Source organism: Seongchinamella sediminis (assembly GCF_003457605.1).
Taxonomy (GTDB): domain Bacteria; phylum Pseudomonadota; class Gammaproteobacteria; order Pseudomonadales; family Halieaceae; genus Halioglobus; species Halioglobus sediminis.
Genome location: NZ_QRAN01000014.1, coordinates 54277 through 111947, shown reverse-complemented (window position 1 = coordinate 111947; position 57671 = coordinate 54277). Strand labels below are relative to the sequence as shown.

The 57671-nt window shown below is 61.3% G+C and carries 49 protein-coding genes (2 of these 49 only partly in view); 23 read left to right on the top strand and 26 right to left on the bottom strand.

Annotated elements, in window-relative coordinates; translation table 11 throughout:
• From DWB85_RS13580 to nagB, 5 genes are all read left to right on the top strand, one after another.
• Positions 1 to 394 carry the end of an MFS transporter gene (locus tag DWB85_RS13580; RefSeq protein WP_117955631.1) on the top strand. 857 nt of this gene lie to the left of the window's left edge, so only the last 394 of its 1251 coding nucleotides appear in the window; the start codon falls outside the window, past its left edge; it ends in the stop codon at positions 392 to 394.
• 134 nt (positions 395 to 528) lie between these two features.
• A complete protein-coding gene (locus tag DWB85_RS13575) occupies positions 529 to 1563 on the top strand; it encodes a LacI family DNA-binding transcriptional regulator (RefSeq protein ID WP_117955592.1) in 1035 nt (344 codons plus the stop codon).
• Positions 1545 to 2705, top strand: coding sequence for an N-acetylglucosamine-6-phosphate deacetylase (gene nagA, locus DWB85_RS13570; protein WP_117955590.1), 1161 nt, complete (start codon positions 1545 to 1547; stop codon positions 2703 to 2705). The genes DWB85_RS13575 and nagA overlap by 19 nt, the downstream gene beginning before the upstream one ends.
• A 132-nt stretch (positions 2706 to 2837) precedes the next feature.
• Complete coding sequence (locus DWB85_RS13565; RefSeq protein ID WP_117955588.1) at positions 2838 to 4184, top strand: ISNCY family transposase; 1347 nt, start codon at positions 2838 to 2840, stop codon at positions 4182 to 4184.
• 222 nt (positions 4185 to 4406) lie between these two features.
• Positions 4407 to 5204: a glucosamine-6-phosphate deaminase gene (gene nagB, locus DWB85_RS13560; protein WP_117955587.1), complete on the top strand. Its 798-nt coding sequence runs from the start codon at positions 4407 to 4409 to the stop codon at positions 5202 to 5204.
• On the opposite strand, the gene DWB85_RS13555 is transcribed toward nagB, so the two are convergent.
• A complete protein-coding gene (locus DWB85_RS13555) occupies positions 5195 to 6133 on the bottom strand; it encodes a glucosamine kinase nucleotide-binding domain-containing protein (protein ID WP_117955585.1) in 939 nt (312 codons plus the stop codon). The two genes, nagB and DWB85_RS13555, sit on opposite strands and share 10 nt — an antisense overlap.
• Positions 6134 to 6184: 51 nt before the next feature.
• Between DWB85_RS13555 and DWB85_RS13550 the strand changes: the two genes are divergently transcribed.
• The 4 genes from DWB85_RS13550 (at position 6185) to DWB85_RS19975 (ending at position 9053) form a co-directional block, all read left to right on the top strand.
• Positions 6185 to 8110 (top strand): beta-N-acetylhexosaminidase, encoded by a 1926-nt coding sequence (locus DWB85_RS13550; protein WP_162846125.1) that lies wholly within the window; start codon positions 6185 to 6187, stop codon positions 8108 to 8110.
• A gap of 133 nt (positions 8111 to 8243) precedes the next feature.
• Entirely contained in the window at positions 8244 to 8423 is a 180-nt protein-coding gene (locus tag DWB85_RS13545) for a hypothetical protein (RefSeq protein WP_117955581.1), read from the top strand.
• On the top strand, positions 8417 to 8629 hold the full coding sequence (locus tag DWB85_RS13540; RefSeq protein ID WP_117955579.1) for a type II toxin-antitoxin system RelE/ParE family toxin: 213 nt from the start codon (positions 8417 to 8419) through the stop codon (positions 8627 to 8629). The genes DWB85_RS13545 and DWB85_RS13540 overlap by 7 nt, the downstream gene beginning before the upstream one ends.
• 181 nt (positions 8630 to 8810) lie before the next feature.
• Complete coding sequence (locus DWB85_RS19975) at positions 8811 to 9053, top strand: RHS repeat-associated core domain-containing protein (protein WP_420820274.1); 243 nt, start codon at positions 8811 to 8813, stop codon at positions 9051 to 9053.
• A 432-nt stretch (positions 9054 to 9485) separates the two neighbouring features.
• Here DWB85_RS19975 and DWB85_RS13530 read toward each other — a convergent pair whose 3' ends face one another.
• From DWB85_RS13530 to DWB85_RS13495, 8 genes are all read right to left on the bottom strand, one after another.
• Positions 9486 to 15401 carry an RHS repeat-associated core domain-containing protein gene (locus DWB85_RS13530; RefSeq protein WP_275400500.1) on the bottom strand — a complete coding sequence of 1972 codons (5916 nt, stop codon included), beginning with the start codon at positions 15399 to 15401 and terminating at the stop codon, positions 9486 to 9488.
• Positions 15402 to 15414: 13 nt separating this feature from the next.
• Positions 15415 to 15729 (bottom strand): hypothetical protein, encoded by a 315-nt coding sequence (locus tag DWB85_RS13525; protein ID WP_117955575.1) that lies wholly within the window; start codon positions 15727 to 15729, stop codon positions 15415 to 15417.
• Positions 15719 to 17326 carry an IS66 family transposase gene (tnpC, locus tag DWB85_RS13520; RefSeq protein ID WP_476707472.1) on the bottom strand — a complete coding sequence of 536 codons (1608 nt, stop codon included), beginning with the start codon at positions 17324 to 17326 and terminating at the stop codon, positions 15719 to 15721. Before tnpC ends, DWB85_RS13525 begins: the two co-directional genes overlap by 11 nt.
• Positions 17310 to 17657, bottom strand: a complete 348-nt coding sequence (gene tnpB, locus DWB85_RS13515; protein WP_117955568.1) for an IS66 family insertion sequence element accessory protein TnpB — start codon at positions 17655 to 17657, stop codon at positions 17310 to 17312. Before tnpB ends, tnpC begins: the two co-directional genes overlap by 17 nt.
• Positions 17657 to 17998, bottom strand: a complete 342-nt coding sequence (gene tnpA / locus DWB85_RS13510; protein WP_117955566.1) for an IS66 family insertion sequence element accessory protein TnpA — start codon at positions 17996 to 17998, stop codon at positions 17657 to 17659. Before tnpA ends, tnpB begins: the two co-directional genes overlap by 1 nt.
• Before the next feature lie 366 nt (positions 17999 to 18364).
• A complete protein-coding gene (locus DWB85_RS13505) occupies positions 18365 to 18895 on the bottom strand; it encodes a hypothetical protein (protein WP_117955564.1) in 531 nt (176 codons plus the stop codon).
• Positions 18896 to 19207: 312 nt separating this feature from the next.
• A complete protein-coding gene (locus DWB85_RS13500) occupies positions 19208 to 21322 on the bottom strand; it encodes a sodium:solute symporter family protein (RefSeq protein WP_162846123.1) in 2115 nt (704 codons plus the stop codon).
• Positions 21323 to 21465: 143 nt separating this feature from the next.
• The gene (locus DWB85_RS13495; protein WP_133300622.1) at positions 21466 to 24186 is read right to left on the bottom strand and encodes a TonB-dependent receptor; all 2721 of its coding nucleotides are present in this window, start codon (positions 24184 to 24186) and stop codon (positions 21466 to 21468) included.
• 301 nt (positions 24187 to 24487) lie between these two features.
• Between DWB85_RS13495 and DWB85_RS13490 the strand changes: the two genes are divergently transcribed.
• Positions 24488 to 25906 carry a WS/DGAT/MGAT family O-acyltransferase gene (locus tag DWB85_RS13490; protein WP_117955557.1) on the top strand — a complete coding sequence of 473 codons (1419 nt, stop codon included), beginning with the start codon at positions 24488 to 24490 and terminating at the stop codon, positions 25904 to 25906.
• 3 nt (positions 25907 to 25909) lie between these two features.
• Here DWB85_RS13490 and DWB85_RS13485 read toward each other — a convergent pair whose 3' ends face one another.
• From DWB85_RS13485 to DWB85_RS13470, 4 genes are all read right to left on the bottom strand, one after another.
• Positions 25910 to 27235 (bottom strand): ABC1 kinase family protein, encoded by a 1326-nt coding sequence (locus tag DWB85_RS13485; protein ID WP_239017330.1) that lies wholly within the window; start codon positions 27233 to 27235, stop codon positions 25910 to 25912.
• On the bottom strand, positions 27219 to 28634 hold the full coding sequence (locus DWB85_RS13480; protein ID WP_205422738.1) for an ABC1 kinase family protein: 1416 nt from the start codon (positions 28632 to 28634) through the stop codon (positions 27219 to 27221). Before DWB85_RS13480 ends, DWB85_RS13485 begins: the two co-directional genes overlap by 17 nt.
• A 39-nt stretch (positions 28635 to 28673) precedes the next feature.
• On the bottom strand, positions 28674 to 29306 hold the full coding sequence (locus DWB85_RS13475; RefSeq protein WP_117955555.1) for a glutathione S-transferase family protein: 633 nt from the start codon (positions 29304 to 29306) through the stop codon (positions 28674 to 28676).
• Positions 29307 to 29477: 171 nt separating this feature from the next.
• Positions 29478 to 30029, bottom strand: a complete 552-nt coding sequence (locus DWB85_RS13470; RefSeq protein WP_162846122.1) for a cytochrome c3 family protein — start codon at positions 30027 to 30029, stop codon at positions 29478 to 29480.
• 205 nt (positions 30030 to 30234) lie between these two features.
• Between DWB85_RS13470 and DWB85_RS13465 the strand changes: the two genes are divergently transcribed.
• The 7 genes from DWB85_RS13465 to hemH all read left to right on the top strand — a co-directional run bounded on the left by DWB85_RS13465 (position 30235) and on the right by hemH (position 40041).
• Positions 30235 to 31227 carry a prenyltransferase gene (locus DWB85_RS13465; RefSeq protein WP_162846121.1) on the top strand — a complete coding sequence of 331 codons (993 nt, stop codon included), beginning with the start codon at positions 30235 to 30237 and terminating at the stop codon, positions 31225 to 31227.
• A 66-nt stretch (positions 31228 to 31293) separates the two neighbouring features.
• Positions 31294 to 31812, top strand: a complete 519-nt coding sequence (locus tag DWB85_RS13460; RefSeq protein ID WP_162846120.1) for a NapC/NirT family cytochrome c — start codon at positions 31294 to 31296, stop codon at positions 31810 to 31812.
• Positions 31813 to 31853: 41 nt separating this feature from the next.
• Entirely contained in the window at positions 31854 to 33389 is a 1536-nt protein-coding gene (locus tag DWB85_RS13455; protein WP_117955548.1) for a cytochrome c3 family protein, read from the top strand.
• 65 nt (positions 33390 to 33454) lie between these two features.
• Positions 33455 to 34279: a DmsE family decaheme c-type cytochrome gene (locus tag DWB85_RS13450; protein ID WP_162846119.1), complete on the top strand. Its 825-nt coding sequence runs from the start codon at positions 33455 to 33457 to the stop codon at positions 34277 to 34279.
• Positions 34276 to 36540: an MtrB/PioB family decaheme-associated outer membrane protein gene (locus DWB85_RS13445; protein ID WP_117955544.1), complete on the top strand. Its 2265-nt coding sequence runs from the start codon at positions 34276 to 34278 to the stop codon at positions 36538 to 36540. Before DWB85_RS13450 ends, DWB85_RS13445 begins: the two co-directional genes overlap by 4 nt.
• Before the next feature lie 34 nt (positions 36541 to 36574).
• Positions 36575 to 38866, top strand: a complete 2292-nt coding sequence (locus tag DWB85_RS13440; protein WP_133300621.1) for an OmcA/MtrC family decaheme c-type cytochrome — start codon at positions 36575 to 36577, stop codon at positions 38864 to 38866.
• A gap of 104 nt (positions 38867 to 38970) precedes the next feature.
• Positions 38971 to 40041, top strand: a complete 1071-nt coding sequence (gene hemH / locus DWB85_RS13435) for a ferrochelatase (RefSeq protein ID WP_117955540.1) — start codon at positions 38971 to 38973, stop codon at positions 40039 to 40041.
• On the opposite strand, the gene DWB85_RS13430 is transcribed toward hemH, so the two are convergent.
• Complete coding sequence (locus DWB85_RS13430; protein WP_117955538.1) at positions 40006 to 40239, bottom strand: hypothetical protein; 234 nt, start codon at positions 40237 to 40239, stop codon at positions 40006 to 40008. The genes hemH and DWB85_RS13430 overlap by 36 nt on opposite strands.
• Positions 40240 to 40349: 110 nt before the next feature.
• Between DWB85_RS13430 and DWB85_RS13425 the strand changes: the two genes are divergently transcribed.
• Positions 40350 to 40685: a rhodanese-like domain-containing protein gene (locus DWB85_RS13425; RefSeq protein WP_117955536.1), complete on the top strand. Its 336-nt coding sequence runs from the start codon at positions 40350 to 40352 to the stop codon at positions 40683 to 40685.
• Here DWB85_RS13425 and DWB85_RS13420 read toward each other — a convergent pair.
• A complete protein-coding gene (locus tag DWB85_RS13420) occupies positions 40682 to 41137 on the bottom strand; it encodes a methyltransferase family protein (protein WP_117955534.1) in 456 nt (151 codons plus the stop codon). The genes DWB85_RS13425 and DWB85_RS13420 overlap by 4 nt on opposite strands.
• Positions 41138 to 41152: 15 nt before the next feature.
• Positions 41153 to 42001: a ZIP family metal transporter gene (locus DWB85_RS13415; RefSeq protein WP_117955531.1), complete on the bottom strand. Its 849-nt coding sequence runs from the start codon at positions 41999 to 42001 to the stop codon at positions 41153 to 41155.
• A 179-nt stretch (positions 42002 to 42180) separates the two neighbouring features.
• On the opposite strand from DWB85_RS13415, the gene DWB85_RS13410 reads away from it, so the two are divergent.
• Positions 42181 to 43722 (top strand): aldehyde dehydrogenase family protein, encoded by a 1542-nt coding sequence (locus DWB85_RS13410; protein WP_117955529.1) that lies wholly within the window; start codon positions 42181 to 42183, stop codon positions 43720 to 43722.
• A 15-nt stretch (positions 43723 to 43737) separates the two neighbouring features.
• Here the strand turns inward: DWB85_RS13410 and proB are convergent, their stop codons facing one another.
• From proB to rplU, 4 genes are all read right to left on the bottom strand, one after another.
• A complete protein-coding gene (proB, locus tag DWB85_RS13405; RefSeq protein ID WP_117955526.1) occupies positions 43738 to 44859 on the bottom strand; it encodes a glutamate 5-kinase in 1122 nt (373 codons plus the stop codon).
• A gap of 1 nt (position 44860) precedes the next feature.
• Positions 44861 to 46054, bottom strand: a complete 1194-nt coding sequence (gene cgtA, locus DWB85_RS13400) for an Obg family GTPase CgtA (RefSeq protein ID WP_117955524.1) — start codon at positions 46052 to 46054, stop codon at positions 44861 to 44863.
• Positions 46055 to 46185: 131 nt separating this feature from the next.
• Positions 46186 to 46443 (bottom strand): 50S ribosomal protein L27, encoded by a 258-nt coding sequence (rpmA, locus tag DWB85_RS13395; protein ID WP_117955521.1) that lies wholly within the window; start codon positions 46441 to 46443, stop codon positions 46186 to 46188.
• Between the two features lie 15 nt (positions 46444 to 46458).
• Entirely contained in the window at positions 46459 to 46770 is a 312-nt protein-coding gene (gene rplU, locus DWB85_RS13390) for a 50S ribosomal protein L21 (protein ID WP_117955519.1), read from the bottom strand.
• Positions 46771 to 47046: 276 nt separating this feature from the next.
• Between rplU and DWB85_RS13385 the strand changes: the two genes are divergently transcribed.
• Complete coding sequence (locus DWB85_RS13385) at positions 47047 to 48009, top strand: polyprenyl synthetase family protein (RefSeq protein WP_117955517.1); 963 nt, start codon at positions 47047 to 47049, stop codon at positions 48007 to 48009.
• A gap of 146 nt (positions 48010 to 48155) precedes the next feature.
• Complete coding sequence (gene pgi / locus DWB85_RS13380) at positions 48156 to 49790, top strand: glucose-6-phosphate isomerase (protein WP_117955515.1); 1635 nt, start codon at positions 48156 to 48158, stop codon at positions 49788 to 49790.
• Between the two features lie 513 nt (positions 49791 to 50303).
• Here pgi and DWB85_RS13375 read toward each other — a convergent pair.
• The 3 genes from DWB85_RS13375 to DWB85_RS13365 are packed head-to-tail and all read right to left on the bottom strand — an operon-like array spanning position 50304 to position 53923.
• Positions 50304 to 51656 (bottom strand): phosphohexomutase domain-containing protein, encoded by a 1353-nt coding sequence (locus DWB85_RS13375; protein WP_275400479.1) that lies wholly within the window; start codon positions 51654 to 51656, stop codon positions 50304 to 50306.
• A 5-nt stretch (positions 51657 to 51661) separates the two neighbouring features.
• Entirely contained in the window at positions 51662 to 52492 is an 831-nt protein-coding gene (gene galU / locus DWB85_RS13370; protein ID WP_117955513.1) for a UTP--glucose-1-phosphate uridylyltransferase GalU, read from the bottom strand.
• 21 nt (positions 52493 to 52513) lie between these two features.
• Positions 52514 to 53923, bottom strand: coding sequence for a mannose-1-phosphate guanylyltransferase/mannose-6-phosphate isomerase (locus tag DWB85_RS13365; RefSeq protein ID WP_117955511.1), 1410 nt, complete (start codon positions 53921 to 53923; stop codon positions 52514 to 52516).
• Positions 53924 to 54146: 223 nt separating this feature from the next.
• Between DWB85_RS13365 and fabA the strand changes: the two genes are divergently transcribed.
• Positions 54147 to 54662, top strand: coding sequence for a 3-hydroxyacyl-[acyl-carrier-protein] dehydratase FabA (fabA, locus tag DWB85_RS13360; protein ID WP_117955509.1), 516 nt, complete (start codon positions 54147 to 54149; stop codon positions 54660 to 54662).
• A gap of 4 nt (positions 54663 to 54666) precedes the next feature.
• Positions 54667 to 55893 (top strand): beta-ketoacyl-ACP synthase I, encoded by a 1227-nt coding sequence (gene fabB / locus DWB85_RS13355; protein WP_117955507.1) that lies wholly within the window; start codon positions 54667 to 54669, stop codon positions 55891 to 55893.
• A 32-nt stretch (positions 55894 to 55925) separates the two neighbouring features.
• Here the strand turns inward: fabB and DWB85_RS13350 are convergent, their stop codons facing one another.
• The 3 genes in view from DWB85_RS13350 to DWB85_RS13340 are tightly spaced (at most 10 nt apart) and all read right to left on the bottom strand, a layout consistent with a single transcriptional unit that may run on beyond the window.
• Entirely contained in the window at positions 55926 to 57128 is a 1203-nt protein-coding gene (locus DWB85_RS13350; RefSeq protein WP_239017329.1) for a molybdopterin molybdotransferase MoeA, read from the bottom strand.
• 2 nt (positions 57129 to 57130) lie between these two features.
• Positions 57131 to 57655, bottom strand: coding sequence for a molybdenum cofactor biosynthesis protein B (moaB, locus tag DWB85_RS13345; protein WP_117955505.1), 525 nt, complete (start codon positions 57653 to 57655; stop codon positions 57131 to 57133).
• 10 nt (positions 57656 to 57665) lie between these two features.
• A protein-coding gene (locus DWB85_RS13340; RefSeq protein ID WP_162846118.1) for an SDR family oxidoreductase crosses the window boundary here: on the bottom strand, positions 57666 to 57671 show its end. It continues 858 nt past the right edge of the window; only the last 6 of its 864 coding nucleotides appear in the window; its start codon lies off the right edge, out of view; it ends in the stop codon at positions 57666 to 57668.

Here is a 57671-nt window from a genome sequence, read left to right as displayed (position 1 = left end):
GCTGGTGCTGATCGCTGTCCTGCCGCTGGTCGGCCTGCTGGGCATGGCATTCGGCGGCGGCTGGCTGGGGGTGATGTTCGGCTTCGCCATCCAGGTCTCGCGCGGGCTTTCCATGACCCTGTTTTACGAGGCCCTGAACCGGCGGGTGCCGGGTGAATTCCGCGCCACGGTCAATTCACTGGTGAGCCTGGGCGTGCGGTCGACATTTATTGTCACCGGCCCGATACTCGGCATGGCGCTGGACCGTCATGGGGTGCAGCCTACCCTGCTGGGACTGGTGGTGATTTTCACCCCGCTGATGGGGCTGGTGCTGGTACCGCTGGTGCTGAAGATTAGCCGGGAACAGGCCGAGGCGGCGCCGCTGTCCCCGGCTCCATCTGCCGCCGTCCTGTAAGGGCGGCGGCATCTCTGTATTTACCTGCTCGCCATCAAGGAAGTATTGACAACGTTGTCATAGCATCGATAAGGCGCTAGGATAAGCGCAAGACTGGCACACCCCGTGACGGTGGACAAGGACTCAATGAACAGATGAAAGCGACGATCAAGGATGTGGCGAAGCTCGCCGGCGTGTCCTTCAAGACCGTGTCCCGGGTAATCAACCGCGAGCCCTCGGTGGGCGAGGACCTGCAGGCCAAAGTGTGGGCCGCTATCGAGGAACTGAATTACCAACCCAACCTGTCCGCCCGCCAGCTGCGCGGCGCCGCCAGTTTTATCGCCTTTATTTACGACAACCCCAACAGCCACTACGTGATCGAGATGCAGCACGGCATACTTGAGGAATGTAAACGCCAGGGCTTCGAATTGCTGATCCACCCCACCGACTCCGGCGATGGCAACTATGTCGATGAGCTGCGCCAACTGGTCAGCAATGGCCACGTGGCGGGGCTGGTGCTCACCCCGCCCTTCTCCGAGTCAGCACGGCTGATCGAAGCCCTGGAGTCCCGGGGCATGAGCCATGTGCGAATCCTGTCCGGCGGCGGCGACAGCGAGGGCAAGGGGCCCCGCGTGTTGATTGACGACTACCATGCCGCCTACGACATTACCCGCTACCTGGTAGAACTGGGCCACCGGGACATCGCCTTCCTCGGGGGCCATGAGGAGCACGACTCCTCCAGTGAACAGCGCCTCAAGGGTTACCTGGCTGCCCTGGCCGACGCCGGACTGCCCCGCCGCGACGAGTTGATCCTGCCCGGCTCCTACAACTTCGATTCCGGTTCCGAACGGACCTCACGCCTGCTGGGCCTGGACAGCACTCCCAGCGCGATCTTTGCCTGTAACGACGAAATCGCCGCCGGTGCACTGTTCGCCGCGCGCATCAGGCAGGTCGCTGTGCCGCAGCAACTCTCTATCGTGGGCTTCGAGGACAGCCCGTTTTCCCGCCAGACCTGGCCCAAACTGACCACCGCCCACCAGCCCAACAGCGAGATTGCCGCCGCCGCTGCGCGGGTATTGATCGAAAGCATACGCGCCGCTCGCCACGGCAGTGACGAGCCACCAGGCGCCAGCCTGGAATTCAAGCCCGAGCTGGTCATCAGGGATTCCACATGCCCGGCCCCGCTCTAGTTTCCGCTATCTGCCCCCGCCGGCTGTTTGACGGCGACAACTGGCTCGACGATCACGCCCTGCTGATCGATAGGGAGCAGATTGTCGCGGTGCTGCCGCGGGCGGAACTTGCCGCCGATATCCAGCGCCATGAACTTGCGGGTCTCAACCTCGCCCCCGGCTTGATCGACATCCAGGTCAACGGCGGCGGGGGTGTCATGTTCAACAACCAGCCCAGCGCCGAAGGTGTCGCCACCATCGCCAACGCCCACCGGCGCTACGGTACCACCGGCATCATGCCCACGGTGATCAGCGACACCCCCGAGGTACAGCGCCGGGCCGCATCCGCCATCGCCGCAGCACGGGCAGCGGGCGAGTCCGGAGTGCTGGGGTTGCACCTGGAAGGGCCGCATTTCGCCCCAAACCGCCGGGGCACCCACAAGGCGACGATGATCCGGCCGCCGGCGCCCAGCGACATCGACTGGCTGACCAGCCTGGGCGACTTCCCCACCATGATTACCCTGGCGCCGGAACACGCCGGTCCGGGGGTGGTGCGCAAGCTCAGCCAGGCAGGCCTGCTGGTCTGCGCCGGCCACACCGATGCCAGCTACCAGCAGATCAGCGCCGCCATCGCCGAAGGCCTGCGCGGATTTACCCACCTGTTCAATGCCATGAGCCCGCTGCAGGGCCGCGCCCCGGGTACAGTGGGCGCGGCACTGGACAATACCGACACCTGGGCGGGCATTATCGCCGACGGCCACCACGTTGATCCCGCCGCCATCCGCATCGCCCACCGGGCCAAGGGCCCCGGTAAACTGCTGCTGGTCAGCGATGCCATGTCCACGGTGGGTGGCCCGGACAGCATTGAAATTTACGGCGAATGCATCAAGGTCGACGCTGGCCGCCTGGTCAACGCCGAGGGCAATCTCGCCGGCAGCGCCATCGCCCTGTTCGACGCGGTGCGCATCGCCCACCTGGACGCCGGTCTCGCCCTGGAAGAATGCCTGCGCATGGCGTCCCGTTACCCGGCGCAATTCCTCGGGCTCGAGGGGCAACTGGGACGACTGGCTGCGGGCTACCGCGCCGACCTGTTTGCCTTCGACAACGACTACCAGGTCAGCCATACCTGGGTCGCCGGCGAGCACCAACAGCACGCTATCTAGATAGTGCGCATCCGGAAACTCTAATGATCTGATATTAAAGGAATTTATTCACAGGCGCATAAAAAATCCCTCGAGACCTTGGTATGCTTTTAAGCGACGAAACTCAAAGCACCAAAGCAACGAGGGATAACGATGCGAGAAACCCGCAACGCTCAGGCAAGTATATTTGATCACTACGCAAAACACGAGATCGGTAACCAACTGGCCATGATGTCCGGCATTCTGGATGGCTGCGAGGAGTTACTCAGCTGGGTGGAAGCCGACCTGTCCGCTGAGTCTACACAGCCCACCGGTCGAACCGGGCTTCCCGTGGAGAGCGTGCTGCGCTGTGCGATACTGAAGCAGGTCCGGCAATTGAGCTACAAGGAGTTGGTATTTTACCTTGAAGACAGTGGCAGTTTTCGAAGCTTTGCGCGCCTACCTCAAGGAGTGGTACCAAAAAAGTCGGGCCTACAGGGCAACATCAGTCGCATCAAACCCCGGACATGGGAACGCATTAATCAGGCGATTGTTGGCCAGGCGCTGACCGATGGCGTGGAATGTTGCAATCAAGTCCGGGTAGACAGCACCGTGGTGGCAACGAACATTCATGAGCCCTCCGACAGCAGTTTATTGAATGATGGCATCAGGATATTGACTCGGCTGATGGTGAACGCGAAGAAGAAACTGAAGGTGCCCGGAATTGACTTTACTGATCGTCGGAAACCGGCCAAAAGCCTTGCCCGGCAGGTCTTTTATACAAGGGGCATGGCAAAGAAAGAGCCTTTGTATAAAGACCTTTTGGCCTATGCCGAGCAAGTGATGAAAGAGAGCAGCGATGCGCTTTGGCACGTACAGCTCTACCGATTCCGGGGACCCGCTTATGGGCAGTGGATTGACCGTGTGAAGCACTATCGCCGATTGCTGCGCCGGGTCATTCGCCAAACCCGGCGGCGTGTGTTGAAGGGTGAATCGGTACCGGCCACCGAGAAGGTTGTCAGCCTGCATGAGCCGCACACGGATATTATTGTGAAGGGTAGTCGAGACATCCAGTACGGGCACAAGATTAATCTGACAACGGGTAGAGAAGGTCTGGTTCTGGATGCGACGATTGAATCAGGTAACCCGTGCGATACAGAGCGCTACCTGCCGATGATCCAGCGGCAGGTAGCCATATATGGACAGCTGCCCGGTTGTATAGCGGCGGACGGTGGTTATGCCAGCACGGCCAATCTGAAAGAAGCGAAGGCCCTGGGTGTGGGTGAAGTCGCCTTCCAGAAAAAGAAGGGGCTGACTATTGACGCGATGACCAGCTCGCAGAAACTTTACAAGCAGCTATGTAACTTCCGGGCGGGCATTGAATCGAACACCTCAGAACTGAAGCGGGCCTATGGGTTGAAACGTAGCCTGTGGCGAGGCTTGCAGGGATTTATGGCTGATGTCTGGTCGTCAATCGTTAGTTACAACCTGGTGCGGATGGCACGACTGAATTCGACATAGCTATCAGAGCGGGTAAAGACAGCGTCGGATAGCGGAATAAAGAGGTTCTGCGGGAAGTCCGACCGTCGAAAACGAACATACCGGGGATCAGGGCCGCAGTTGAAGCCGTAATCCTGGAAGAGGAAGTGCAAATGAGCATAAGTTCAACGTGCAAAACAACGAAAATCGAAAAACGCCCGTTTATGGACGGGCACTAGATAGATTAGGGGCAAAGGAAGCAGCATGAAAGTAGTCATCCTCGATGATGCCACCCAGGTCGCAAGCTACGGCGCCGACATTTTCCGCGAACAACTGGCCAAGAAACCCGACTCGGTGTTCGGCCTGGCCACCGGCTCCACGCCCCTGAGCCTGTACCGGGAGCTGATTGCCAGCAACCAGCGCGGCGAGATCAGTTTTGCCCGGGTGAAAACCTTCAACCTCGACGAGTACATGGACCTGGCGCCGGAGCACCCGCAGAGCTACCGCCACTTCATGAACCGGGAGTTCTTCGAGCATATCGACATCGACCCGGACAATACCCGGGTGCCGCCGGGAGACGCCGCCAACCCGCTGGTCGCCTGCCGGGAGTATGAGGCCGCCATCGAGGACGCCGGCGGCATCGACATTCAGCTACTCGGCATTGGCCGCAACGGTCATATCGGTTTTAACGAGCCCACCTCCTGCCTGAGCTCGCGGACCCGGGTCAAGACCCTCACCCGCGAGACCATCGCCGACAACGCCCGGTTTTTCAGTGCGGGTGAATTCCAGCCGCAGCTGTCCATCACCATGGGCATCGGCACCATCATGGAAGCGCGGCTGGTGGTATTGCTGGCCACCGGGAGCAGCAAGGCCAGGGCTATCCGCGCCATGGTCGAGGGACCGGTATCCGCCTGGTGCCCGGCTTCCGCCCTGCAAATGCACCCGGCCACCGTGGTCATCGTCGACGAGGAGGCCGCCAGCGGGCTCAGCGATCCCGCGTTTTTCAAGCACATCGAGGCGCAGAACCAGGCCCTGCTGGCCCGGCTGCAGGGTCAGGCCTGAGCGGCATCCGCCCCGGCGGACATGGCCAACTGCACCGCGCCGACATCGGCCTCGGCCACCGGCGCCAGCACACGCTCGCGCACATCCGCCGCCAGCCAGGGCAGCAGGCGCGGCGCCAGGCCGCCGAGCATGGCCAGCGCTGGGGCGCCGTCGTCCAGTAGGCGGCGTCCCAGCCGGGTGAGGTAGTCCGCCCCCTCCGCTACGATCGCCACGGCGACCGCATCCCCGGCATCGGCACACTCCAGTACCAGCGGGGCCAGCGCGCCGTATTCCCGGGGCCGGGCCCCGGCCATGCTGTCCACCAGGCCTGTCCCCGTCGCGCCCAGCTGGCGCTCAATGGCATCGAGCAGCCCGGTTTCCGGGCCCAGCTGGTCAAGCGCCAGCAGGGCGCTTTGCAGGGCGCGCAGGCCCAGCCAGGCGCCGCTGCCGTGGTCCCCGGCGGGGAAGCCATGACCACCGACGCTGCTGCCCCTGCCGCCGGCATAGCTGTAGCCGACGGAGCCAGTGCCAGCAACGATAATGCCGCCATCGGCGCCGCCGTGGGCCCCCAGGCAGGCAATATGGATGTCGGTTTCCAGGTAGAGGGCGGCAAACGGGTGCTGCCACTGGCGCATCTCCCCGGCGACCCGAGGAATATTGACGCCCGCCAGCCCCGCGCCCACCCGCAGCTGGCCCAGCAGTTCCGGCGCCAGGCCCGCGGTGGCCAGGGCCTGGCGCGCCGAAGCCAACATCGCCTCCCGGGCGCCCGCCTGGTCCTGGAAGGCATTGGCCGGCCCGGCCACGGCCACCGCCAGCAACGCGCCGCTGGCATCCACCAGCCGCGCTTTGCACTTGCTGCCGCCGCCATCGATTCCCAGGAACAGCGGGCCGCAGGCAGCGGGCGATGACTGCCGGCCGCCCTCTTGTTGAGTAAATGCGCGTTCTCGCATTGCAATTTCCCGGTATCTATGACAACGTTGTCTCTCGAACAATACGAGAGCATGTCAACGTTGTCAATCCACAGCCACAAGGCCCTCGGGCTGCGCCTGTCCTATGCCGAAGAACAGCAGCAGAGCAGGCTGGCATTGCGCCTGGAGAACAGCCTGGACACGGCATTACATCAGTGGCGTCTGCACCTTGACCTGCAACGGGACGTTCACGCGGGGACGGCTACGGTAATGACCCGCACCGGAAGCCACCTCTGCCTGGCTCCCGATGACCCCGCCCCGCTGCTGCCGGGAGAGCACTGCTGCCTGCAGCTCATCGGGCCGCCCGGTCTGCTGCAACGACTGAGCGACCTGCCCGGCGGTTACTTCCTCAGTTCTGGCGAGGCGGTTTACGAGGTGCAGCTGCAGGGGCACGATTTACCGCTGCGCCCGGCGGTAACACCGGTACACACCAATGCCAGCCAGCCGCAGACAGCCCGGCCCGGCCTGTTGCCCGCCGCCCAATCGGTATCCGCCGCCAGCGGCTCGCGCCCCTGGCCTGTGGCGCCGGTGATCGACGCCGTTGCCGAGGCCCTGCCCGCACTGGACTGGCTGCAGTTCATGCTGGACCAGAGCTGGCCTGCGGCCAGCAGCAGCGAGCACGGGACCCTGGTGTGTGCGCTGGACGCGACCCTGGCCCGGGAAGCCTACCGGCTGGCGATCAGCGACGAGCGCATCCTGCTGCAGGCGGCCACCAGCGCCGGCTTCTGCCGCGCCGCCGCCAGCCTGCTGCAGCTACGGGAAACGCAGAACGGCAAGCCCGCCCTGCCCTGCCTGCAGCTAGAGGACCGGCCCCACTATCGCTACCGGGCGCTGATGCTGGACTGTGCCCGCCACTTCCACGACCTGGACACACTGTTCGACCTGCTGGACTGGATGGCGCTGTACAAGCTCAACCACTTCCACTGGCACCTGACCGATGACGAGGCCTGGCGCCTGGATATCGCCGCCTACCCGCAGCTGCGGGAGATCGGCGCCTGGCGCGGCCACGGCGAAGTACTGCCGCCACAGCTGGGCAGCGGACCGCTGCGCTACGGTGGCTACTACAGCCGTGAGGATGTCGCCCTGGTAGTGGAATACGCCGCGGCCCGGGGTATTAGCGTGGTACCGGAAATCGATATACCCGGGCACTGCCGGGCCTGTATCGAGGCCCTGCCCGACCTGCTGCGCGACCCCGGCGACAGCTCCCGCTACTGTTCGGTGCAGTTCTTCGATGACAACGTGCTGAATCCGGGCCTGCCCGGCACCTATGAATTCCTCGATACGGTGCTGGCCGAAGTCTGCGAACTGTTTCCCGGCCAGTATGTACACCTCGGCGCCGATGAAGTGCCGGAGGGGGTGTGGCTGGGCTCCGAGGCCTGCCGCCAGCTGATGCAGCGCGAGGGCTACCGGGACGCGCGTGACCTGCAGGGCCACCTGCTGCATCACGCGCAGGCCTTCCTCGCCGCCCGGGGCAAAACCCTGGTGGGCTGGGAAGAGGCCGTGCAGGGTAACAGGCTAAAGCGAAATACGCCGATCTGCGCCTGGACCGGCGACGAGGCCGTGCGCCGGCTGGCGGCAGCGGGCTACCCGGTCATCAGTTGCCCGGCGCCACGCGCCTACCTGGACACGGCCTGGAGCGATGACCCGCGAGAACCCGGCCTGCACTGGGCAGGCAGCGCAGACCTCGAGGCCTGCTACCGGCAATCACCCTTCCCCGCCGGCGTTGCCAATGCCATGGGCGTGCAGGCCAATCTCTGGGGCGAACTGCTGGCCAGCCGGAAACAGCTGGAGTACATGCTGTTCCCGCGGCTGCTGGCCACCGCAGAATGGGGCTGGCACGGAAAAGGCGATGACTGGCCCGGGTTTCGCGCCCGGGTGGAGCGCCAGCTGGACTACCTGCGCCGCCGCGGGGTCAGGCCACGGGGGCTGGATCCGGTACAAGTGAGCTCTTACGCCTGACCCGCGCCTTTGGTAGTTGCTGTCCTTGAAGGCTTTTTCCTACTGGTTCTCCTGAATCTACCCTGGAGGCAGATTTGGCTTCACTCTCGCAATCATGCCATCATTCGCCAAGCGTCATTATCAGGAATCGACCATGCAAGCCGCTAAACAGGATGCTCTGAATATCATCAACCAGTTACCGGACACCGCTGACATGGATGAAATCATGTACCGGCTTTATGTGTTGGACAAAGTACGCAAGGGCCAGGAGGATGTGACACAGGGCCGTGTCACGGCTGTAGAGGATATCAAGCATGAGATCGAGCAGTGGTAACGTGGTCTGACCACGCAAAGGCCGACTTACGTCACATCCACGATTTCATTGCCGCCGATTCCCGGCACTACGCCAAACAAGTTACGCGCGCTATTGTCGATAAGACCCTGCCCCTATCTGAGTTACCGCGCATCGGCAAAATAGTGCCAGAGATCAGCGACGAAGACATCCGTGAACTGCACATGTACTCCTACCGTATCCTGTAAGAGTTACGGGCCGACGAGGTACATGTGTTGGCGATCGTGCACAAAAGGCAGGAACTGCAGCCCGACAGACTCACGTAGGCTCGCAACATGGCTTACGCGGGTCTAATAGGCCTGTAGGTAGTCGTATCTACTATCTATGCAAGGACTACCATAGGGGGTTTACAGGCTTCCATTGGATGATGTGGGTATCATTCACATGAATGGGCGGGTTTATAGTCCGAGTTTGGGGCGCATGCTGAGTCCAGATCCTGTTACCCAAGCACCGGAAAATGGACAGAATTACAATCGCTATACCTATGTCTTTAATAACCCACTTAAATACACGGATCCAAGTGGCTACTGTGCGGATGGTGTTACGGCATATCTGGACTTCAATCACCTGTCCCAGCGCGTTCAGAGTGCGGGTTTCTGTGCGGCTGGCTGAATCCGTCACGGAGACCGTGAAGCCACCGGATCGGCGTGGCAGGGTCATCCTTGACTCCTCTCTTGTTGGAACACGCCTGCAGGTTTAAGGCCTTACGCTACAACTTCAATCGGAGGACCACATTGGATTAGATTGGGGTGGAAGTCCTATGTGTTTTACCAAGTCAAAACTATCCAGGTGAGGAAAAGGAGGGCCAAAAGAAACCAAACCGACCTTTCTGTCCTATTTTCTGGATGCTGCAACTTTTTGATGTAAATATAGAATGGCTCACGCATTAGATACCCACGCAATATCGCGACCAGGTAGGCTAAAGCGATAGCGAGATATATCATCCTGGAGGCTGGATATTCGCCAGAAGACTTAATGTGAAGCAAAATTAAAGAGAATGCCCATACGATGGATGCGGCGAAATACGACAACGATCTACTAAAGCTAGTCTTTTCCACGGCTGGCCTCTTTAGAGATTTCAATGGAGAGTGCCGCAATACCATATCCAGTGGTAATTCCACTAATAATCTGTTCTTGAATAGGTTCTGGCAGATACTTAAAGTATGGGATTTTGCTTCCAGCAGCAGCGACAGCCATTGGCAAGCCACCAGAAATAGCGTCCTTTAGGGCCGCATCTGTGTCTTGTTGCATAGCATCAGTAGCGACCGAAACACCTAGCATAAAAGCGCCGGCTGATACAGGGAATCTGCACTGCCTACAAACCGTGGCGGCAGCCGCAGCCCCAATTTGACTAACATCTGCCAGCCTATTCAGCGCACGGATAAACAGCTTATACGTGTCACGCTGCTTTACTCTAATTGTGATGCAGGCAGTTCCAGAATCCTGGGAGCAATCAAACGAACCTTCTCCACCCACGGGATCTGTTTCTGGCGATGCCTCACCTGATATATCAACCCGATCTCCTGTGACACCAACTGGCGAACCCTCCTGACCATATATCGCAGAAGACATCGCAGCAGTGTTGCCTGTAACGCCTCCACCAGACAGATCTCTTGCAACCACATGAACATATTCCATGCCGAGACCAGCACCCGCTCCCGAACTACTAACGCAACTGTCCGCACAAACGATTTTCGATTTAGACTTATCGAATCCACTAGGATCTGTGTACTTAAGCGGATTGTTGAATACATATGTGTAGCGATTGTAGTTCCGGCCGTTTTCGGGCTCACCGACAACGGGGTCAGGATTCAGCATCCTACCCAGGCTTGGGGAGTAGATGCGCCCATTCATGTGAATAATCCCCACATCATCCAGATGCTCATGACCCGTGTAGCCCCGAATTTCATTCGTTGAAGTCGCACCCGACACCCAGTCCACCGCTCTGCGGCGCATACCCCAGGCATCGTAACTGAACCGTTCAACCACTGAACCCAGATCGTCAGTAAGCGCTGTAACACTACCCAGGTGATCTCGATGGACATAGCGCTCTGATACCGTGCCATTGTCATCTTCTCGGATCATCACCACTTTACCATTGGCGCGGATATAGTGGCGGAAGTGGTCCGCACCCTGGCCCGCACTGTCGGTGGCTTCGAAACTGCCGCCCACGTAGTGGGTGGCTACGCCATTACGGGTTTTCTGGTAGCGTTTGCGGTCAGTGCCGTAGTCGAACGCGTAGGTGATGCCGCCTGAGCTGATCTGGGTCGGCTTGTTGTAGCTCGACCAGGTGATCATGGGCGACCCGTCCACCACATCCATGTTTCCGTTGGCGTCGTACCCGAAGGTATGGATCGAGGACCCGCCGGACAGGATCTCACTCACCGCATGCTGTGGTGTGGCGTTATAGAGGTAAGGGTTGCCGATATCTGACTTCTCGGTCATCGACCCCATCGCATCAAAGTCATAGTTGACAATGGGGTGGCTGCCCACTTGCGCACTGGTCATCCGGTCCAGATTGTCGAAGGTAAAGGCCTCTGTGAGACTCTGGCGCACATCACTGCGACTTAGCATGTTGCCCGACCCGTCGTAGGTATAGGCAAACTCCTGCAGGGTCGTCACGCCGATAGCGCTGTGCTGGGAGGTGATGCGGCTGGACTGGCCTGCATACGCCTGGGTGACTGTTGAACCGTCGCCCAGCCACTCCGAAGTCACTCGCCCGGCGGCGTCGGTATCCAGCAGTTGATAGTACACGGTCCCACCGCCCGGGCTCTGCACGGCTTCCAGCATTCCCACCGGACTGTACTCGTATTCCACCACCAAGCCACCGGGTTCCGCGACACTGGCCGGATAGGTCTCGGTGGCAACGCGACCAAAACCGTCGTAGCTGTAGGCGACGCTGTAAACAGCCGTTCCTATGGTGGTATCGGTATCTGTCAAGCGCCCGTAATTGCCCGCGGCATAATCATAACTACGACTGAAACCGGTCATGGACTCACTGGCCAGCTTGCCGACCCCCAGATTACCGCCTGTGCTACTGTCATAGGTCCAGGTAGTGGTGCCCTCAGGCTCGGTTCGGCTGATCATCCTGTTGAGCAGATCATACTGGTAGCTAATACTGCGGCCTGTCGCGGCCAACTTGGGCGAAGCCTCCGTCAGTTTGTTGCCAAACGCGTCGTAGGTGTAGGTATAGAGGCCGTGATCGGGGTCGTTCTGGGTCAGCAGGTTACCCAGGCGGTCATAGCTATAGCTCACGCTGCTGGCCTGGCCCAGGCCCACGGCGTTATTGACCTGGACGCTATTACCCACCGCGTCATACAGGAAGGTCGTGTCGGTGCCCGCCTTGTCCTGGACTTCGATTACCTGTCCCAGCGCATTCAGTGTGCGGGTTTCCGTGCGGCTGGCAGAATCCGTCACGGAGACCGTGAATCCATCGTAACTGGTGGTACTGGAAGCCACCGGATCGGCCCCGCTGAAGGCCGTTACCCTGTCCAGAAAATCGTAGGTGCTGGTGTTCCAGGTAACTGCCCCCCCATCAAAGTAGGGCTCTGAAGACCGGAACGCCCGCCCCTGGGCGTCATACTCGGTATCCTGGTTGACGCGGGTACCGTCAAGCGCCTGTGTACGCATGCGGACCTGGCGGCCCAACACGTCATAGTAGGTACGCACCGTGGATTGCCCTGAGGCCTGTGTTTCGACATAGGACGTTGCGCCGAGGTTACTGCATGCCACCGAGGTGCAGGTGTACAGGTCGGTCTGGGTCGTGGTGCCGTCGGGGCGCGTTTCGCTCTCAAGCTGCCCGAAACTATTGTAGCTCCATGTCGTGGTAAGGCCATTGACGTCGATCTCGGACAGTTTGTTGCCGAAAGCCGCATCCCAGGTCTGGTCAACGGTATGGCCCAGCGGGTTGGTCAGGGTCGCCGGGAAGCGGTGGTCGCCATCGTAAGCTATGGTACTGGTTCGTGACGCTGAGCCCGGACTCGATAGGGTTTCGGAGATCACATTGCCTACCGCGTCGTGAGCCAGGGTTTTGGTCAGCTCGATACCGGCACCCTTGCCAGGTTCCCGGGTCTCCGTCAGCAGGAACCCGGTCGTCGTATCGTAGGTGTAATCCACCTGGCGATCCTTGCCCGGGTCGTTGACGCCGTTCAACCAGGCTTTCGTTGTCACTGAGCTAACCTGCCCTACCCGCCAGGTTGCCCAACTGGGGTCTACAGTGAAGGTGCTCAGCTTCTGCTGCTGAATTGTTGAAGTAGTTTCATGGTCCTCCAGTATCGTTGTCGTATTACCAATATTGCCGTAAGCATCGACAGCGCTGTTGGTGGTGGAACTTGTCGACAGCAGGCGGCCATCATTTAGTGCGTAGCGTTTTTCCACACGACTACTGACATAGGGGAACCTGGTTGCCGATATCGCTGTGTTCCTAACCAGGTAGTCAATCTGGGTGCTCTCCAATAATCGGTTGTCACTGGCTCTGAACACCTCGATTTTCAGGGGTTGACTGGTATAGGGGAATTGCTGGGCGTACTCTGAGACGGTTTTGATGCCTTTCGTCAGGTTCCTGGAGATGATTTTTGCAAACCCCATGTCGCCACGGCCCTGGACATTCCGCACCAGGCCCTCATAGGTGTAGTCCACCGTGCTAACAGTGCTAACACCACCGATTCCGTTGGACTGGGTCATCCGTGACACCACGTGGGTGGCGTCCTGAATGTCGAAGTCGGGAAAACTCGCCAAACTGCCTTTGGTATAAACGCTGCTATTGGTCAGCGGTTTGTAGGTGAATACAGTTTCCAATCCTTGACCTTGCGTGATCTTCTTGAGCAGGCTGACGGGTTTACCGTTCTGAGTGAGCAGCGTGTGGGTACTGGTTTCACAGTAGTAATAGTCTTGGTAGCTATACGCGAAAATACCGTTCTGTGCCTGACCAACAGCTGACTTTTTACATTGCGAATTGTTTGCAATGCTTAAGTCCTTAAGCCCATCGCCATTGAGATCTATCCACTGCATGAAGGAGCCCAGGTGAGCGTCGCTATCAATGATAATGTCTTCAACATATGTGGCGCCATCCCCATTTCTTGCTAATCCGACATCCATCGTGCTCGAGTGAGTTGGAACGGGAGGCGTACCGTACAGTGGACCGGTTGATCGTACGAGTCTACCTGGAGCAGTTCTCAAACTTTTATCCCATACGCGGTTGTCGTCTATCGTATTTGTTGGGAAAACGTCAGACGATGACCAATGAAGGAAAGCTGTTCCGGTATTTCGCTGAACGTCACAGCATGAACCATCGATTCTAAGTACTTTACGGTCTAATACGCCATCGCCGTCAATATCTGCATAGACTACTGGAACGTAACCACCTGGTGTCGCGCCAAAGTCCCGCCGGGGTGTCTCAAACCTGGCTCCATCATTCACGTAAACGTATCGATCATTAACGATTAAATCCTTAAGCCCATCTCCCGTGACATCGAATAGTGCATGTGTCCTGGCGGTCTGATTGGACAGCCATTCGGTCTGATAGTGATATCCACCGCCATTCCCGTACCCAGCGCCATTCCCTTTGTTGATGTGAACCGTGGTCCTTATATGCGTTCGTATACGATCGCACATAAAGGACTCCCATGTCGTGTTGATATATGGACACCCCGGTTCAGGTATTGTGGTAAAGAAGTACTTCACCAAATCAATCAGCCCATCGCCGTTCATATCGGCAAGGCTGTAGTCATTCGCTGCCTGGTAAGAAAATGTATCGTATGATGATCCGCTAGTGAAACCGCTACCTGTGGAGAGTGCCGCCTCCATCGTGCCGGCACCGACTTTAACTTTTACGAGATCAGTCGTGCCATTTCCATCAATATCTACCCAGTGAAAATCTTTCGGGTGTCCTCCAAGGGCGGTGTTCCAGGTACTGGTTGTGAAACTGTTGGTTCCGGTGTATGTGCGTACCTTTAAGGACAGATTGCTGGCCGGATAGCTGCCATTTGAGTTGGGGACGGCGTGCACATATTCGGGAATCCCGTCGCCATCCATATCATGCCAGCGTGGTACATTATAGTCGTATCCGATCGTCGCGGCATGGCTCCCATACGTTGTGGAGTTCGCTGCGAAGTGCGGCACAGAGCGGTTGGCCGTCGTGAACGTGGTCGTTCCATCGTGCCACCACTCCAGGTCGATGGGAGCCTGGCACGTACCTGCGGAGTCACACCGCTTCATCTGGGTGATCCTGGGTCGCTTGTCGGCACCCACCTGCTCATACGTCAGGCGGTAGTCCGACACAATGGTGCCATTCACCTTTGTGTGGATATTGGTCAGTTTGACCGGGTTGCGCTGTATCCTGGATCCCGCCTCAAATTGAGTCACATTATCGTTTCGACTGCCATAAACAAACTTGACCTCGGTATCAGTCGCGCCCCAGTGTACGTAATTACCGGTTGAGCCGCTGGTGATGGACACCGAGGCATTGTAGGTTATCTTGTCAATGTAGTGCCGACCATTTGCATTGTCTTCCACATAGGAAAGATGGTAGGCGTTGCCGACGGTGTCAGAGACTTTGTTAAGTGCCCAAGTGCGAACCACGCTGCTGCCCTCACCCTCTACGCGGGAATTCGAGGTGTGACCGTACTCCATGACCAGGCCATCTTTGGTTTTAACCGTAAACTTGAGAGGACCTGCTGTTCCCGCGCCCTCCGATCGGATATTTGAGAATTGGTCAATCTCGGTGCGATATTGGGTGCCACTAGCGCCATAGGATCCCGAAACCGCAAACAGCTTATGCCCGTCCATACAGTAAACATCCTGCGCGTCATACCGTACCGGGCGTGACACCCCTTCCTGTGCCAGGGTCTGGGGGCAGCGGTTGATTTTACTCATGCCACTCAGGAACCAGCCTGCTCCCAGCATGCCATTTTGCACATTGCTGTTGTAATGTAACCGCTCATTCCGAGCAGTAGTTGACAGCCTGTAGCCCGGGCTATTTCTTTTTCTGGATATCGATGACGTTCGTCGCGCTGCCAGCCTCGTCGATGACTGACGACAGGAACTGCGGCGATACCTTCCAGCGACGACCGTCTTCCGTCAGCACACTCACCGTCTTCTGGTTGAACTTGATCAGGGTGCCCACCTGCATCCCGTGTTTACCGGAGTCGAAGCACACCTTGCTACCCAGCGTCAGCTTCATCATGGCATCGATAGTGTCCGCCGCATCCAGGTGTTTCAGGCGGGAGATGATGCGGTCGTTCAGCGCCAGCAACTCGTCGTAGGACAGGCTGTCGATATCAATGCTCATGGGTCAGGTCCGAACGTAGAGGGTTGTCGGCAAACAGGTCCTTCCAGAGACGTGGTGTCAGTTCCTCGACCTTGCTTGCCGGATGGATGGCAACACGCTGGAGCACATCCACCAGGTAGGTGGCCGGGTCAATGCCCTGCAGTTTGCACGTCACGATCAGGCTCTGGATGATCCCCACGTGCTCCGCACCCAGTTCCGTCCAGCAGAACATCCAGTTTTTCCTACCCATGGGTACCACCCGCAGGGCGCGCTCCGTGTGGTTGTTGTCCATCGGCACCGCCGGGTCCTCCAGGAACACCCGCAGGGCATACTCCCGGTTCTGCATGTAGGCAATGGCCTTGGAGAAGGGGCTGCTGGGCAGCAACTCAGACCGCTGCCGCTGCTGGTCAAACCAGGCAAACAGCTGATCAACCACCGGCTTGCTGTGTTCCAGACGGAAGCTGCGCTTTTTCTCGCCTGCCAGTTTGGCGTCCCTGATCCGGGTTTCTACCTGATACAGATGGCCGATGCTGTCGAGCACTTGTTTCACCAGCTCAGGCTCATCATCCTCAGCTTCGACAAACTTGCGCCGGCCGTGTACCCAGCAATTGGCGTGGGTAATCTGTTCATTTCTCGCCGCGTAGCTGCTGTACGCCGCGTAGCCGTCGCTAACCAGAGTGCCGGTGAACAGGTTCTCCAGGATGCTCTCGATATGGGCTCTGCCCCGACCCGATGAGTAGGTAAAGCTGATCTCGCGCTGATCCCCCATCAGGGGCCAGAACCAACCCTGTTTCATTACCCCTTTGCCTTTCCTGTTCTTGGTGGGCCCGGCCTTGATCGGGGTTTCATCCATCGATAACACCCGGCTCTGCAGGATGTGGGCCAGTTGGGCCTCGGCGATGGGGCGCAGTAATTCGATACTGCGCTTGCACAGATTGGTCAGTGTGCCCCGGCTCAGGTCAACGCCACTTTGGGTTAAACGCTGGTGCTGACGGTACAACGGCAGGTGGTACAGGAACTTGTCGATCAGCATGCCCACCAGGAAGCTGACATCGGCGATGCTGTTGTCCAGCACATTGAAGGCGGCCGGGGTGGTGCTGACCGTGCCGGAGTCCTTGCGCTTCAGCACCGGCCGCTGGAAGCGCAAGACCTCATAGGCGCTGTAATGCTGGGCCAGCCGGTGGCTGGTCTTGTAGCCAATGATCTCGTACTGGTCCGCATCGGGGCCGCTGAGCTCCGGGGCATCAAGGGTAATCGTCTTGACAGGCACCTCGGGGCTGAAGCGCAGGCCGCTATCGGTGACACAGTCCTCGTCCCGGTTCTTTTTGGCTTTGCCGCGCTCGTAGGTGATTTTTTGCTTCTCACCTGGCGGCAGGGGTTTGACCGGCTCACCCATTAGGCCGGTGAGCAGGGGCTGTTCCGGGTTGTCGATGACCCGCTTCTCGGATTTGCTGCCAAACAGCTGCTCCTTGAACCAGGCGAGCTGGCGCTTCAGCTGGGCGTTTTCCGCAGCTAAAGCCTGCACCAAAGCCGCGGAATCGGTGGTATTGGCAGGGCTGGAGGCGGCGGGCGACATGGCCTGTAGTTTACCCCAGCTCGCCTTATATGGGGTGGGAATATCGTTTGTACTGGCGCGATTTTTTGATTTCGATGCCGTCGAGCAGCAGCTTCAGCTGGGTCCAGTTCAGTGCCTTCTTGCCGCTGGGAGCATTGCGCACAACAAACTGGCCCTGCTCCAGACGCTTCGACCAGATGCAGTAGCCGGAGCGGTCGAAGTACAGAATCTTCATCTGGTTCTGGCGCCGGTTGACGAAGACGAACAGCTCGCCGCTGAGGGGGTTGTCCTTCAGCTGGTTCTTCACCAGGGCACTGAGGCCATTGTACGATTTGCGCATATCGGTGGGCTGCGTATACAGCCAGATACGAACCTGGGATTCGGGGAAGAACATCAGGCCGTGCGTATTCTCAGCACGATATCGTTACCCAGTGCCAGTTCTACCTGCCAGGCATTCTCAGGATCACAGCCAGAAGCGGGCGCAGCCGGGGCACGGGAAAGCGGCTCGGTGACATCAACGAAATCGCCGCCCTCAGGCTTTTCAAGCACCCGCTGCCAGCGGTTCAGGCTGCTGGTGGCCACGCCACGCTGTTTGCAGAAGGCCACCTTGGTGAGCCCACTGCGATGGAAATCATCAAGCAGTGACTGCCACTGGCGCCGGGAGCGGTTGATGCGTTTCTTTGGCCTGGACTGTTGTGGAGACGGAACGGCTGCGGCTTTGGTGGGTTCGATCATCGGGGTTCTCCTGTGTTTGAGGAGAAATGTACCCGGGGATCAGGTGTCAGGAAATGACGTCCCGGAATGAACGGTTACGTTGTAATGGATCGCCAGCGACGGCGTCAGGCCACGTCGACCCGGCGGCAATTCAACCGGTATGGTATAGGCCGCGTTACCAGCGGCGCTCACGGTAGCCTGGCCGTCAAGCGAGCCGTAGTATGCGACGCCCTCGGCGGGTTCAGGCGCCACATTCGGGTTACTGAGAGGCGGGGGTGTTGCGGCAAGCCCAGACAGGCTAATGAACAGAACAGCAATGGGGGCAAGAGCGGACAAGCGCGACATGAAGTGGCTCCATCAAGAACAAATGGTGTAGCAGTTGGTGGGTTAGCGCTCGAAGCCGGCTGCTTTGGGGTGCTTTTTCATTGACGGGTGTTCGCTGTGGAATACCAGTCGCTGGTTTTTATTGGGGAGGACCAATTCATCCACAAGGAATCGGCTGTTGGTCTGGTTCCAATCGGTGGCAGGCCAGCCAAGCAACACTGCCGGTGCACTGTTTGAGAAGTCCTTTTTGAGAAGGCCTCTGGCTTTTACCTTGGTCGACACCTGAAGGGTTGCTATGTACTGTTGCTCTGGATCGAGCCACATCCCTTCCGTGCCCTCGCCCAGTTGTTCCACCGTAAAGACGATTTGCCCATAGCCGCCATCCGGAGTATGGAGGTGATTAATGCGTACCAGGAGCTCTATCGGACGCTCGAAATCGTAGGCAGGATTACCGACAAAATTATCGGATACCGTGGAATACTGATGTAGCCTCGCCACATCGGCTGGAGAGATCACGGTTGGCTGGGAGCCAGCCTCGAGAGACGCGAAGCCCGCAACGAGTGCAAGCAAGGAAATACCGAATCGAAGTCCCATTGATGATATCGCCTTATAAATAGATTAGCGATGACTATGCTCGGGGACAGGTTTCAGGAGAGCAATTACAAGCCATTACACGCGGCTCACCCAGCCACATAGCACACCCCGTTATTCAAACTGAGGCCTACGCTCACCCGTACGGCTGTCAAGCTCAATAGGCCTAACAGGTGTCGCCACAGATAGGTGCGCCAGTACAGCGGGCATCGACCTCGTGCCAGCCATGGTTGGCGGCCAGCAATCAGCCAGAGTGGTCTTGCTGTTGATTAACTGCGCTGTACACACACAGGCTGCAGCACTCTCCGCGCCACCTCACCCGGCGCGATCAATGCGCCCCATCCCCCGCACCACGACTACCAGGCTCAGCAGGCTGAGGGCGATCAGGCCCAGACCCATGCCGGTCTCCAGGCGCAGGGCATAGCCGATGCCGAACATCCCCGCGTAGATCGAGATGCCTGCCAGCGCGAAGTACAGCAGTGACTCCGCAAAGTTGCGTTCGGGCTCGAAACCGCCCTGGCTGTAATCTCCCCAGAAGCCCATGGGCCGGGTGCGGCGGACAAATTCCCGCAACAGTTCCGGGTCCGCGGGGGCAGTCAGCAGGGTGGCTACAACCGACGCCAGCGCCGCGAACAGGGATATCCAGCAGATCACGTGAATCGCGTGGTCGGCCATGGCGAGGGGAAAGATGGACATCTGTCCCGGCGGGTGCCAGCCCTGCTGGCCAGCCACGTAATTGGCCAGGGCCAGGGCAAAGCCGGTGAGCATGCCGGCGATTTCGGTCCAGGCGTTGGCGCGCCACCACAGCCAGCGCATCAGGTGTGGCAGGCCCAGGCCGGCCATCATGCCGCCATACAATTCCCACATGGAGCCGATGTTGTCGATGGTGCTGGCCACCACCACCGCCATCAGGGCGATCAACAGCGTCGCCAGACGACTGACCCGGGTCAGCTGGACCTCGGAAGCGCGCGGGTTGATAAAGCGCGCGTAGAAATCATTGGCCAGGTAGGAGGCCCCCCAATTAATATGGGTGGACACGGTGGACATGAAGGCGGCCATCAGCGAGGCCAGCATCAGCCCCATCAGGCCCGCGGGCAGCAGCTCCCTGATCATCGCCGGGTAGCCGCGCTCGCGGTCCTCGCGGAACACCGGTACCTGCTGGTAGCTGTCGTCGCCGCTGGCAGTCGGCAGCGCCGCCAGGCCGTCCTCTTCCAGGCTCCCCTGGTCGCGATAGAGCAGCGCATACTCGGGTATTTCGCAGCGGTAGCGGTTGTCCAGGCACTGGCGCATCTGCAGCGTGCAGGCCTGCTCATGGTGCAGGCACTCGGTGAACTCCCGGGCGGCCAGATCCACATCCGCCCGCGGGAAAATGACCAGCGCCGCAACACCGGCAATCGCCCAGGGCCAGGAGCGCAGCATGAAGTTGGCGAAGCTGTACCACAGCGCGCCCTTCTCCGCCTCGCCGCCGTCGCTGGCGGTATACAGGCGCTGGGCCATGAATCCCGAGCCGTCTACCGTGCCGCTGCTCCACCACATCACCCCCAGGGTGAGGACGAAGGCGGTAAAGGGAATACCGAGCGAGCCGACCACCCCCTCACCAAACTCGGGGGCAAAGGCCGCTATTCGTTCGTGGCTGAGGTAGGCCTTACCCGCCATATCGGTGGCCGACCCGTCGGCGGGGTACAGCTCGGCCAGCCCCTGCCACATGGACTCCAGGCCGCCCAGGTGGGCAACCGCCAGCACGGTCAGGGTTATCGACATCACCATGGCCAGGGCGAACTGCACCAGGTCGGTGATAATGACCGCGCGCATGCCGCCCAGGGCCGAATAGGCCAGGGTCACCGCCACCAGCAGGGCAATGGTCAGGGTGTTATCGAAACTGCCGAACAACAGCGCCTGGGGGTAAACCGATAGCAGCCAGCTATAGACATCGGGGCCGAGCAGCCACTGCCAGTCCATGAAGGACTCGGATATCTTGGACATGCCGGCGAACACCCAGCCGAGAATGATGCAGTTCACCAGGGTGGCGTTGATAAAGGCCTTTACCGAGCGCAGCATGGCCGCCGCCGGCCCGCCATAGCGCAACTCGGTGAGTTCGACATCGGTCACCACACCGGAGCTACGCCACTTGCGGGCGAAGAACACGGTCATGGCCACCGAGCCCAGCACGCCGCCCCACCAGAACCAGTTGCCGGCAATACCGTAGCGGGCAATCCAGCCGGTAATCGCCAGCGGCGTATCCGAGGCGAAGGTGGTGGCCACGATCGAGGTGCCCAGCAGCCACCATTTCATCTTCCTGCCGGCGGTAAAGAAGCCTTCCACCCCGCCTTCGCTGGCCTGGTCCTTCACCAGGAAGCCCACCAGCAGGGAGAAACCCAGGAAGGCTGCTATGAGCAGCCAGTCCAGAGGCGCGAGTACCGTCCCATCCATTGCCACGTTGTCCATTGCGCTATAAAAGGATCATAAAAAAAGGCCGATACGCAAGTTTACCCTCACATATCGACCTTCAACGGGATTCAGAGCAAGCTCCTCACCCACTTGCAAAGGGCGTCACCGCAACGCCCGACACACAATCAGAACCGGTAGTTGACACCCACCACGTAACGGGCGCCGTTGTCATAGCGGCGCGCGCTGCGTCCGCTATCGATGTGATACTGCTCAAGCTCTTCACCGGTGATGTTGATGCCCTCCAGAACGATGTCCCAGCTGTCATAAACGGTGACAGTGACGTTGGCGTCCAGCTGACCGTAGTCATTGATATACATTTCGCTGCCGAATTCAGACAGGCCATCGTACCACTCGGTGCGGTAGTTGTAGGACAGGCGGGCGCTGAGCCAGTCGCTCTCGTAAAAGCCGCTCAGGTTCGCCATGTGCTCGGAGGTACCGCGCACCAGGCCGGAGCCCGGGTTGTTCACCGGGTCGCGCTCGTCCTTGCTGTCGGCATCGGTGTAGGTGTAGTTGGCAATCACGCCGAAGTTGCCGAAATTCTGCTGGTAGCTGACTTCCAGGCCCTGAACCTCAGCACCCTTGCCATTTACCGGCTGCACGAACAGCACGTCGACGAACTGGCCCTGCTTCTCGTCAAAGCGACGCTCGGTGGAGGTGCTGGAAATCACCGTGTCGCTGATGTCCTTGTTGAAGTAGGTCAGGGCGAGCAGCGCCTGGTCCTGGAAATACCACTCGTAGGCCAGGTCGAACTGGTTGGCGGTTTCCGGGTCCAGTTGGGGATTACCGCGGGTACCGGTACGGGTATCGGTATTGGCGGATTCCTGGTTGGCGATGGTGATAAAGTCCGGGCGCGCCATCACTTTCGCCGCCGAGAACCTCATGACCATCTCATCGTTGAGGTCGAAGGCCACGTTCAGGTTGGGCAGCACCTCGGTGTAATCGTGGTCTACCGTTTCCTGGCGCACGTTGAACTCACCGCGAGGGTCGAGGGCATCGACCAGCAGCTGGTAACCGCCGAGTTGATCGATACTGGCGGCGAGCCAGTCGCCGTCCCAGTTGTAACCGGTGGAGGCGACATCGGTCTGCACCACGCGCACGCCGAGGTTACCGCGGAAGCCATCACCCTCGAAGTCCATCTGGCCGTAGGCGGCGAGAATCTCCTCGTTGACATCCCAGGTCTCAGGCAGGAACAGGATGGTGGCGGCATTGGCGTAGGCCTCCGCCGGGAAAATCACCGATGCCGCCCTGCCCAGGTTCATCAGCGGGTAGGGAGCGCCGGATTCGTTGACTGCGTAGTCCGCCAGGGTACCGGCATTCAGCTTACCGTAGAGCCAGCGATTCCAGCCGGAGGTATCGGAACCGCCGCCGTAGCTGGTGGCGTCATCGGAGTGCATGTCATCGGTCAGCCAGTGGAAGCGGGTGCCTTCCTGGTACTGGCCCTTATCGTGGTCGCGATAGCTGACACCGGTCTTGATGCCGTTGAACACACCAAGCTCGACCGGGATATAGAAATCTGCGGTGGCGTAGGTTTCTTCGTCATCCATGATGCGCTGGTTTTCCATCATCCAGCCCAGGCCGCGGGTCAGCAACTGCTCGGTGCTTTCTACCTGCCCCTCATACAACGGGGTGTGGCTCAGGCCATTGAAGGTGGAACCTTCAAGGAAACGGTCGAAACCGTACTGGCGGTCATTCTCGGTGCCGCCTTCCGCTTCGGTCTGGCCGACGCGCAGGTCCATGGACCAGTGCTCGAAATTGTGGCTGTACTGCAGGTCCAGGGACTCGGTCTCACTGTAGGAGCTGCGGTCGATGACATAATATTCAGCGTAGTTATTGGCCACCTCGCCGGCGACCACACCGCTGCCAACCAGGCGGGCAGAGGCGGGATCGATGTTCCCGCCCCCAGCCTGGCCGTTAAACCACTCGTAGCGATTGTAGTTGGTGTTGTCGGCATCGAGGTCGGAGTTGAGGTAGGTGAGGGTGAGCTCGCCGGCGTCGCTGGGTCGCCACTGGCCGGTCAGCAGCGCGGTCTCACGCTCACGCTCCTGCTGGAAGTAGGCATCACCGATGGCCCGCGGGGTCCACACGGGGCCAGCGCCAAAGTCCTGGTTTTCAAAGCCCAGCACCTCGGTGCCATCACGCACCAGGGTCCTGTCCTGCTTGGTCAGGGAGACATTGAAGCCCAGGGTTTCCGCCTCGTTTTTCCATGAATACAGTGCCGAGAGATTGGGATCCCACTCCCCGGAGTTTTCCGAGTACATGCCCTGGACCTGGACCACGCCGCTGTTGGCCGCCATATCCAGCGGTCGACGGGTGCGCAGCATCACGGTACCGCCCAGCGAGCCCTCCTGGATATCCGCCTGGGGCGACTTGTACACTTCCAGCGAAGACACAATAGTCGATGGCAGCAGGGTGTAATTGAAAGCGCGCGAGGGGTTGTCGAGCACAAACCAGTCGGCGGAGGCCACTGCAGCGCCGTTGAGCAATGTGCGGTTCTGGTCGGGCGAGGTGCCGCGCACGGCAATTTTTTCGCCTTCACCGAAACCGCGGGTTACCGAGACGCCGGTGATGCGCGACAGGGAGTCGGCCACGTTCTTATCGGGGAACTTGCCGATATCCTGGGCGTTAATGGCATCGACCACGGAGTCAGCGTAACGCTTGGTTTCCAGTGACTCCTCGAGGCTGGCGCGAATACCGGTTACCACCACTTCTTCCATGACCGGCCCGTCCTGGGCCTGGACCTGCAATGCACCCACGGCGCCGGTCAGCGCCAGGACGGCAAGAGAACTGTGCAGGTAGGCGGTCCGGTTACCGCTTAGCTTGCGAATACTTGAATTTATAGTCGTCACGGTAATCCCTCTTCGACGGTTGCGCTGTTATCGTTGTGTTGCCGTTGCTTTGACAACGTTGTCGCAATCCACACTAAAACCCTCCGACAACGTTGTCAACAATTTTTTATTGCCACCTGGGTGCCCCACGAGGCTCCCTGGCGCCGGACTTGCGCTGACCTGTGTGGTCGGCCTGCAGCCTGCCAGGCCCGCGCACCGCGACGATCCACCGACACTGGTGCGGCTGAACGTACCGGTCGTCAATTGACCTCGTAGCTGTTTCGGGTAATCCTGCCCGTGTCTGATCCAGGAGGTAATAACAATGCAACAACTGTCCGGCCAGGATGCGATGTTTCTCCATGCGGAGATCGATGGGCTTCCCCAGCACATCGGCGGCGTCAGCATCTATGACCAGTCCACCGCGCCCGGTGGCAAGGTCCGTTTCAAGCAGATTCTGGCCATGCTGGAGCGGCGGCTGCACCTGTCGCCCATTTTCCGCCGCAAGCTGGCCTTCGTGCCGGGCAATCTCGGGCGCCCCTACTGGGTTGAGGACCCCGACTTCGACCTCGAGTACCACGTGCGCCATATCGCCCTGCCAAAACCCGGTGACTGGCGCCAGTTGTGCATACTCGCCGCGCGCATCCACTCGGTACCCCTGCGCCGGGACAAGCCGATGTGGGAAATGTACGTAATCGAGGGGCTCAATAACGTCGAGGGCTATCCCCCTGGCTGTTTCGGTGTGCTTGTGAAAGTACACCATTGCGCCATGGACGGCGCTACCGGCACCCAGTTCATGAATATCGTCCACGACCTGACACCGGAAACCACGGATCGCGGCAACCCGCCGGCATGGATCGTCGAACGGCCATCGAAGGCGCGCATGCTGGGCCGCGCCTACCTCGACGCCTGGCGCAAGCCGGGCCAGGCCCTGGATTTCATCAAGGAGTCTGTGCCCGCGGTCATGCGCGTCAGGAAAGGGCGCAAGGCGGGCAGCATACACTTTCTCGAGGACAAGCAGGCCACCCGTTTTCAGGGCAAGATATCCCGCCATCGGGTGGTGGACGCGCGCAAGTTCGATTTTGAAGCCATCCGCGCGATCAAGAATTCCTGCCCCGGCGCCACCGTCAACGACACCATGCTGACCATCGTCTCGGGGGCGATGCGCAAGTACCTCATGGACAAGGACGAATTGCCGGAGGAATCGCTGGTTACCGGCTGTCCCATCGACGTCCGCTCGCCGGAAGACCGGGCCGCGGGCGGCAACATGGTGGGCTTCATGAATGTCAGTCTGCGTTCAGACCTGGAGGACCCCGCGGAACGCCTGGCCGCCATTCACGAGGAATCCCTGTCGGCAAAAGCCTACGCCGAGGCACTCGGCCCGCGGTTTGCCGTTGACCTCACCGATGTCCTGCCTGGCAACGTACTGTCGCTGGCGATACGCACGGCCGCTGCCACCGGCCTGTCCGAGGCCAGCGTGATGTTCAACACCATTGTCACCAATGTACCGGGAACGCCTCACCAGTTGTACCTGTGTGGCGCCGAGCTGGTGGACTCGATCAGCCTCGGCCCCCTGTTGCCCAATGTCGGCCTGTTCCAGATTGTCTACAGTTCGGTGCAGGACAAGAAGGGCTCCGTGGTTCTGTCGTTCACTGCCTGCCGCGACATGATGCCGGACCCGGAATTTTACGCCCAGTGCCTGCAGGAATCTTTCGACGAACTGTACGCCGCGACCGTCGGCTGAGGTTTACAGGAACTGGCTGATCAGGCGGTGCACGTTGACCCGGGCTCGCAGCCGGCTGGCCAGCATGAACATCCCCCCCAGTTTGCGGTGAAAGTAGACCGCATCAGTGGGGGGCGCCTGCCAGAAATCGCGGAAACCGGTAACTTCCTCGGCCCGCGCTGACATCCGCCGGGTCATGTCGGAGCGGGCGAAGTCATAGGGCTCATCAGTTTGCAGTGGCTCCATGGCCATCAGGAACAGCTCCAGCACCAGCTCCCGGTATTCACTGTCCTCGTCGCCCATGGCGTAACCGACACGTTCTGCGGCGGCGACCATCCGCTTGCGGTTGCCGGCTATCGCTGCCTTCGCCAGGCTGCGGTAACTGTTGACGAATGCGGCCTTGAAACGGCGGGTGGCGCCAAAGTCCAGCAGGATGATTTTGCCGCTGTCAGGGTCGTACTGGTAATTGGCGAAATTGGGGTCGGTCTGCACCATTCGCAGTTCGAACAGTTCGCGGAACATCAGCTCGACCAGGGCGCTCATCACTGCGTCGCGCTCTGCCTGGGGCAGCTCGGCAATGGTCTCGATCGGCTGGCCAGCAACGTAGGTCATCACCAGCACCGTCTTGCGAGTGAGGTCGGGCAGCACCTCGGGCACAAGGAAGCGATCGTCGCCGGCCAGGAGATCACCGAATGCCGCCAGGAACTCCGCCTCCTTGTTGTAGTCGGCCTCGTCATGCAGCTGCGCCTTGGCGTCGTCCAGCAGGGGCTGGATGTCCATCTCCGGCGGCAGCAGCCCCGACATTCGCAACAGCGAGGCGATATTGTCCACATCGGCATCGATGCTGCCGGCGACCCCGGGGTACTGCACCTTGAGAACGATTTCCCGACCATCCGGTGACAGGGCCTGGTGCACCTGGCCAATGGAGGCCGCCGCCAGGGGCCTGTGCTGAAAACCATAGAACTGGACTTCCCAGTCGTCGCCGTAGGCCTCGGACATCACGCGGTCCAGCTGCCCCGGGGGCATGTAGCGGGCATCGGCGCGCAACCGGGCGAGAATGTCCGCCAGTTCACGGGGCAGGAAGTCCCCCGTGTCCATGGACAGGATCTGGCCCACCTTCATCGCCGCACCGCGCATGGTGGCCAGCTGGTCGGCGACCCGGCGGGCATTGGCGGGGGTGAGCAGCATGTCCCGGGCCCTGGGCCGCTTGCCGGCGCGGATCTGCCGGGTGCCCTCCGCCAGCATACCGCCGGCGACACCGCTGGCCATGCGGGCGACACGGGCAAACCGCCCTACCCGGGAGGTGGGGATTGCCTTGTGCTTGTCGTCCGGTTTATTTCCTTTTGCCACGCTGCTCCCGCTCCTGCCAGGCCGCGATATGGGCCTCGATCATATCGCAGGCATTGAACTGGGCATCCAGAGCCGCGATAAAGTTGAATACGCCGGTTAGCTTGCGGGCGATCAGTGCAAAATCGCGGGATGGCGGGGTAAAGTGCCGGCTGGCCGCCGAGGCGGCCGCCTGTTTGCCTGCCCGCCGCATCAGCCGCGAGCGGCCCCAGCAGTATTCACCCTGGTCGTTGAGGTACTCGGCAGGCAGTTGCTCCACCGGGCGCAGCGGTTCCAGCAGGTGCAGGCAGAAATCGGCGAACATCTGCCGCCCCTCGTCGCTCACCCCGGGCTGCAGGCAGCCAAGCCCCACCAGGCCATCGATGATACGCGGCACATCGCGCTGCTGGCTGGCGGCGATGGTCTCCCGCAGGTGGTAGAGAAACTCCTCGGAACAATCCAGCACCGAGCCAAAGTCCAGCAGCGCCAGTTCATCATCCGCGGTTTTCTTGCGCCGGTCATCCAGGCGCAACAGGTAGTTGCCAAAATTGGGGTCGGTCTGCAGCAGGCCCCAGTCATAGAGCTCGTAGAAGAACAGCTCCAGCATGGCCTTGGCGAGGGCATTCCGGCGCTCCTGGGACAGGGCGGCCACATCCGGATCCGCCACCGTAAAGCCTTCGATAAACTCCATGGCCAGGATGTCACCGGTGCAGTAGCGCCGGCGCAGTTCGGGCACATGGTAGTGCACGCCCTCCAGCTCCAGCCCGGCCACCAGTGCCGCCATCCGCTCGGTCAGCTCGGCCTCCCGCTGGTAATCGATCTCGTTGTGCAGGTGGCTGCGCAATGACTGCATCCAGTTGTCCAGGTCACGTCCGGATTTAACCCAGCGTGCCAGCACCAGCATTTTGACCACGGCGTCAAAGTCGCTGTCTATCATCTCCGCCAGGCCAGGATACTGGATCTTGAGGCAAATCCACTCGCCGCTGGCGCTGACCTTCGCCAGGTGCACCTGCGCCAGGGACGCGGCAGCCACTGCCTCCGGGTCTATTTCCAGCTCGTCGAAACGGTCGCCGAGGGAGTCGCGAACAAAAGATTCCAGCGCATCCCAGTGCAGGGCTTCGGTCTGGTCCGACAGGTCGCGCAGCGCCTCGACCAGCACCGGCGGCAGGAAATGCTCGCCGAACAGGGCCAGCATCTGGCCGATCTTGACGTAGGTGCCCTTGAGCCGCCCCAGCTCCGCGGTGAATCGCTGGGCTTCCCGGCGGGCAAAATCCGACTGGGAATCATCATCGCCGCGCCCCATCACCTTCGACACGGCAGAATCCATTGCCAGGGCACCGCCGGCGCGCAGCCCCGCCATGGACACGGTCAGGCTGCGCCCCAGCGCCCGGGTCGGAAAAGTCTTGTTTCGTTTCTTTGCCATTAACAGCCTCCGGCGACTGCAGTCACTGTCGTCACGGCCCTAGCCGCGCTCGGGTAGTTGCAGCGGCTCACCCATGGCATCGGCCCGGGCAAAAGCCGGGCGCGCTGTCACCCGCTCCAGGTAGGCGCGAGTCTGGGGCTTGATGTGTTCATCCAGCTGCAGAGCCCGGGACAGATACAGGGCATAGCCGATGGCGATATCGGCGATGGTAAAGCGCTTGTCCACCAGGTACTCATGTTCCAGCAGGTGCTCGTCCAGGCGCCGCAGGCGGGCGACAAACCACCTGGCGTAATCGTCGGCCACGGCCTGCTTTTCCGGCGTGGGCTCGAGATAGTAGTAACGCATGGATATCGTCTGCGGAAATGTCAGCGTGGCGTCCGCGTGATGCAGCCAGTTAAGGTACGCGCCGTATTCCGGGTGCTGCGGACTGAGGCCTAAATCATATTGCTGGTAGCGGTCCACCAGGTACTGGCAAATGGCGGAGGATTCGGTCATCTGGGTATCGCCATCGACGAAGTACGGCACGGTGCCCAGGGAATTCACCTCGAGGTAGTCTTTCTGCAACACCCGCGGCGGAAACGGCACAATCTCCAACTCGTATTCCAGGCCCATTTCTTCCAGTGCCCACAGCGGGCGCAAGGAGCGCGCGCCAGCACAGTGCCACAACTTCATCGGCATCCTCCTGTAACAGCAAGTGACTTATTATGCGCAGCGGATACTACCGGACTGCTTCACGGTCCGTACAGTGCGACAGGTCAATAATTTCGTGGTAGGGAGGGTGAGCTTACTGCTAGCGGTATCAGCCAGCGGCAGTCCGGGCTGCCGCTTTTTTATTGCGCCTCTCTATTGCGCCTCGTCTTGTGGTTTCTCCCATCCCAATGATTCCAGGTGGTATCCAAGGCGGTTGTGCCCCACGTGCTCGTGGCACTCCACGCAGTTGTAGTCGTCCGGGTCACCGAAATAGCGGCGATGGGAACGAAAGGCCCTGCGGTTACCTTCCGTGGCGGTCTCGAGGTACTTGTGGCACTCCAGGCAGGCGGAATCGTAGACAAATTCCTCGCGGCGCTCGCGAATGGCGTGCCAGTCCACTTCGTGCGGGTCCTTGATCAGCTCCAGCAGCGGGTCCTTGATCCCGTGCTTGGCCTTGACCAGGAAGTAGTGCAGGGAGTTGTCGTGGGGCAGGTGGCAGTCGTTACAGGCCGCGCGGACACCCTGCGGATTGTTGCCGCCGTGAACATCTTCCCGGTAGGCGCGGGCAATGGGCTCATAGGCATGGCAGCTGGTGCAGAATTCGTAATCGCCGGTGGCGTGGAACGCGGTATCGATCACGGCCCAGCTGGCGACTGCGCCGACACCCAGTGCGGCGAGAATGAATCCAATACGTAGCAGTTTCACGTTCAGTTGTTGTCCCCGGATATTTGTGCGGACACACTTGCCCGCCAACAGCATACTGGTACTGTGGAAAGCCTAGCAGAGGATTACAATCCGGCAATGTGTGCCGCCGCATTTTTCTTACTGCTACCTGACATTCCGGGAAAATCGGTTAATCTAGTCGGCTAATCGGCTTATCCCAACCAGAGCAGAGCAAAGCGGCGAAAAAATGATCGATGTGAAAATGTGGGGCCGGGCCCTGCACCAGATGCCAAAACTGTCCCAGCACGAATGGCAGGCACTGGACCCGGTGGCCCGCTGGCTGATTGCCTGCCGCGCCTCGGTATTGTTCATGACTTTTACCGCCGCCGCCCTCGGCGGGCTGATGGCCTGGCGGGCAGGTCTGTTCCAGTGGGACCTGTGGCTGGCAACCGTGATCGGCCTGATGTTCGCGCACGCCACCAACAACCTGCTCAACGATTACACCGACTCGCGCCGGGGCATAGACAAGGACAACTACTACCGCAACCAGTACGGCGTGCACGTGCTGGAAGACGGTCTGATGAACGAGGGCGAGTTCTGGCGCTATCTCGGGGTGACCGCCGGCATTGCCATGGCGCTGGGCGGCTGGCTGATTTACCAGCGCAGCGGCCTGACCCTGGACCTGATGCTGGCCGGCGCTTTTTTCGTGCTCTTCTACACCTGGCCGCTGAAGTATTACGGCATGGGGGAGCCGGCGGTACTGCTGGTCTGGGGCCCGCTGATGGTGGGAGGCAGCTACTACGTGCTGGCCGGGCAGTGGAGCTGGGACGTGACCTGGCTCAGCCTGGTCTTTGCCCTGGGCCCGACCACCGTATTGTTCGGCAAGCATACCGACAAGCTCGAGGCCGACCGGGGCAAGGGCGTGAATACCCTGCCCGTCATACTCGGGGAAAAGCTGTCGCGCCACAGTGTGCTGGTGATGATAACGGCCCAGTACCTGCTGTGCCTGGCACTGGTTGCGGGCGGCAGCTTCGGCTGGCCGCTATTAATCGTGCTGGCCAACGTGCCCAGGTTGCCCGCGCTGCTGCGGGTATACCGCCAGGCCAAACCAGCGGCTGCGCCGGGCGATTACCCGCCCGGCATCTGGCCGCTATGGTTTTCCGCGTTCGCGTTCAGACACACCCGACAGTTCACTTCCCTGTTCCTGCTGGGTCTCATCGCCGACACCCTGATGGCCTGATACGCTGGATTTTTCCGCGGGCCTGATTCAGAATAACCCCACACCAACTAGGGAATGGGATCAATAATGGGGAACAGGAAGACTCTCCTGCTGCTGGCCGCAGGCGTCGTGATCGGCGCTGCCGGGCTGCTCACTTTCGAGGCCACCCTGCACGCGACCAGCACCGACAAGTTCTGCACCAGCTGCCATGAAATGGAAATCCCGCTGGCACAATTACAGAAAACCAGCCACTTCAATAACGCCAGCGGGGTCAGCGCCGGCTGTTCCGACTGCCACGTTCCCCGGGAGTTCTTCCCCAAAATGGTGCGCAAGGTCGAAGCGGCGCGGGAAGTGTGGGGCTCCATAACCGGCATTATCGATACCCCCGAGAAGTACCAGGCCCACGCACCGGCCATGAAGGAGCGGGAAATCAACCGGCTCAAGGCCAACGATTCCCAGGAATGCCGCAATTGCCACGACGCCCAACGGATGCTCTCGGTGATCCAGACGTCCAAGGCCCAGCGTTTCCATCGCGCGCTTGCCGCCAATCGCAAGACCTGTATCGACTGTCACGCGGGCGTTGCTCACCCCGACAACTCGATCTGACCACGGCGCCGGCGACACCACCCGGCAGGAGAGACTCGATCATGCGAAATACCGTTATCGCCGGACTGGCCCTGCTGTTGCTTGGCCTGGGGGCCGCTGCCGCCACAGCCGAGGAAACGGGTTCCCAGGCCTGCCTGGAATGCCACGACTACGGCGAGGATTCGCCGGTACACCTGGTACTGGCCGGCGCCCACGGCACTGCGCTGGAAGCGGGGGATGACCGCCAGGGCTGCATCGAATGCCACGGCACCAGCGCCGACCACCTGCGCGCTCCGCGGCGAAATTCACCGGAAGTCAGTTTCGGACCCCGCTGGAGTTCCAGCGCCGGCGACCAGGACAAGCCCTGCCTGGGCTGTCATGAGCAGGACGCCGCCCGCAGCTGGCGCCACGCCCTGCACATGCACAACAACATCACCTGTATCACCTGCCACGACATCCACACCGCGGAAGACAAGGTCCAGGTCGCCAGCTCCCAGGGCGCCGTCTGCGAAACCTGTCACAAGGCACAGAAACAGGGCATCCACGGCATGGAACGGCGCAAGAAGCGCAACCCGCCCTGTACCGAGTGCCACAACCCGCACAACCACGAAGACGCCCAGGCACAGATGCTCAGCAACGGTTCCGCAGGCTGCCTGTATTGCCATGACCTGGAGCGCATGGCCGGCAGCAAGCGCGTCTCGGCCAAGGCCAAGAGCTACCACAAGGTAATGAACAACCCGGAGCGCACCTGCCTGGACTGTCACCAGGGCATTGCCCACGCGCCCGCGGATTCCGCCCCGCCCATGCACCCGGAGCCTGCGCCATCAGCAGACGTGACCCTGTTCTACCCGGGGATGACCGACAGCGACTGGCTGCTGCACCAGCACCCCGGCTCCCAGCCCCTGCGCCAGGGCGCCAATTGCCTGCAATGCCACCGGGGCGATGAGGCCGCCATGGGTGAGATTCTTGCAGACGGGAGCATTGATCCCGCAGCACGCAATATTGCGCTGGCCTTCGCCGTCACCGATAACGCCCTGCAGGTGAGCGTCAGTTGGCAGGCCAGCAGCGATGACCAGCAACTCTCCATCATGTGGGGCGATCGCAGTAATGATGCCTTCGCCCGCGGTGGATGCTTTGCTGCCTGTCATAACGACATGGCGGGGATGAGCCGTGACCGGGGCAGAGTCAGCCAGAAGTACCTGGGAGTATCCCGGGCGCAAAGGCAGCAAATCGGCCAGCCGGCGATTGTGCGCAGCAGCGAGGAACTTGCCCAATTGCAGGCCGAAGGCAAATTCGCCGAAATCTGGCGGCTGAACCTGCAATCCGGAAAACTGGATACCGCCACGCTGCTGGCGGACACCCCCTGGCAGGCATCAAAGTTGATCGAAATCAACACTTCATCAGACGGTGCTCGTCGCACCGTGGCGTTCACCCGCAGGCTGGACGATACTGAAAGTGGTTTGAATTTTAATAAGAGCGAGAAGTACACCCTGGGTGTTGCCCTTGGCGGCAAACAAAACCCGGGCGCGAAACACTGGGTGTCGCTGCCGCTGACCCTGAGTTTTGGCGGCGACGATACAGACTTCACAGCCGAGTAATGGTGCCGATGAATACGCGATGGATTCGGGCAGTTGTGGTTGCTTGCAGTACACTGCTGGCAGTATTGGCGTGGGCCGACGAAGGCCCGGGCTGCCTCGACTGCCATACCGCAGACGCTGACATACCGGTTCACGATGTGTTCAGCAGTGTCCATGGCAACCTGCTGGGTGGCGGAGCGGCCGCCTGCACCGCCTGCCATGGCGCCTCCGAGGCCCACGATCGCCGGGGCCGCCGCAATCCACCGGATGTGAGTTTCGGCCCGACCTGGCTTTCCGACCTGGAAGCCCGCAACGGCGCCTGCCAGGACTGCCATACGGCAGACAAGCAGTTATTGTGGCTCGGCAGCGAGCACGAGCAGGAAAACCTGGCCTGCGCCGATTGCCATACTTCCCACACCCGCCACGACCCGGCCATGAGCACGGAACTGGCCGGCGACCAGTGCCTGACCTGCCACAGCCGCCAGCGGGCGCAGATGAAGCTGCCCTCCAGGCATCCCATTGCCGAGGGCAAAACAGCCTGCACCGACTGCCACAACCCCCATGGCAGCGCGACCGAGGCCGACCTGCATCAGGTCACCCTCAACGAGAACTGCTACAGCTGCCACCAGGAGATGCGTGGGCCATTGCTGTGGGAGCACGAACCGGTCACCGAGGACTGCTCCACCTGCCACAACCCCCACGGCTCGGTGAACGACCGCCTGCTGACATCCCGGGGGCCCGCCCTCTGCCAGCAGTGCCACTCCGCCGCGTTCCACCCCAGCCTGCCCTATGGGGCCGAGGGTTTGCCCGGCGGCGGCAGCAACCGCAACCTGGTTGGCAAGAACTGCCTGAACTGCCACTCCCAGGTCCACGGTTCCAACCACCCGTCGGGAGCGAGGCTGACACGATGACGCATCGCAGACACCTGCCGTTCCGGCTCACCGCTGCCAGCGCCCTGGTGCTGCTGGCCCATGGCGCCGTGGCCCAGGACGAGGATAAAACGGCGCAGCCGGAGGCCGACTATGCGCCCCTGGTGGTGAACCTGAGCCAGGGCTACCGGATAGCCGGCCACGGTAACGGTCTTGAGCTGGGCCTGGGCTACACCGCCGACGACAACTTCATGTTCGGCCAGTACAACGGCCTGTCGGACGATGGCGCCGTGCTGATTGGCAACCTGCATTGGCAGGGTTTCAGCAACAGTAACAGCCAGTGGCGGGTCTCCATGTCAGACCTGGGCCTGGATACACGGGAAGGCAGGGTGAGCTGGAGCAACAACAGCAAGTTGCAGTTTAGCCTCGGCTTCGATTCCCAGATACAGATCCGTAATAACAGTGGCGAGACCCCGTTCCGCGGTTCCGGCGCGCCCCTGCGCCTGCCCGACAACTGGGTGACCGGCTCCACCACAGGCGACTTCAGCCAGTTGCAGGCCAGCCTGCACCAGTTTGATCGCGAACTCGAACGAGACAAGCTGTTCGCCGGTGTCGAGCTCAGGCTCAACGACAGCTGGCGACTGGACGGCAATCTGTCCTACGAGGAAAAGCAGGGCACCAGCGATACCGCCGGCGCCATGTACGTGGACGCGTCCTCCGGCGATGCGGCGCTGTTACCGCGACCGGTAGACTACCGCACCACCGAGTTTGACCTCGGCCTCGCCTATGGCAGTGGCAAACTCAACATCGAGGGCCGCATCGAGTACTCGGGTTTTAACAACGAGGATGACATTCTGGTCTGGCAAAACCCGTACAGCTCACGTTACCCGGATAGCGCCGGGGGTCTGGGCCAGGCACCTGACAACGAGCAGCTGCGCGGCCGGATCACCGGGCAGTACATCATCACCCCCAGCGCCCGCTTCCAGTTTGATGGCAGTTACGCCGTCACCGAACAGGACCAGGACTACCTCGACTACAGCATCAATCCGGCGGCCAGCCTGAGCCAGCCGCTGCCGCGCGATTCTTTCGACGGCGAGGCGCAGACCGGCACCGTCAATGCCAAACTCTGGCTGCGACCGCTGCGCAAGCTGGATGTCGATATTTATTTCCGCGGCCGGGAGCGGGATTACGACAACCCCCGGGACGGCTATCGCTATATTCGCGGTGATGGCAGCCGCCAGCCGGAGCAGGCGCTCGCCGTCTATAACACCTCGCACCATTACCTCTCCCAGACCACGGGGATAGAAGCCAGTTACCGGCTGCCCAAACGCAGCCGCCTGCAGCTGGAATATGCCTACGAACAGATCGAGCGGGAAAACGCGGCGGTAGAGGAAACCGAGGAAGACCGCTTTACCCTGGGCTACCGCATCCAGCCCTGGAACAATTTCACCGCCCGCGCGGAACTGCTCTATGGCAACCGTGCCGCCGACACCTACCAATGGGACCAGCGTTACTACGCCCTGCTGGACGTCGAACTGATCAACGCCACCCCGGACAACCAGCGTTATATCAACCACCCGGAACTGAGCCAGTATCACCTCGCCAACCGGGAACAGGAACAGGGCAAGCTCGACCTCAGCTGGCTGCCGGCACAGGAGTGGAACCTCAACCTCAGCCTGCTGGTCCGCAACGACGACTACGACAAGACCTACACCGGCCTGCGCTACGCCTACTGGGAGCGCTATCACCTGAGCGCCAGCTACAATCCGACTCAGCACGTATCCGCGACCCTGTACGGCGGCTACGACCGTTTTGAATCAGAGCAGATGGGGCGCGCGTTCCGCGGAGGCGGGGAAAAAGATGCGTTTGCCGTCTATACGCCCCTGCCCCAGGCCAGCGATCCTGACCGCGACTGGCGCACCGACATCACCGACAGCAGCGTCACCATCGGCGCCAACCTGCTGTGGCAGCTGTCGGAGGACCTGGAGCTGGAAGCGGACTACAGCTTCGTCGACACCGAAAGTGACCAGGAATTCAGAACCTACGGTGCCGCTGACCTGGCCCCGGAAGACCTGCCGACGGTGGACACCACCCTGCACCACTTTGTCGCCAGCGGCACCTGGCATATGCGCCAGGACCTGTCGTTCAAACTGGACTACCAGTACTACCGGTACAGCTCGGACGACTGGGCCCTGGAGGGCGTGCAGGCGAACAGCATCGACAAGGTACTGACATTCGGGGCACGCAACCCCAACGAAAATATTCACTACGTGGGTGTATCGGCCGTATACAGCTGGCAGTAACACCAACTTGGCCCTTAGAGGCGGGAGTAGAGCCATGGGAACATTGACACGCAACTGGATGATGGCGGCCACACTCGGCCTGCTGGTCGCCTGCGGTGGTGGTGGCGGCGGTGATCGCGCCGCCGGCGTTGACCCCGGACCACCGCCCGGCAATGGCCCGGTAACACCGCCCCCGCCGATCATTCCTGATCCCACACCCGTCCCCTATACGGAAGCCGGGGAACTGTTGGCGACCATCACCAGCGTCACCCTGGATGACAACAACGTCGCGACTGTCGAGTTCCAACTCACTGACGGCAACGGCACCGCCATCACCGATCTGGAGCCTGGCAATGTTCGCTTTACCATCGCCAAGCTGCAGGCCAGTGAACTCGGCAGCATGACGGGTACCTGGCAGTCCTACGTTAACGACATCGAGCCCCCGGATAACTGGGGGGTGACCGACGTTGGCACCGAGGACCGACTACAGGCAACCTACGAACGCGAAGAGGATAATTTCGTCAACAACGAGGATGGCACCTACAGCTACACCTTCGGCATGAGCCTCAGCGATATCCCCGAGGACATCCTCGCCCAGGCGGAAGAGGAAGGGCTGGACCTGAGCTATGAAGCCGACCGGACCCATCGCGTGGTGATCCAGTTTGACGGCAACCCAAACACCACGGCCAACCCGGTGTATGACTGGATCCCGGCAAACCCCGGTGCCAGCGGCGTATTCAACATGGATATCGCCGCTACCGCCAACTGCAACAACTGTCACGACCCGCTGGCCATCCACGGCGGCAACCGTCAGGAAGTGCAGTACTGTGTGACCTGTCACAACGCCGGCTCCACCGACGCCCACAGTACCAACACCGTGGACATGAAAGTCATGATCCACAAGTTGCACTCGGGGGCCAATCTGCCCAGTGTCGGCGCCGGCGAGGATTACTACATTATCGGTTTCCGCGGCAGCAAGCACGACTACTCCATGCTCCACTATCCCCAGGACATCCGCAACTGTGTTAACTGTCACGCGGGCAGCGCCACCGGTGCAGGCCGCGATGACCTGGTGCTGACTGCCCAGGGCGACAACTGGGCCGAGTACCCGTCCGCCGCCGCCTGCGGCAGTTGCCACGATGGTGAGCGCGCACAGGGCCATATTGCCGGGCAGGAAGAGGCGAACTGCGCCAGCTGCCATTCCAGCAGCGGCTTTGCCGGCAGCATTGCCGACAGCCACCGCATGCTTGTTGCAGAGGCCAGTGAAAGCTTCAAAGCCGAGGTACTCGCGGTCGACAGCACCATGCCCGGTGAACAGCCCGTGGTCACCTTCAAGATCAGTAACCCGGACACTGGCGAGAACTGGGACATCAAGAATGATCCCGCCTTCACCGGCCCCGGTGCGCGCCTGGCCGTTGGCGTTGCCTGGGATACTGACGACTACAATAACATCGGCAACCAGGGCGATAACGCCAGCCAGGTACAGACCCAGGACATCGCCAGCTTTGTCGACAACGGTGACGGCAGCTATTCGGCAACCATGCCGGTGGCAGTCCCCGATGGCAGCGCGGCACCTGGCATCCCGGCCAGTGGCTCAGGCGCGGCGACTATCGAGGGTCATCCGGTCCTTGATGTAGACGATGAAGAGGAAGGCGCCGAGACCATCCCGATGACCAATGCACACGCATTCTTCTCTATCAACGAGGCCGATGGCGTCCCCGTGGCCCGGCGCACCCGTGTCGAATTGGATAACTGCCTGGCCTGCCACGGCACACTGTCCCTGCACGGTGGCAACCGCACCGATGATATCGATGGTTGCGTGACCTGCCACAACCCCCGCAATACCGACAAGCGCAGACGTGAAATTGCCATGGATCCGCCCACCGACGGCAAGGACGAGGAATCCATCGACTTCAAGACCATGGTCCACGGTATCCACGCGGCAGCGATACGTGAAAATGCCCTTGAAATCGTCGGCTTTGGCGGCTTCACCACCCACCGGTATAACGAGGATCTGGTGCACTATCCCGGCGATCTCAGCAACTGCACCACCTGTCACACCGACTCCGGCTACACCCTGCCACTGGCGGACGGTGTACTCGGCGTTACCGTGGATACCGGTGCCGACCGCGCCGACCCGAGCGATGACACCGTCGTCACGCCCACCGCGGCAGTGTGCGCCAGCTGTCACGATGACCAGGTGGCCATGTCTCACATGAGCTCCAACGGCGGCAACTTCGCCACCACCCAGGCGGCTCTCGACAGTGGCCAGGTGGTCGAGGAATGCAGCGTCTGCCACGGCAGCGGCCGCAATGCCGACGTCTCAGTGGTGCACAATCCCCGTTAGGCACTGTTAGCCCGTAAACCCGCCGGGCGGCGGGTTTACGGAATCTCGGCAAAAGCCCATCCAATGCTTGGCCAGATGCGTAGATCTACGTATATTGGCCTCCCATGAAATACACCGGCACTGACAACTTCGACCACCAGCAGCCCGCCCGGGTTGGGGTACTGATCACCAATCTCGGGACGCCGGCGGCGCCCACGAGCAAGGCCCTGCGCCCCTACCTCAAGCAATTCCTCTCCGACCCACGGGTCGTGGAAGTGCCCCGCCTGCTGTGGTGGTTCATTCTCAACGGGATAATTCTCAATCTGCGCCCACGGCGCTCCGCCAAAGCCTACGCCACGGTGTGGACAGAGCAGGGCTCACCCCTGCTGGTGCATACCCGCGAGCAGGCCAACCAGCTGGCGCAGGCCCTGGAAAACATTTACGGCGATGACATCCTGGTGGACTTCGCCATGCGCTACGGCGAGCCCTCCATCGACAGCGTGCTGCAGTCCATGTTCGACCGCGGGGTGCGCAAGCTGCTGGTGATGCCGCTGTACCCCCAGTACTCCGGCCCCACGACCGGCTCCACCTTCGACGCCCTGGCCGCGGACTTCAGCCGCCGCCGCTGGCTGCCGCAGCTGCGTTTCGTCGGTCACTATTGTGATCACCCGGGCTACATCGCGGCGCTGGCGGCCAGCATCCAGAATTATCGCGCCGAACACGGCGGCGCCGACAAGCTGGTGTTCTCCTATCACGGCGAGCCCAAACGCTATCTCGATCAGGGTGACCCCTACCACTGCCAGTGCCTGAAAACCACGCGTCTGGTGGCGGAACTGCTGGGACTGGAAGAAGACCAGTACACCACCTGTTTCCAGTCCCGCTTCGGCCGGGAAGAATGGCTACAGCCCTACACGGACGAGACCCTCAAGGCCCTGCCCGCCGAAGGCGTTAAATCGGTACAGGTCATCTGCCCGGGCTTCAGCGCCGACTGCCTGGAAACCATCGAGGAGATCGGGGTGGAGAACCGGGGCTATTTCATGGCTGCGGGCGGTGAGAGCTTCGGCTACATTCCCTGCCTCAACAGCAGCAGCGAACACATCGAAGCCCTGGCCCAGCTGGCGGCGGAAAACCTCAGGGGCTGGCTGGAAAAACCGGCGCGGTTATTCAGCCAGCAGGGTGGCAATAATGGCCTTTAACTGCTCCTCGCTGAATTCAGCGTTGTCCGCGTGGCGCTTGATAGAAGTATCGCTGGCCGTTGCCAGAATTTCGTCGGCGCTCATCCCCTCCCAGTCCTCGGCGGGCTCGTGGCAATCCAGGCAAAGCTCTTCATCCCCGGCCTGGGCAGGCAGGGCGAACACGGTGGCGACTGTAACAGCTAGCAGCAGACGTATCATGATGGGGTATCCTTGGCATTTGTAACAACTCGGTATTAATGTATAGCACAAGCAAGCAGGCGGCTCTAGCTGATAATGCGTACGGCATCGACTACCAGAGGAAAATCATCATGACTCATTTCCCACAACTGCTACTGACGCTGGTGCTTGCCCTCGGCGGCACCCTGTCATGGGCCCAGCCGGAAGCAAACGCGCTTATCATCGACACCCGTTCACCGGCGGAATACCAGGCGGGGCACGTGGAGGACGCAGTGCTGATTCCCTACGACGGTATCGAGGCGGGCATCGTCAAACTGACAGAGGACAGGGACCGGCCCATCTACCTCTATTGCGGCAGTGGTCGCCGCGCCGAAATCGCCCGTGAACGCCTGCTGCACCGGGGCTACACCAAGGTCACCAACCTGGGTGGAGTGGCGGAGGCCGAGGCCTTTCTCGGCAGGCCCTAGATCCAGCGCCTGACCCGCCGGCAATAGGCGGGGAAATCCTCGGGAAATGTGTCCCGCAACAGCTGCTCTTCCGGCAGGATAAAGCGGTACTGGATAATGACCATGAAAACCAACGGTACCGCAAAGGCAGTGGCAACACCGAGCAGCACGGCGCAGCCCAGCAACACCAGGGCCATGCCCAGGTACATGGGGTTGCGACTGTAGCGATACACCCCGGTGGTAACCAGCGCGCGAACTTCCCGGAACGGTATCAGGTCGGTATCGGCCCGTTTGAACAGCCCCCCCGCCAGCACCAGCAGGACCAGACCCAGTAACAGCACCAGGCTACCCGCCATTTGCCCGCCGGCACTGGTGAAACGGTTGCCCGGGTAATATTCGTTGCATACGAACTGGGCGATGATCCCCAGCGCCAGCCACATCGGCGGATAAATGATTCGTTTGACTGCAGCCATGCCTGCCCGGCCTCCTCAACCGTGATGAACGCCGGCTGGTTCCACCAGGCCGATGCCGTAGGCAATGACAATACCGAGCAGGAAGGCCAGGGTCAATTTGCCGCGATCGTGGCTGTGAAAGTGGACCTCGGGCAGCAGATCGGACAGGGCGATACAAATAAAGGCGCCGGCGGAAAATGCCAGCGAGGCAGCGACAACCACATCGCGGGACGCGGCGAAGAGGTCGACGCCGAAGTAAAACAGCAGCGCACCCAGCGGACACATCAGGGCGAACAGCAGGTTGGTGAGCGTGCGGGCACTGCGATTCCAGCCGCCGGCTTCCATAATGGTGGTGATGGACATGGCGTCCAGCGGTTTGTGCAACAGAATAGCGAGGAACACACCGACTCCCGCCATGGCGGCGCCGGAACCGGAAGCGCTCTCCCCCAGCATCACCGCGCCAAGGGCGACCCCGTCGATCAGCGTGTGCAGCGCCAGCCCCAGGGCGATACCAATCCAGCTCAGCCTGTGGGCCGCATGCGGGTGCTCGTGGGGAAGATGATGATCGTGGTGCCGATGCTCTTCCGAGCTGAAATCGTGCTGGTGAAAGTGGAACATACGCAATAGCAGCAGCATGGTAATCAGGCCGATCATCAGCCACCAGACTGCGCTGTCTACGGCCCCGGCGCTGCCCGCCATGGCTATGCTGTGTGGCAGCAGGTGGTAAAAAGCCACGCCCAGCATCAGCCCCGAGACCAGGCTCATCACCAGCTGGGTCCGGGTGTGGGTCATCTTCACCCAGTTGGGTAGCAGCCCGCCTACCAGCGAGAATCCGGCAATAGCGAGGCAATAGGCGATCAGGGTGAGCGTGGATGACGCGTGCATAAGGGGCCGGAACCGGGGACAACCAAACCGCCAATTATTTCACATTCGGGCCGTCGGCGCCCAGAAAAGCCTGTGAACAATGACTGCTTTGGTCACTGGTGGATGCCGGAAACGACCATTGACCCGCAGGCTAATGACCATTAGTTTGAGTGCTCTGGCATTCACCGACGGAGCAAGTCATGTCGCTTTACGAACCCATAGCGTCCAGCGATTCACGCCGCCACCTGCAGCTGCGCAGCCCGGTGACCCTGGAACCCATTGGTGAACTGATCTGCGCCAGTACCGAGGACGTTGCCGCCGCGATCCGCAAGGCCCGCCAGGCCCAGCCGGCCTGGGCCAACACCAGCATGAAAGCGCGCGCCGCCATTGTCGACCGGGCCTTGAAAATCCTGCTTGCCCGCCAGGACGAGATCATCGACACAGTGGTGCGGGAAACCGGCAAGGCGCGCACCGACGCCATGAGCATGGAAATCTTCTCGGTGGCCGACCAGCTCTGCTATTACGCCAGGAACGCGGAGAAGTTCCTGGCACCGCGCAAGCGCAAGGTACATGGCCTGCTGGGCCTGATGAAGCAGTTGCGCATTGTCTACAAACCGCTGGGCGTGGTCGGCCTTATCACCCCCTGGAACGGTCCTTTTGTACTGCTGATGAACCAGGCCTGCCAGGCGCTGCTGGCGGGCAACACGGTAGTGGCCAAGGGCTCGGAAGTCACCCCCTATTCAGGCAAGCTGGCAGAGGACATCTTCCTCCAGGCAGGACTGCCGGAAGGTGTGCTGCAGGTACTGCTGGGCGACGGCGAGACGGGCGCAGCCATTGTCCGCGGCGGTGTCGACAAGGTGTCGTTTACCGGCAGCGTCGCCACCGGCAGGTCTGTGGCCGTGGCCTGCGCCGAGCAGCTGATTCCCTGCACCCTGGAACTGGGCGGGAATGACGCCATGATCGTCTGCGCCGATGCCGACCTGGACCGGGCCGCCGACGGCGCCTGGGTAGGATCCTGCATGAATACCGGCCACTACTGTTGCGGAACAGAGCGCATTTACGTGGTGGAATCGGTATACGACGAGTTCCTGCAACTGGTGCTGGACAAAGGCAAGGGCCTGCGCCAGGGCCCCGAGTACGGCTGGGATGAGGATATCGGCGCGGTGTTCTGGGACAAGCAGATGGCCATCATCGAGGCCCATGTGGAAGACGCCCGCGCCAGGGGCGCCACTGTTCTCATGGGCGGCCGCCGCAACCCTGACCTGCCAGGGCTGTACTACGAACCCACGGTGATGACAGACGTAAACAACAGCATGGACATCATGCGGCTGGAGACCTTTGGCCCCATCCTCTGCATCCAGAAGGTCCAGTCAGAAGAGGAAGCCCTGCAGCTGGCCAATGACTCCGAGTTCGGCCTCAATGGCAATGTCTGGACCCGGGACAAGAACAAGGGCTATGCCCTGGCGGCCGCCATCGATACCGGCGCCTGCTCGGTCAATGACATGGCACTCAGCTACGGCATTCCCGCTGCCCCCTTCGGCGGCAGGAAACATTCCGGGGTGGGCCAGGTGAACGGCAAGAAAGGCCTGCGCGGCTACTGCCACGAAATGCCCATCGTCATCGATCGCTTCAGCGGCAAGCTGCAGAATGGCTATCCCTACAGCGCCAAAAGCGCCGAGGGGATGAAAAAGCTGATGAATTTGCTGTGGGTGAAAACGCCCCTCGGGCGCTGGCTGAGCTGAAGCCGGGAGCGCAGACTACACCAGGACCAGGTTGTCCCGGTGCACCAGTTCCTCATCACCGGCGTAACCAAGAATCTGCTCGATATCGGCCGAGGCTGAACCCATAATGCGCCGGGTTTCCGCGGCGCTGTAATTGACCAGCCCGCGGGCGATTTCCCGGCCTTCACCATCGCGGCAGGATACCATGTCGCCACGGGCAAAATGCCCATGCACGCCGCGCACACCTACCGGCAACAGGCTGCGACCTGACTCCCGCAATACTTTCACCGCACCGGCATCCAGCTCCAGGCTGCCCTGGATCTGGACCATGCTCGCCAGCCACTGCTTGCGGGCATTCTGGGGCTGCTTGCCGGTACGCAGCCAGGTGCCGATATCGGCGCCAGAGGTGACCTCGGCGACCACGTCGGCCACCCGGCCGCTGGCGATCACCGTTTCCGTGCCCGAGCGCGCCGCCAGGCGTGCCGCGCGCAACTTGGTGACCATACCACCGCGCCCCAGGGCACCGCCCTCGCCCGCCATGGCGTCCAGTTCCGGGGCGTTGACCTCAGCGCTGCGCACCAGCTGGGCAGCGGGATTCTGGCGTGGGTCCTCCTCATAGAGCCCCTGCTGATCGGTCAACAGTAACAGGGCATCGGCATCGATCAGGTTGGCCACCAGGGCGCCCAGGGTATCGTTGTCACCAAAGCGGATTTCCTCGGTCACCACCGTGTCATTTTCGTTCACCACCGGTACCACGCCCAGCCGCAACAGGGTGTTGAGGGTTCCCCGGGCGTTGAGGTAGCGGTCGCGGGCGATAACGTCGTCGTGCCCCAGCAGGACCTGGGCGGACACAATGCCGCGCTCCCGGAATGCGTTCTCATAGCTCTGCACCAGTACCGACTGACCGGCGGCAGCCGCCGCCTGCAGTTCGTGCAACAGGTGGGGCCTGGCGGACATACCCAGGCGCACGACCCCGGCGGCAACCGCGCCGCTGGAAACCAGCACCACCTCACAGCCGCGCTGGCGCAGCGCCGCAAGCTGGGCCACCAGGCCGCGGATCATGTCGTCGTCGAGGCCGCGGCCATCATTGGTCAGCAGCGCGCTGCCGACTTTCACCACCCAGCGGCGGCTGGCGGCGATTTCCGATCTGTCACTCATGTCAGGGCACGTACTCTACATCCACGTCATAGTCATCATCGTCCCAGTCGTCGTCATCCTTCTCGACCTCGGGACCGCGCCGGCGCGAGGCCCGCAACTCGGCAATGCGCTGGCGGGCCTCTTCCTGCATCTGCTGCTGCAGGCGAACATCGACCTCGGCCAGTTCCGGGTCCGCCGCTTCCCGCTCGCGCAGTTCCTCCAGGTAAGTCATCAGATCACCGCAGAGAGCGTCTGTGCCCTGCCCCCGGATGGCAGAAATCTCATAGACCGGGCCCTGCCAGTCAAGCGCCTCGAGCACGGCGGCCCGCCGCCGTGCCAGGGTCTGCGCATCCACCAGGTCAGTCTTGTTCAGTACCAGCCAGCGTTCCCGCCCGGCCAGTGTCGGGCTGAACCGCCCCAGCTCGCCGGCAATTGCCAGTGCTGCATCGGCGGGCTCGACACCGTCATAGGGCGCCATGTCGATAATATGCAGGAGAATCCGGTTGCGGGTCAGGTGTTTGAGGAAGCGTATGCCCAGGCCCGCGCCTTCCGAGGCGCCCTCGATCAGCCCGGGAATATCGGCAATCACGAAACTGCGGTGGGGCTCCACCTTGACCACCCCCAGGTTGGGCACCAGGGTGGTAAAGGGATAGTCCGCCACTTTCGGTTTGGCCGCTGACACTGCGCGGATCAGGGTCGACTTGCCGGCGTTGGGCAAGCCCAGCAGGCCGACATCCGCCAGCACTTTCAGTTCCAGCTTGAGCGAGCGCACTTCGCCCTCGGTACCGGGCGTGGTTTGCCGCGGCGCGCGGTTGGTACTGGACTTGAAGCGGGTATTGCCCAGGCCGTGGTAACCGCCCTGGGCGACCTTGAGCCGCTGTCCGCAGGACTGGATATCACCGAGAATCTCTCCGGTGTCCTCGTCCAGCACGGTGGTGCCCACCGGCACCTTGAGCACCAGGTCCTCACCTTTCTTGCCGGTGCAGTTCTTGCCTTTACCGGCCTCACCGCTCTCGGCCCGGTAACTGCGGACAAAGCGGTAGTCGACCATGGTATTGAGATTGTCGTCGCCTTCCAGAATAACGCTGCCGCCATCACCGCCGTCGCCGCCATCGGGGCCGCCCTTGGCGATGTATTTTTCCCGCCGGAAACTCAGGCAGCCGTTGCCGCCCTTGCCGGCGTATACGGTGATACTTGCTTCATCTACGAATTTCATCTTTCTCTGCCTTGTTTCCGGAATTACACTGCGCCCCGCCTCCGGAGTCTGCCCGACATCCTGAAATCATTATATAAAAAAAAGCCCCGTCAATTGACGAGGCTTTTTGGTCTTAATCGCGAGCAGCGCGATCAGGCGCTCACCACCTGAACGTACTTGCGGCTCCTGGGGCCGCGGGTCACGAATTCAACCTTGCCGTTGGACAGGGCGAACAGGGTGTGGTCCTTGCCCATACCCACGTTCTCACCCGCGTGGAATTTGGTGCCACGCTGGCGCACGAGGATATTGCCTGCCAGGACTTCCTGGCCACCGAAACGCTTTACACCAAGGCGTTTACTCTCGGAATCGCGTCCGTTACGAGTACTACCACCAGCTTTCTTATGAGCCATTATCCAAATCCTCCTTTACGCCGAGATACCGGTAATTTTCACTTCGGTGAACCACTGGCGGTGGCCAGTTTCTTTCCGATGGTGCTTACGGCGGTTAAATTTAACAATCTTTACTTTTTTGTGGCGGCCGTGGCCTACCACCTCAGCAGTGACCCTGGAACCGTCGACAACCGGCTTGCCAATCTTGACGTCTTCACCGCTGCCAACCAGCAGAACCTTGTCGAATTCGACGGTTTCACCAGTGGCGGCTTCAATTTTTTCCAGCTTTAGGGTTTCACCCTCAATCACGCGGTGCTGCTTGCCACCGGCTTCGATTACTGCGTACATGTTTCACTCCGTTCAGTTAGCCTGCTCGCTTTTGGGAAAATCCCTTGTAAATCAAGGGGGCAGAGCCAGGCACAAACAGTTAAATAAATACTTGTAACCGCCTGCAGCTGATGCAGCAGGGGTCAGAGGGCGGCGATTTTACTGAAAACCACCCCCTGCAGCAAGGTTTATTTTCAACTGAAAACAAGGGCTTGCGACACTCCGCCAGCCGGCCGACCTTGACAGCGCAACTGCAGTACCCCTAGCATGCGCGAGCACTTAACGACTGTCCTCCCTATGCAAGAAATACGTTCCGCCGTCGCCGCCGAGTTCGAGCAGGTCAACCAGCTTATTATCGAACAACTCCAGTCGGATGTGGACATGGTGGAAAACATCGGCCACTACATTGTCGATGCCGGCGGCAAGCGCCTGCGTCCGCTGCTGGTGCTGCTGACAGCCGCGGCCCTGCGCCGCTGTGAGGGGCCGCAAATCACGTTCGCGGCAGTGATCGAGTTCATCCACACCGCTACCCTGCTGCATGACGACGTGGTGGACATCTCCACCCTGCGCCGCGGCCGACCCACCGCCAACGCCGAATTCGGCAACGCTCCCTCGGTGCTGGTGGGCGACTTTCTCTACACCCGGGCCTTCCAGTTGATGGTACAGCTGGCGGATAGCGAAATCCTGCGCTACATGGCCGACACCACCAACACCATTGCAGAGGGCGAGGTACTGCAACTGGTGCGGGCGGGCAACGCCGGGACCACGGAACAACAGTACCTGGATGTCATCACCCGCAAGACCGCCATCCTGTTTGCCGCCGGCTGCTACGGCGCCGCCACCCTCTGCGGTGCCGATGAGGACACCCGCCAGGCCATGCGCCGTTTCGGCCTCAACCTGGGTATCGCGTTCCAGATGATCGATGATGTCCTGGACTATGAGGGCGATCCGGCCGCCATGGGCAAGAACGTCGGCGACGATCTCACCGAGGGCAAACCCACCCTGCCCCTGATTTACACCCTGCAACACGGCAGCAGCGAGGAGCAGGCAGTCGTCAACAGGGCCATCACCGAAAAGACCGCTGACGATATTACCCAGGTGCTGGCAGCGGTTCAGCGCTGCGGCGCCATTGATTACACCCGGCAACAGGCCCGCCACTACCACGACCTGGCGCTGGCGGAACTCCATTCCCTGGACGACAGCGCCGCCCGCAGCGCCCTGCAGGCGATTACCGCGCTATCCATCAACCGCAATCACTGACCCGCCGTCGCTGGCGTTTGCACCCGCCAGCGACAGTTCATATACTGCCAGAGCCCTGAGGCAACCCACAGCACGCGCGCATACCACTACAATCACAGCGTGCGGCAAACACTGACTCACCGCAGTGACCCAAAAGGATACCGGCAATGGCTGCCACTCCTCTGTTTTCGCAACTGCCCTCCCACGAGGAAACCCGAACACTCGCCACCACAATGCACACCGCATCCGTTAGCGCCCTGTTGGCCGAGGATCCGCGGCGGGCGACCGATTTCACCCTGGCCGCCGCCGGCCTGCAGCTGGACTACAGCAAGCACCTGCTGGACCGAACGGCGCTGCAGGCACTGCTGCAACTGGCCGTCGAGGCGAAAATGGAGACCGCCATCGCCGGCCTGCTCGCTGGCGCGGAGGTCAACAACACCGAGAACCGCCCCGCCCTGCATACCCTGTTACGCGCTGGCAGCGCTGGCGGTCTCGGCGACAGGTTCACGGAAGTCTGTAAGGCCCGCGATACCATGCGCCAGTGGAGCGAGCGCCTGAACGCGGGCCAGCACGCCGGTTTTTCCGGCCGCCCCATCACCGACGTGGTCAATATCGGCATCGGCGGCTCGGACCTCGGGCCGCGCCTGGTCACCGAAGCCCTGCGCCCCTACCAGGGCAACGTCAGCTGTCATTACGTGGCCAATGTCGACCCGGCGGACCTGCAGGACACATTACTGGAACTGGAGCCGGCTTCCACCCTGTTCGTTGTCTGTTCCAAGTCCTTCCGGACCGAGGAGACCCTGACCAACAGTCTCGCCGCCCGCCAGTGGATGAAAACCGCCGGCGCCCGGGATGAAGACCTGGATAAACATTTCCTGGCGGTAACCAGCAATCTGGAAGCGGCGGCGGAGTTCGGTATTTCCCCGGGCAATTGCCTGCCCATGTGGGACTGGGTCGGTGGCCGCTACTCGGTATGGTCCGCCGTGGGGCTGTCCTGCGCCATCGCTGTGGGCTGGGACAACTTCCAGGCCTTCCTCGCTGGCGCCGCCGCGATGGATGAACACTTCGGCTCGGCGCCGCTGGCAGCCAACATGCCGGTAGTCATGGGCCTGCTGGAAGCCTGGTACGTCAACTTTTTCGGCGCTGGCAACCATGTGGTTCTGCCTTACGATAACAACCTGCAGAGACTGCCCGACTTTCTGCAGCAACTGACCATGGAAAGCAACGGTAAGCGGGTCAGCAGGGACGGAAAGCCGCTGGACTACCGCACCGGGCCGGTCCTGTGGGGCTCCGCCGGCACCATGGGCCAGCACTCCTTCCACCAGTTACTGCACCAGGGCACGGAACTGTGCCCGGCGGACTTCATCCTGCCCCTGACCACCCACACCGGGATGAGCGAACAACACCGGCGGCTGGTGGCCAACTGCCTGGCCCAGAGCCGCACCATGATGGTGGGCCGCAGTGTGGCACAGGCCCGCGAATCCCTGCTGTCCCGCGGCATGGATGCACAGCGCGCAGATGAACTGGCACCCCACCTGGCGATGCCCGGCAACCGCCCCAACAGCGTCATCACCATGGCGGCCCTGACCCCGGCAACGCTGGGGGCGTTGATCGCGCTCTATGAGCACCGTACTTATGTCAGTGGGGTGCTGTGGGGGATTAATTCCTTCGACCAGTGGGGGGTTGAGCTGGGCAAGGAGATCGGGGGGCAGATTCTGGGTTTGCTTTCCGGTCATGACTCGGATGCGGAGATGGATCCGGCGACTGAGCGCTTGATTAAAGAATGGGCCGAGGTGCAGTAGCCTCCTGACAAGCCCGCATCTTGACTGACGGCTCGGAGTCCCGGAAGTTCAATTTCGGGACCGCCAACAAGCGGCGTCCATGCCAGGCTCGGCCTCGGGCATCCATGCCCTCGGACGCCCCGCAATTGAACTTCCGGAACCCCGAGCCTCGGTGGGTGGTACCATTTGGCTCGTCATCCTCGCGCTGGCGAAGATACAGGTCTGTTTGGTACTGACAGTGCAATCTATGTGCCCGATTCCAGATTTAAAAGCGATTGAATACCGGAACGTCGGCCCGTCGCCTACGACGAAAGCGCACTAAAAGATAGCGCTAAAGTCCACTGAACGAGGATCGGGGTGCCGGGTTTTCGATTTCGGGGCGTCTGCGCACAGGACGTGCGCAGCCGAGTCTGTACATGGATGTGCGCTTTTTGACGGTCCCGTAATCGAAAACCCGGGACCCCGATCCGGCAGTCAAGGTGCGACATCCAATACCCGGCATTCGAAACCCGAAGCACTCGTTCAGGTAAGCCTTCAAGCCTCAATCAGCGCCAGTAACTCGTCGGTCTTCGCCCGCATCAGCGCCGCATCCCCGCGGCTCTCCACATTCAGCCGCACCACCGGTTCCGTATTGGACATACGCAGGTTGAAACGCCACTGGCCGCAGTCGACGCTGACCCCGTCGGTATGGTCCACGCTGCCCTGATCCGCATAGGCGGCCTCCGCTTTCGCCAGCACCGCGGCGGCATCCTCCACACTGCGGTTGATCTCACCGGAGCAGGGGTAGGCCGCCACGCGCTCGGCAACGAGCGTGGACAGGGGCTTGCCGGCGGCGGATACCAGACCGGTGACCAGCAGCCAGGGAATCATGCCGCTGTCGCAATAGGCGAAGTCGCGGAAGTAGTGGTGGGCGCTCATCTCGCCGCCGTAGACAGCGTTTTCGCTGCGCATCCGCTCCTTGATAAAGGCATGGCCGCATTTGGTGAGAACCGGAACCCCGCCCGCGGCCTCTACCATCTCCACGGTGTTCCAGGTCAGGCGCGGGTCGTGAACTATGCGGGCGCCCGGTTCCCGCTGCAGGGCCGCTTCCGCCAGCAAACCCACCAGGTAATAACCCTCGATGAACGTACCGCGCTCATCGTAAAAGAAGCAGCGGTCGAAATCCCCGTCCCAGCCAAGACCGAGGTCGGCACCGTGCTTGCGCACCGCGTCGATGGCGGCGGCGCGGTTTTCCGGCAACAGCGGGTTGGGAACGCCGTTGGGGAAGTGGCCATCGGGTTCGTGGTGCAGTTTTACAAACTCGAAAGGCAGGTGCGGTTCCAGCAAATCGATAACCCTGCCGGCACCGCCGTTGCCGGCATCGACCACGATTTTCAGCGGTTTCAACGCCGCCACGTCGACATAGGACAGCAGGTGTTCCACGTAGGCCTGGTCGGTGTCCAGGGGATGCAGAGTGCCCGCCACCCCGGCCGGGGTGAACACATCCCGCTCCGCAAGGGCCTGAATGTCCTTGAGCCCGGTATCCGCCGACACCGGTCGCGATTCCTCGCGCACAAATTTCATGCCGTTGTAGTCTTTCGGGTTATGGCTGGCGGTGACAGCGATGCCTCCACCCATGCCGGCATGAGACGTGGCGAAGTAGATCTCCTCGGTGCCGCACAGGCCGATGTCGTAGACATCGACGCCCTGCTCCAGCAGCCCCGCCGTCAGTGCCGCCTTGATAGCCTCACTGGAAAGGCGGATATCATGGCCTACCACGACCTTGCCCGGCCTGATGACCTCGGCATAGGCCCGGCCGATACGGCGGGCTACCTCCTCGTTGAGCTGGTCAGGCACCCGGCCGCGGACATCGTAGGCCTTGAAGCAGGTAATTTTTTTCAGCGCCATCAGTTTCAGTCCCTGGCGTAGTAATTCTCGTAAACGTGATTGGTGGCCTCGACAAAGCCCGGCACGCTGCCGCAGTCAAAACGCCGGCCCTTGAATTTGTAGGCCATGACACACCCGCGCCTGGCCTGGATCTGCAGGGCATCGGTCAGCTGAATCTCACCGTTGGCGCCAGGCTCCGTCTCTTCGATGATCTCGAAGATGTCGGGAGTGAGGATATAGCGGCCGATAATCGCCAGGTTGGAGGGGGCGTCCTTCTGGTCGGGTTTCTCCACCATGTCATCGACCCGGTAAATGCCGTCCTTGAGGCTTTCGCCGGCAATCACGCCGTACTTGTGCACCTCTTCCATGGGCACTTCCTGTATCGCGACAATGGAGCAGCGGAACTGGTTGTACAGTTCAGCCATTTGCGCCAGTACGCCCACGCCGCCGGCGTTAAGGCAGAGGTCGTCCGAGAGCAGCACGCCAAAGGGTTCGTTGCCGACCAGCGAGCGCCCGGTAAGAATCGCGTGGCCAAGCCCCTTCATTTCCCGCTGGCGCACCATGGTAAAGATGCCCTTGTCGAGTACGTTGCGAATACTTTCCAGATAGGCTTCCTTGCCGGTGCCGGAAATCTGGTGTTCCAGCTCGTAACTGATGTCAAAGTGGTCGGCAATGGCACGCTTGCCCCGGCCGGTGACAAAGGCGCAGGTGGTCATACCCGCCTCTATCGCTTCTTCGACGCCGTACTGCACCAGCGGCTTGTTGACCACGGGCAGCATTTCTTTCGGCATGCTCTTGGTAGCGGGGAGAAAGCGGGTTCCATACCCGGCAACCGGGAACAGGCACTTCTTGATCATAGGGGTCTCCTTCTGGCGCGCCTAGCCCTGGCGTCCATACTCGTCATCAAATCTTACAATATCGTCCTCGCCGAGATAGGTACCAGACTGCACTTCAATCAACTCCAGCGGAATGCGACCGGGGTTTGCCAGGCGATGCCGGGTACCCAGGGGAATATAGGTTGACTCGTCCTCGGCCAGCATGAAGACCTTGTCGTCACAGGTCACTTCCGCCGTGCCGCTGACCACGATCCAGTGCTCGGCCCGGTGGTGGTGCATTTGCAGCGACAGCCGCTGGCCCGGGGCGACGATGATGCGCTTTACCTGAAACCGGTCTGCCGTAACCAGGGATTCGTAGGATCCCCAGGGGCGGTATACCCGCCGGTGCAGGGACACCTCCGGCCGCTCCTGTTGCTTGAGTCGATTGACAATGCGCTTTACGTCCTGGACCTTGTCCCGGTCTGCGACCAGCACCGCGTCTGCCGTTTCAACCACTACCAGGCCGTCGACACCGGTGGCCGCCAGCAGCCGCGAATCGCTGTAAAAGTAGCTGTCGCTGCAGTTATCGAGAATGACGTCACCGCGGCTGACGTTGCCCTGTGCATCGTGTTCAGCGACATCCCACAGGGCGGACCAGGCACCGACATCACTCCAGCCGCAATCCAGCGATACCACACCGCCGCGGTCGGTATGTTCCATTACCGCGTAATCGATGCTGTCCGCAGGGCAGCTGTCGAACAGCGCCGGGTCGGGGCGAATAAAATCCATGTCCCGGTTGGCGGCCTCCATGGCGGCGCGGCAGCTCGCCAGTATTTCCGGGGCGTGCTTGCCCAGTTCGTCCAGGTAGGCGGCGGCGCTGATCAGGAACATCCCGCTGTTCCACAGGTAGTTGCCGCTGGCGAGATACTCACTGGCGGTAGCGGCGTCGGGTTTCTCGACAAAACGCTCCAGGTCGAACAGGTCCGCCGCAAGTGACTCACCACACTTGATGTAGCCATAGCCGGTTTCAGGACTGGTGGGTACCACGCCAAAGGTCATCAGCCGGCCCTGCTGCGCCATGGGCACTGCCTTGCCCACGGCGGCAACAAACGCCGCCACGTCCTGGATGAGGTGATCGGCGGGCAGGACCAGCAACAGCGATTGTGGTTCCTCGGCGGCCGTATACAGCGCCGCCAGGGCAACCGCGGGGGCGGTATTGCGCCCCGCCGGTTCCAGGATGAGCGCGCTGGCATCGAGATTCACCTGCCGCAGCTGCTCGGCAACCATGAAGCGGTGCTCCTCGTTACAGACCACCACCGGCGCCGACTCGTCCAGCCCGCTGGTGCGCTGGAGCGTTTCCTGCAGCATGGACAACTCGCCGGCCAGGGGCTGGAACTGTTTCGGGTGGGCCTCGCGTGACACTGGCCAGAGCCGGCTGCCCACGCCGCCGGATAGAAGAACGGGAGTTAACATGGCTATTCCTGCGTTGAGCTGCTCTTGGCCCGCCGGAACGGGGCTGCCTGTTGACAGCACAGGCAAGCTGTCAGGGAAAACATCTTATCTGACACGCCCCCTGTTGACCAGTTACCGCCCCCCGGTAACGGCTGTTACAGTGCTGGACTTGTGGCCCCCAGTCATTAGAATGGGCACGCTCACTGCACGCTCCTCCGGCACCGGCCGACAACACGGATTAATCATGACAGGACAAAGCGCATATACCAGGGAAGAGCTGGTAGCCTGTGGTCACGGCGAACTGTTTGGCGAGGGTAACGCCCGCCTTCCCGTAGACAACATGCTGATGCTCGACCGTATAACCCACATCAGCTCCGAGGGTGGCGCTTTCGGCAAGGGTGAAATTATCGCCGAGCTGGATATCCACCCCGATCTCTGGTTCTTTGATTGCCACTTCCCCTCGGACCCGGTAATGCCCGGCTGTCTGGGCCTGGACGCCATGTGGCAGCTGCTGGGCTTCTTCCTCGGCTGGCGCGGCAACCCGGGCCGCGGTCGCGCCCTGGGCTGCGGCGAGGTCAAGTTCACCGGACAAATCCTGCCCAGCGCCAGCAAAGTGGTCTATAACATTAATATGAAGCGGGTCATCGAGCGCAAACTGGTCATGGGCATTGCCGATGGCAGTGTCTCGGTCGATGGCCGTGAAATCTATACAGCGACCGACCTCCGCGTTGGCCTTTTCACCTCAACGGAGTCCTTCTAAACCCATGAGCAGAAGAGTAGTTGTCACCGGCCTGGGCATTGTTTCCTGCCTGGGCAACAGCGCCGAGGAAGTCACCCGCTCTCTCTACGAGTGCAAATCCGGCATCAGCACCCGCCAGGAACAGATTGACATGGGGATGCGTTCCCACATTGCCGGCAGCCCGGACATCGACACCGCGGCCCTGATCGATCGCAAGCAGCTGCGATTCATGGGCGACGCCGCCGCTTTCGCCTACATCTCGATGTCACAGGCCATCGCCGACGCCGGCCTGGAAGACAGTGACGTGTCCAATGTCCGCACCGGCATTATCGCCGGCTCCGGTGGCGCCTCCTCGGCCAGCCAGACCGAGGCGGCAGACATCCTGCGCGAGCGCGGGCTGCGCCGGGTCGGCCCCTACCGCGTTACCCAGACCATGGGCAGCACCGTCTCCGCCTGCCTGGCGACACCGTTCAAGATCAAGGGCGTCAACTATTCCATTTCGTCCGCCTGCTCCACCAGCGCCCACTGCATCGGCAACGCCATGGAGCAAATCCAGCTGGACAAGCAGGACATTGTATTCGCCGGCGGCGGCGAAGAACTGCACTGGACCCTCTCCAGCCTGTTCGACGCCATGGGCGCCCTGTCCACCAAGTACAACGACACCCCGGAACGGGCATCGCGGGCCTACGACGCGGATCGCGATGGCTTCGTCATCGCCGGTGGCGGCGGCATGCTGGTACTGGAAGAACTGGAACACGCCCGGGCCCGGGGCGCGAAAATTTATGCGGAACTGGTGGGCTACGGTGCCACCTCCGACGGACACGACATGGTCGCCCCCTCCGGCGAGGGCGCCGTGCGCTGTATGCAGCAGGCCCTGGCCACAGTCCAGGGTGAGATTGATTACATCAACGCCCACGGCACTTCAACGCCTGCCGGAGACATCCAGGAACTGAAAGCGGTCCGGGAGGCCTATGCAGGGCGCGGCAAAATCCCGGTGGTCGGTTCCACCAAGTCACTGTCCGGCCATTCACTGGGCGCCGCGGGTGTGCAGGAGGCCATTTACTCCCTGTTAATGCAGCAAAACAACTTTATCGCCGAATCCGCCAATATCGAGAACCTGGACCCGGAGGCGGAGGGGCTGCCCATTGCCCGCCAGCGCCAGGATAACGTCGACCTGCAGCGGGTTATGTCCAACAGCTTTGGATTCGGCGGCACCAACGCGTCACTGGTGTTCCAGAAACTGGCAGATTGATCCCGACCGGGAGCGGCCCCGCTCCCGCGGCGCTAGGCCAGCAGATCCAGCGGCAACACCTGTACCTCGTCACCTTCACTGATCACGGTGCCGGCGGGCACTACCGCCAGCGCGCCACTGTGGCTTACCGAACTCAGCACACCGGAACTCTGGTTGCCAAACGGCCTGGCGAGCAGGCCAGCGGGGGTTTGTTCCAGGCTGACCCGCAGGTGATCACGGCGAACTCCCGGGCGCGGCACTGAAAATGCCGCCTTCGCGCGGAATTCGGGCAATGCCTCTCCCCGTGCCCCCTGCAACCTGAGCAGGAAGGGCCTGGCCAGCAGACAGAAGGTGACAAACACCGAGGTCGGGTTACCGGGCAGGCCGATAAACGGGGTGTCCGCAACGGCCCCAAAAGCCAGCGGTTTACCGGGCTTGATCGCCAGTTTCCACAGGTCGAGCCGGCCCAGCTTCTCCACCTGGGCCTTGACGTGATCCTCCTCGCCCACGGAGACACCGCCGGAAGTGACAATACAATCCGCCTCGCCTGCGGCACGGGTCAGGGCCTCCCCGGTGGCGGCGGGATCATCGGGAATGATCCCGAGGTCGAGCACGGCCATTCCCAGCCTGGTCAACAGGCCGGCGAGGGTAAAACGGTTGGAGTTATACAACTGTCCCGGCGCGAGTTGCCCCCCGCCGGGCTCGACCAGTTCATCGCCGGTAGACATTACCGCCACCACCAGCGGGCGGTATACCAGCACCTGGGCGCAACCCAGCGAGGCCAGCAAACCCAGATCCTGCGGGCGCAACCGGCGTCCCGCCTGCAACACCACCTCCCCGGTGCGGATATCCTGGCCCCGGGGGCGGATATTCTGCCCCGGGCGCACCTCACCCTGGATCTCGACCCCGCCGGCGCGCTCGCTGCAGTTTTCCTGCATCACGATGGCATCTGCACCCGGGGGCACGGGAGCGCCGGTGAATATCCTGGCAGCAGTGCCCGGCGCCAGTGCCGTACCTGTTGCGCCCGCGGCAATACGCTGGCTCACCGGTAAGGGGCCCGGCGCATCGGCGGCGCGCAGGGCATAACCGTCCATTGCGCTGTTGTCTTCGCCGGGCACGTCAATCGACGCTACCACCGACTGGGCGAGCACCCTGCCCAGCGCATCGATAAGGGCTATATTTTCCGTGTTGGGGGTGGAGTCAACCGTTGCCAGTATCTGTTCCAGCGCCGCGTCAACCGGCATCAGTGGCGCCACGTTTAATCGCCCCGCACCTTGAGCACGCCGACGAAGTTGCAGGGGCGGTGGCTGCTGTCCAGTTGTTCACGAATAATACCGTTCCACGCCGTCTTGCAGGCACCGGTGGAGCCCGGCATACAGAAAATCACCGTGTTGTTGGCGAAGCCCGCCAGCGCCCGGGACTGGATGGTGGAGGAGCCAATTTCCTGGTGGGAAAGGGCCCGGAATACTTCACCAAAACCGTCAATGTCCTTGTCGAACAAGGGCCGCACCGCTTCCGGCGTTGAATCCCGGCCGGAGAAGCCGGTGCCTCCGGTCACCAGCACCGCGTCGATGGCCGGATCGGCAATCCAGCGCGACAGCACCGCCCGGATCTGGTAGATGTCATCCACCACAATCGCCTTGTCGCCCCGGCGGTGGCCCGCTGCCGCCAGCGCCTCCACCAGATAGTGGCCGGAGGTATCATCGTTTTCATTGCGGGTGTCGGAAACCGTCAGTACCGCCACTGAGAGTGGCTGTGGGCTGGTGTCGCTGGCCTTGGCCATAGCTTGCTCCTTACTC

Coding starts and splice junctions, on each gene's coding strand:
- DWB85_RS13465 (WP_162846121.1), top strand. CDS start 30,235: ATGATCGATGTGAAAATGTGGGGCCGGGCCCTGCACCAGATGCCAAAA.
- DWB85_RS13455 (WP_117955548.1), top strand. CDS start 31,854: ATGCGAAATACCGTTATCGCCGGACTGGCCCTGCTGTTGCTTGGCCTG.
- DWB85_RS13490 (WP_117955557.1), top strand. CDS start 24,488: ATGCAACAACTGTCCGGCCAGGATGCGATGTTTCTCCATGCGGAGATC.
- DWB85_RS13525 (WP_117955575.1), bottom strand. CDS start 15,729: ATGAGCATTGATATCGACAGCCTGTCCTACGACGAGTTGCTGGCGCTG.
- cgtA (WP_117955524.1), bottom strand. CDS start 46,054: ATGAAATTCGTAGATGAAGCAAGTATCACCGTATACGCCGGCAAGGGC.
- rplU (WP_117955519.1), bottom strand. CDS start 46,770: ATGTACGCAGTAATCGAAGCCGGTGGCAAGCAGCACCGCGTGATTGAG.
- DWB85_RS13575 (WP_117955592.1), top strand. CDS start 529: ATGAAAGCGACGATCAAGGATGTGGCGAAGCTCGCCGGCGTGTCCTTC.
- fabA (WP_117955509.1), top strand. CDS start 54,147: ATGACAGGACAAAGCGCATATACCAGGGAAGAGCTGGTAGCCTGTGGT.
- moaB (WP_117955505.1), bottom strand. CDS start 57,655: ATGGCCAAGGCCAGCGACACCAGCCCACAGCCACTCTCAGTGGCGGTA.
- DWB85_RS13445 (WP_117955544.1), top strand. CDS start 34,276: ATGACGCATCGCAGACACCTGCCGTTCCGGCTCACCGCTGCCAGCGCC.
- pgi (WP_117955515.1), top strand. CDS start 48,156: ATGGCTGCCACTCCTCTGTTTTCGCAACTGCCCTCCCACGAGGAAACC.
- fabB (WP_117955507.1), top strand. CDS start 54,667: ATGAGCAGAAGAGTAGTTGTCACCGGCCTGGGCATTGTTTCCTGCCTG.
- rpmA (WP_117955521.1), bottom strand. CDS start 46,443: ATGGCTCATAAGAAAGCTGGTGGTAGTACTCGTAACGGACGCGATTCC.
- nagB (WP_117955587.1), top strand. CDS start 4,407: ATGAAAGTAGTCATCCTCGATGATGCCACCCAGGTCGCAAGCTACGGC.
- hemH (WP_117955540.1), top strand. CDS start 38,971: ATGAAATACACCGGCACTGACAACTTCGACCACCAGCAGCCCGCCCGG.
- nagA (WP_117955590.1), top strand. CDS start 1,545: ATGCCCGGCCCCGCTCTAGTTTCCGCTATCTGCCCCCGCCGGCTGTTT.
- tnpB (WP_117955568.1), bottom strand. CDS start 17,657: ATGTTCTTCCCCGAATCCCAGGTTCGTATCTGGCTGTATACGCAGCCC.
- DWB85_RS13475 (WP_117955555.1), bottom strand. CDS start 29,306: ATGAAGTTGTGGCACTGTGCTGGCGCGCGCTCCTTGCGCCCGCTGTGG.
- galU (WP_117955513.1), bottom strand. CDS start 52,492: ATGATCAAGAAGTGCCTGTTCCCGGTTGCCGGGTATGGAACCCGCTTT.
- DWB85_RS13430 (WP_117955538.1), bottom strand. CDS start 40,239: ATGATACGTCTGCTGCTAGCTGTTACAGTCGCCACCGTGTTCGCCCTG.
- DWB85_RS13550 (WP_162846125.1), top strand. CDS start 6,185: ATGTCAACGTTGTCAATCCACAGCCACAAGGCCCTCGGGCTGCGCCTG.
- DWB85_RS13425 (WP_117955536.1), top strand. CDS start 40,350: ATGACTCATTTCCCACAACTGCTACTGACGCTGGTGCTTGCCCTCGGC.
- DWB85_RS13365 (WP_117955511.1), bottom strand. CDS start 53,923: ATGTTAACTCCCGTTCTTCTATCCGGCGGCGTGGGCAGCCGGCTCTGG.
- DWB85_RS13440 (WP_133300621.1), top strand. CDS start 36,575: ATGGGAACATTGACACGCAACTGGATGATGGCGGCCACACTCGGCCTG.
- tnpA (WP_117955566.1), bottom strand. CDS start 17,998: ATGATCGAACCCACCAAAGCCGCAGCCGTTCCGTCTCCACAACAGTCC.
- DWB85_RS13545 (WP_117955581.1), top strand. CDS start 8,244: ATGCAAGCCGCTAAACAGGATGCTCTGAATATCATCAACCAGTTACCG.
- DWB85_RS13500 (WP_162846123.1), bottom strand. CDS start 21,322: ATGGATGGGACGGTACTCGCGCCTCTGGACTGGCTGCTCATAGCAGCC.
- DWB85_RS13460 (WP_162846120.1), top strand. CDS start 31,294: ATGGGGAACAGGAAGACTCTCCTGCTGCTGGCCGCAGGCGTCGTGATC.
- DWB85_RS13385 (WP_117955517.1), top strand. CDS start 47,047: ATGCAAGAAATACGTTCCGCCGTCGCCGCCGAGTTCGAGCAGGTCAAC.
- DWB85_RS13415 (WP_117955531.1), bottom strand. CDS start 42,001: ATGCACGCGTCATCCACGCTCACCCTGATCGCCTATTGCCTCGCTATT.
- proB (WP_117955526.1), bottom strand. CDS start 44,859: ATGAGTGACAGATCGGAAATCGCCGCCAGCCGCCGCTGGGTGGTGAAA.
- DWB85_RS13505 (WP_117955564.1), bottom strand. CDS start 18,895: ATGGGACTTCGATTCGGTATTTCCTTGCTTGCACTCGTTGCGGGCTTC.
- DWB85_RS13420 (WP_117955534.1), bottom strand. CDS start 41,137: ATGGCTGCAGTCAAACGAATCATTTATCCGCCGATGTGGCTGGCGCTG.
- DWB85_RS13480 (WP_205422738.1), bottom strand. CDS start 28,634: ATGGCAAAGAAACGAAACAAGACTTTTCCGACCCGGGCGCTGGGGCGC.
- DWB85_RS13410 (WP_117955529.1), top strand. CDS start 42,181: ATGTCGCTTTACGAACCCATAGCGTCCAGCGATTCACGCCGCCACCTG.
- DWB85_RS13565 (WP_117955588.1), top strand. CDS start 2,838: ATGCGAGAAACCCGCAACGCTCAGGCAAGTATATTTGATCACTACGCA.
- DWB85_RS13375 (WP_275400479.1), bottom strand. CDS start 51,656: ATGGCGCTGAAAAAAATTACCTGCTTCAAGGCCTACGATGTCCGCGGC.
- DWB85_RS13555 (WP_117955585.1), bottom strand. CDS start 6,133: ATGCGAGAACGCGCATTTACTCAACAAGAGGGCGGCCGGCAGTCATCG.